The organism is Pseudomonas sp. NBRC 111140, assembly GCF_001320885.1.
In the GTDB taxonomy this organism is placed as follows: Bacteria; Pseudomonadota; Gammaproteobacteria; order Pseudomonadales; family Pseudomonadaceae; genus Aquipseudomonas; species Aquipseudomonas putida_P.
Window position 1 is genome coordinate 1 of record NZ_BCBQ01000053.1, and the last position, 43,176, is coordinate 43,176.

Annotated in this window: 35 protein-coding genes and 1 pseudogene; 25 read left to right on the forward strand and 11 right to left on the reverse strand. The window is 63.9% G+C overall.

Annotated elements, in window-relative coordinates; all coding sequences use genetic code 11:
• From APH42_RS17315 to APH42_RS17330, 4 genes and pseudogenes are all read left to right on the forward strand, one after another.
• A pseudogene (locus APH42_RS17315) lies at positions 1 to 1,692 on the forward strand (hypothetical protein); the annotation flags it as partial.
• A gap of 2 nt (positions 1,693 to 1,694) precedes the next feature.
• Positions 1,695 to 2,585 (forward strand): DUF6708 domain-containing protein, encoded by an 891-nt coding sequence (locus APH42_RS17320; RefSeq protein ID WP_012272858.1) that lies wholly within the window; start codon positions 1,695 to 1,697, stop codon positions 2,583 to 2,585.
• Entirely contained in the window at positions 2,582 to 2,839 is a 258-nt protein-coding gene (locus tag APH42_RS17325; protein ID WP_060493853.1) for a PAAR domain-containing protein, read from the forward strand. The genes APH42_RS17320 and APH42_RS17325 overlap by 4 nt, the downstream gene beginning before the upstream one ends.
• 307 nt (positions 2,840 to 3,146) lie before the next feature.
• On the forward strand, positions 3,147 to 4,472 hold the full coding sequence (locus APH42_RS17330; protein WP_060493854.1) for an MFS transporter: 1,326 nt from the start codon (positions 3,147 to 3,149) through the stop codon (positions 4,470 to 4,472).
• Positions 4,473 to 4,682: 210 nt separating this feature from the next.
• Here the strand turns inward: APH42_RS17330 and APH42_RS17335 are convergent, their stop codons facing one another.
• The 3 genes from APH42_RS17335 to APH42_RS17345 form a co-directional block, all read right to left on the reverse strand.
• Positions 4,683 to 5,498 carry a sugar phosphate isomerase/epimerase gene (locus tag APH42_RS17335; protein WP_012272861.1) on the reverse strand — a complete coding sequence of 272 codons (816 nt, stop codon included), beginning with the start codon at positions 5,496 to 5,498 and terminating at the stop codon, positions 4,683 to 4,685.
• A gap of 30 nt (positions 5,499 to 5,528) precedes the next feature.
• Positions 5,529 to 6,581, reverse strand: coding sequence for a Gfo/Idh/MocA family protein (locus APH42_RS17340; protein WP_082421414.1), 1,053 nt, complete (start codon positions 6,579 to 6,581; stop codon positions 5,529 to 5,531).
• A gap of 139 nt (positions 6,582 to 6,720) precedes the next feature.
• Positions 6,721 to 7,497, reverse strand: a complete 777-nt coding sequence (locus tag APH42_RS17345; RefSeq protein ID WP_012272863.1) for an IclR family transcriptional regulator — start codon at positions 7,495 to 7,497, stop codon at positions 6,721 to 6,723.
• Between the two features lie 194 nt (positions 7,498 to 7,691).
• Here APH42_RS17345 and APH42_RS17350 point away from each other — a divergent pair, with 194 nt between their 5' ends.
• The 5 genes from APH42_RS17350 to APH42_RS29275 all read left to right on the forward strand — a co-directional run bounded on the left by APH42_RS17350 (position 7,692) and on the right by APH42_RS29275 (position 15,006).
• Positions 7,692 to 9,404: an FAD-dependent oxidoreductase gene (locus APH42_RS17350; protein WP_060493855.1), complete on the forward strand. Its 1,713-nt coding sequence runs from the start codon at positions 7,692 to 7,694 to the stop codon at positions 9,402 to 9,404.
• A gap of 164 nt (positions 9,405 to 9,568) precedes the next feature.
• Positions 9,569 to 11,038, forward strand: coding sequence for a benzaldehyde dehydrogenase (locus APH42_RS17355; protein WP_012272865.1), 1,470 nt, complete (start codon positions 9,569 to 9,571; stop codon positions 11,036 to 11,038).
• An 18-nt stretch (positions 11,039 to 11,056) separates the two neighbouring features.
• Positions 11,057 to 12,181, forward strand: coding sequence for an NAD(P)-dependent alcohol dehydrogenase (locus APH42_RS17360; protein ID WP_060493856.1), 1,125 nt, complete (start codon positions 11,057 to 11,059; stop codon positions 12,179 to 12,181).
• A 60-nt stretch (positions 12,182 to 12,241) separates the two neighbouring features.
• The gene (locus APH42_RS17365) at positions 12,242 to 13,132 is read left to right on the forward strand and encodes a transporter (protein ID WP_060493857.1); all 891 of its coding nucleotides are present in this window, start codon (positions 12,242 to 12,244) and stop codon (positions 13,130 to 13,132) included.
• An 83-nt stretch (positions 13,133 to 13,215) separates the two neighbouring features.
• Complete coding sequence (locus APH42_RS29275; RefSeq protein ID WP_082421415.1) at positions 13,216 to 15,006, forward strand: sigma-54-dependent Fis family transcriptional regulator; 1,791 nt, start codon at positions 13,216 to 13,218, stop codon at positions 15,004 to 15,006.
• Positions 15,007 to 15,009: 3 nt separating this feature from the next.
• Here APH42_RS29275 and APH42_RS17375 read toward each other — a convergent pair whose 3' ends face one another.
• The 4 genes from APH42_RS17375 to APH42_RS17390 all read right to left on the reverse strand — a co-directional run bounded on the left by APH42_RS17375 (position 15,010) and on the right by APH42_RS17390 (position 21,967).
• On the reverse strand, positions 15,010 to 17,895 hold the full coding sequence (locus APH42_RS17375) for an HD domain-containing phosphohydrolase (RefSeq protein WP_060493858.1): 2,886 nt from the start codon (positions 17,893 to 17,895) through the stop codon (positions 15,010 to 15,012).
• Positions 17,896 to 18,099: 204 nt separating this feature from the next.
• On the reverse strand, positions 18,100 to 19,593 hold the full coding sequence (locus APH42_RS17380) for an aldehyde dehydrogenase (RefSeq protein ID WP_060493859.1): 1,494 nt from the start codon (positions 19,591 to 19,593) through the stop codon (positions 18,100 to 18,102).
• A gap of 106 nt (positions 19,594 to 19,699) precedes the next feature.
• The gene (locus APH42_RS17385) at positions 19,700 to 21,082 is read right to left on the reverse strand and encodes an aspartate aminotransferase family protein (RefSeq protein WP_060493860.1); all 1,383 of its coding nucleotides are present in this window, start codon (positions 21,080 to 21,082) and stop codon (positions 19,700 to 19,702) included.
• 42 nt (positions 21,083 to 21,124) lie between these two features.
• A complete protein-coding gene (locus tag APH42_RS17390) occupies positions 21,125 to 21,967 on the reverse strand; it encodes a helix-turn-helix transcriptional regulator (protein WP_012272872.1) in 843 nt (280 codons plus the stop codon).
• 281 nt (positions 21,968 to 22,248) lie between these two features.
• Here APH42_RS17390 and APH42_RS17395 point away from each other — a divergent pair, with 281 nt between their 5' ends.
• Both APH42_RS17395 and APH42_RS17400 read left to right on the forward strand, forming a co-directional pair.
• Positions 22,249 to 23,643, forward strand: a complete 1,395-nt coding sequence (locus APH42_RS17395) for an APC family permease (protein WP_012272873.1) — start codon at positions 22,249 to 22,251, stop codon at positions 23,641 to 23,643.
• Between the two features lie 118 nt (positions 23,644 to 23,761).
• Positions 23,762 to 25,342, forward strand: a complete 1,581-nt coding sequence (locus tag APH42_RS17400; protein ID WP_060493861.1) for an aldehyde dehydrogenase (NADP(+)) — start codon at positions 23,762 to 23,764, stop codon at positions 25,340 to 25,342.
• A gap of 30 nt (positions 25,343 to 25,372) precedes the next feature.
• On the opposite strand, the gene APH42_RS17405 is transcribed toward APH42_RS17400, so the two are convergent.
• Positions 25,373 to 26,239 (reverse strand): LysR substrate-binding domain-containing protein, encoded by an 867-nt coding sequence (locus tag APH42_RS17405; RefSeq protein ID WP_012272875.1) that lies wholly within the window; start codon positions 26,237 to 26,239, stop codon positions 25,373 to 25,375.
• A gap of 112 nt (positions 26,240 to 26,351) precedes the next feature.
• On the opposite strand from APH42_RS17405, the gene phnD reads away from it, so the two are divergent.
• The 9 genes from phnD to APH42_RS17450 all read left to right on the forward strand — a co-directional run bounded on the left by phnD (position 26,352) and on the right by APH42_RS17450 (position 36,533).
• On the forward strand, positions 26,352 to 27,221 hold the full coding sequence (gene phnD / locus APH42_RS17410) for a phosphonate ABC transporter substrate-binding protein (protein WP_082421416.1): 870 nt from the start codon (positions 26,352 to 26,354) through the stop codon (positions 27,219 to 27,221).
• Positions 27,218 to 28,018, forward strand: a complete 801-nt coding sequence (gene phnC, locus APH42_RS17415) for a phosphonate ABC transporter ATP-binding protein (protein WP_060493862.1) — start codon at positions 27,218 to 27,220, stop codon at positions 28,016 to 28,018. The genes phnD and phnC overlap by 4 nt, the downstream gene beginning before the upstream one ends.
• On the forward strand, positions 28,015 to 28,833 hold the full coding sequence (phnE, locus tag APH42_RS17420; protein ID WP_060493863.1) for a phosphonate ABC transporter, permease protein PhnE: 819 nt from the start codon (positions 28,015 to 28,017) through the stop codon (positions 28,831 to 28,833). The genes phnC and phnE overlap by 4 nt, the downstream gene beginning before the upstream one ends.
• Positions 28,834 to 29,035: 202 nt before the next feature.
• Positions 29,036 to 30,124: an iron-containing alcohol dehydrogenase PsrA gene (psrA, locus tag APH42_RS17425; RefSeq protein ID WP_041166735.1), complete on the forward strand. Its 1,089-nt coding sequence runs from the start codon at positions 29,036 to 29,038 to the stop codon at positions 30,122 to 30,124.
• Between the two features lie 88 nt (positions 30,125 to 30,212).
• Positions 30,213 to 31,508 (forward strand): MFS transporter, encoded by a 1,296-nt coding sequence (locus tag APH42_RS17430; protein WP_060493864.1) that lies wholly within the window; start codon positions 30,213 to 30,215, stop codon positions 31,506 to 31,508.
• A 42-nt stretch (positions 31,509 to 31,550) separates the two neighbouring features.
• Positions 31,551 to 32,417: a LysR substrate-binding domain-containing protein gene (locus tag APH42_RS17435; protein WP_012272881.1), complete on the forward strand. Its 867-nt coding sequence runs from the start codon at positions 31,551 to 31,553 to the stop codon at positions 32,415 to 32,417.
• A gap of 81 nt (positions 32,418 to 32,498) precedes the next feature.
• Positions 32,499 to 33,326 carry a phosphonoacetaldehyde hydrolase gene (gene phnX / locus APH42_RS17440; RefSeq protein ID WP_060493865.1) on the forward strand — a complete coding sequence of 276 codons (828 nt, stop codon included), beginning with the start codon at positions 32,499 to 32,501 and terminating at the stop codon, positions 33,324 to 33,326.
• 205 nt (positions 33,327 to 33,531) lie between these two features.
• Complete coding sequence (locus tag APH42_RS17445; RefSeq protein ID WP_060493866.1) at positions 33,532 to 34,905, forward strand: 8-oxoguanine deaminase; 1,374 nt, start codon at positions 33,532 to 33,534, stop codon at positions 34,903 to 34,905.
• Positions 34,906 to 35,027: 122 nt separating this feature from the next.
• Entirely contained in the window at positions 35,028 to 36,533 is a 1,506-nt protein-coding gene (locus tag APH42_RS17450) for a nucleobase:cation symporter-2 family protein (protein WP_060493867.1), read from the forward strand.
• 62 nt (positions 36,534 to 36,595) lie between these two features.
• On the opposite strand, the gene APH42_RS17455 is transcribed toward APH42_RS17450, so the two are convergent.
• The gene (locus APH42_RS17455; RefSeq protein ID WP_012272885.1) at positions 36,596 to 37,327 is read right to left on the reverse strand and encodes an SDR family oxidoreductase; all 732 of its coding nucleotides are present in this window, start codon (positions 37,325 to 37,327) and stop codon (positions 36,596 to 36,598) included.
• Between the two features lie 122 nt (positions 37,328 to 37,449).
• Here APH42_RS17455 and APH42_RS17460 point away from each other — a divergent pair, with 122 nt between their 5' ends.
• Complete coding sequence (locus tag APH42_RS17460; protein WP_060493868.1) at positions 37,450 to 38,223, forward strand: LysR family transcriptional regulator; 774 nt, start codon at positions 37,450 to 37,452, stop codon at positions 38,221 to 38,223.
• Positions 38,224 to 38,240: 17 nt separating this feature from the next.
• On the opposite strand, the gene APH42_RS17465 is transcribed toward APH42_RS17460, so the two are convergent.
• The gene (locus APH42_RS17465) at positions 38,241 to 38,732 is read right to left on the reverse strand and encodes a GNAT family N-acetyltransferase (RefSeq protein ID WP_060493869.1); all 492 of its coding nucleotides are present in this window, start codon (positions 38,730 to 38,732) and stop codon (positions 38,241 to 38,243) included.
• 262 nt (positions 38,733 to 38,994) lie between these two features.
• Here APH42_RS17465 and APH42_RS17470 point away from each other — a divergent pair, with 262 nt between their 5' ends.
• The 4 genes from APH42_RS17470 (at position 38,995) to APH42_RS17485 (ending at position 42,494) form a co-directional block, all read left to right on the forward strand.
• Positions 38,995 to 40,065 carry an ABC transporter substrate-binding protein gene (locus APH42_RS17470; RefSeq protein WP_060493870.1) on the forward strand — a complete coding sequence of 357 codons (1,071 nt, stop codon included), beginning with the start codon at positions 38,995 to 38,997 and terminating at the stop codon, positions 40,063 to 40,065.
• Positions 40,046 to 41,041, forward strand: a complete 996-nt coding sequence (locus tag APH42_RS17475; RefSeq protein ID WP_012272889.1) for an ABC transporter permease — start codon at positions 40,046 to 40,048, stop codon at positions 41,039 to 41,041. The genes APH42_RS17470 and APH42_RS17475 overlap by 20 nt, the downstream gene beginning before the upstream one ends.
• A complete protein-coding gene (locus APH42_RS17480) occupies positions 41,035 to 41,826 on the forward strand; it encodes an ABC transporter ATP-binding protein (protein ID WP_060493871.1) in 792 nt (263 codons plus the stop codon). The genes APH42_RS17475 and APH42_RS17480 overlap by 7 nt, the downstream gene beginning before the upstream one ends.
• 74 nt (positions 41,827 to 41,900) lie before the next feature.
• Complete coding sequence (locus APH42_RS17485; RefSeq protein WP_060493872.1) at positions 41,901 to 42,494, forward strand: biliverdin-producing heme oxygenase; 594 nt, start codon at positions 41,901 to 41,903, stop codon at positions 42,492 to 42,494.
• Between the two features lie 31 nt (positions 42,495 to 42,525).
• Here APH42_RS17485 and APH42_RS17490 read toward each other — a convergent pair.
• The coding region (locus APH42_RS17490; RefSeq protein ID WP_177336862.1) for a cytochrome d ubiquinol oxidase subunit II at positions 42,526 to 43,176 on the reverse strand (651 nt) is incomplete at its 5' end.

The following is a 43,176-nucleotide window of genomic DNA, read 5'->3' on the forward strand; positions in this document are numbered from 1 at the left end:
GGTCTGGAAATTTCCTTGGCGTTGCTGATTCAGCCGATGGGCCAGCCGGCCCCTGGCACCGAGGAACAGGATCGGCGCTTCAAACGGCTCGAACAGTGGCTCGATCAACACGACAGCCCGCTGTACACCGCCCTGGCACCGTTCAACCCGTTCAAGGACAAGGCCGACTCGATCGGCAGTTTGCTCGGTGCCAGCGACAACGTGATCGAAGACTTGGCCGGCCGCTTCCCGGCCATGGCCGGCATCACCGACCTCACCGCCCAGACGGTCAATACCGTGGTGCTCAAGCGCCTGCGCGGGCAGACCCGCTGGGATGCCAGCCATGGTCTGCGTCAGCAGGTGTTGATGGCGGCGCGTGAAGGCAATGCCGAGAAAGCGCTGGGGCTATTGGCAGCGCGCTATCGGATCACCAGCCAGGCCATCACGGAAAATCCGTTCAGCCAGGAAGTACAGAAGTACTTGAAGAGCGGCATGGCGCAGGTCGAAGAACTGAAAGAGCTGCGCATCTCGGGTAGCCGGAACGTGTTGATCGAACTGACGACCACAGCGCGAGTGAAACCCAATTTTCTCGGCCTGCTCACCTCGGGCGTTGGCGGTGGTTTGAACGCGGGCATGCTGTGGTTCAACGTGCTGTCGCTCAAGACGGCCTACAACAGCCTGCAGAAGAGCAATGCCCCGGAATACACCTTGGGATTTGCTTCATCGATTTTCGGGGTGATCGGTGCAGCGGCAGCCACAGGGGTCAGCGTGCGAGCAACGCAGAAGGCGGTGATGCTGCGGTTAAGCTCAACAGCACCGGGTATGGCGTTTGGCAACGGAATTGTCAAGTTCCTGAGCAGTAACTTGTTCGCACGTTTAGCAGGATATCCAGCAATAGCATTTGGGCTGTTCTCAGACTGGTCAAAGGGATTGCGCCAGTTCGACAACGGTGACTCCACTGCAGGCAGATACACTATAGCTGGTGGAGTAATCATGGCTATTGGCTCTGCTGTCACCCTTGAGGCAGGACTTGCCGTTGCAGGCGCCACATCGTTTGTCCCCTTCGCCGGTTGGGCCGCAGCGGCCCTTGTCCTCGTAGGCGTCGCCATCATGGGAGGGGGCCTCTACCTCCATGCCAAAGCACATGAACACCTTCACAGCCCAATTGAGTTATGGGCAGCACGTAGTATCTTCGGCAATCGCAATAATGATGGAGAGATACGTCCAGGTATTATCTTGGATTATCAGAAGAAACTGCCTGTGTTCGCCTCGCTGCAAACGGAAGTCAAAGCTTGGCACAATGAGCATTACGGGCCAAAACTACTATCCGCCGAGCAAGCCCTATCACTCGGCGTAACTCATGTCGACACTAGGTGGCATCAGAACAATCATTGGTCTCCGCCAAACTGGACAGCGATCACACATAACGAAGTAGTCGCACCTCAGCCAACCGTTGAGTTCACAGTGTTGCTGCCAGGCTTTGTGCAGGGGATAAGCGAATGGTCAGGTAGCTTAAACGCCCACCGTGATGACCAAGGAAGGGACGTGCTTCCAATTACCCCGACTGGCTACATCGTAGGTGCTGGTTTAGTTCTGCACTTCGAGAGCACGCTAGCCAACCAAAGTCATGTCTCACTGCATCTAACCTACAGTGCCAACCAAGGATTGGACGAAGACAATGAGACTCTTTCAATTTTTCGTCTGGAGCGCTGATCATGGCGACCATCTGGCTATTCAATTCAACCACAGACTCAGGGCACAAACCTGCAATTGGGGGGCAATTGGCAAACGTATCCGAAAATACATTATGCCTGCGAAACCCATGGGTAACAGATTCCGTTTTTATGGGAAAGCTATACTGCGCAATGACGATCACACTATTGATTGGCATGTACCCCTACCTCTCCCCACACATCGCGGACCTATACAATGAGGATATGATATTAATGCTCTTGTTTTTAATAACGCCCTTCGTGTTCACTCCTTTCCTAGCTTATCGAATTTTCTTTATAAAGGGCTTATCTACCATTTGCCTCAACCGATCAACCCAAAAAATCTACTACCAACGCTTGAGCAAGGTATTGGTCTTTGAATGGAGCAATACCGGAGGCGGCCTTTTCAAACGCACCGAATTCGGCGGCTCCTCGTTCAGCACCAGCTATGCCCTCGCCTTCGCCCCTCGCCGGGAAGACGGAACCCTCCACCAAAAAGACTGCCTGTGGGTCGACAGCAACGAACCCACCGAACCCGGTGTAAAGCACGTCGCCGAAGTCTGGGAATACCTCCGCCACTTCATGGCCCACGGCCCAGACAAGCTCCCTCCGCCCGGCGAACCCAACTGGTGGCACAAGCCACTGCACGCCATCTGCCTAACCCCAGCGCAAGCCTGGCAACACTATGCGCCTTGGCGAACCGGCGAGCCCGGTGAAATGCAGGGCAAAAAGAACTGGCAATTACCGTTCTGGGCCGTGCTGTTCCCCTACAACCTCACGGTTGCCATCTGTTGGTACTTCATCTGCAAGCTCTTCAACGTCCGCGCAGCCCCACCGCCCCCAGCAGCCTTCGAAGAAACTCCAGCTCAACCCAAAAAAAGGAAGCGCAAATGAAGCCCATCGTACTCGTAGGCCATCGACACAACTGCCCGATTCATGGCGAAGGCACTGTGGAAACCGGCGCAAGCGCAACATTCGTGGATGGCAGGGCCGTCGCGCGCGTGGGTGACCGCATCAGTTGCGGCGCCCTTATCGAAACCGGTGCTGCCTGCACGATCATCGAGGGCCAACCGGCAGTAAGGGAGGGAGACACCACCAGCCACGGCGGGACGCTGATCGAGGGTGACCAAGGTTGGCTCATTGATTGAAATCCAACGCCGGCCCGATGGGTGATTCGGGCCGTTTTTCGGCCCAAATCGCGATTGAACGCATAAGGCATCAACCTGCACCATCCAGCAACCAGGTCAAAAGCCTTCTACCCTTTTACAACGTGAACCCCTGCCGCGCCCGCAGGCCAACGCAACCGTTCGGTAACCGAACAGTAGCCCGTCTCTTGAATTGACGCTGCCGCCTTCACTGCTCACCATGCACCGGCCTTGCGTGCCCCCCTGCCTGGGAACCGGTCACGTACCCGTAGCACCGCAGCTGAATACAATTTCAAGAAACGAGCAGTTTATGAACCACTCCAAGATCACCCCCGCCGCGCCCCGGATGTCCCAGGGTTCGATCGGCGACAAGCTTCGCGGCGCCTTCGGCGTCGGCAAAACCCGTTGGGGCATGCTTGCCCTGGTGTTCTTCGCCACCACCCTGAACTACATCGACCGCGCCGCCCTTGGCATCATGCAGCCCGTGCTGGCCAAGGAAATGAGCTGGACGGCGATGGACTACGCCAACATCAATTTCTGGTTCCAGGTCGGTTACGCCATCGGCTTTCTGCTGCAGGGCCGGCTGATCGACAAAGTCGGGGTAAAACGCGCCTTCTTCTTCGCCGTGCTGCTGTGGAGCCTGGCCACCGGTGCCCATGGCCTGGCTACCTCGGCGGCAGGTTTCATGGTGTGCCGCTTCATCCTCGGTCTGACCGAGGCCGCCAACTACCCGGCTTGCGTCAAGACCGTGCGCCTGTGGTTCCCAGCGGGTGAGCGAGCGATTGCCACCGGGTTGTTCAACGCCGGCACCAACGTCGGTGCCATGGTCACCCCGGCCCTGCTGCCGCTGATCCTCGCCGTGTGGGGCTGGCAGGCCGCGTTCATCGCCATGGGCAGCCTGGGCCTGGTATGGGTGGTGCTGTGGGTGCTGAAGTACTACAACCCCGAAGACCACCCCAGCGTGCGCCAGAGCGAGGTGCAGTACATCCAGCAGGACGACGAGCCCGAGCCGACCCGCGTGCCGTTCAGCCGTATCCTGCGCCTGCGTGGCACCTGGGCGTTTGCAGTGGCCTATGCGATTACCGCACCGGTGTTCTGGTTCTACCTGTACTGGCTGCCGCCATTCCTCAACCAGCAGTACAGCCTGGGCATCAACGTGACCCAGATGGGCATCCCGCTGATCATCATCTGGCTGACGGCGGACTTTGGCAGCATCGGTGGTGGCATCTTGTCGTCGTGGCTGATTGGCCGTGGCGTGCGTGCCACGACTGCGCGGCTGGTGTCGATGCTGATCTTCGCCTGCACCATGCTCAGCGTCATCTTTGCCGCCAACGCCAGTGGCCTTTGGGTTGCAGTGGCCGCCATCTCGCTGGCCGTGGGCGCGCACCAGGCGTGGACGGCGAACATCTGGAGCCTGGTGATGGACTACACACCCAAGCACCTGGTGAGCACGGTGTTCGGGTTTGGCAGCATGTGCGCGGCGATTGGCGGGATGTTCATGACGCAAATCGTCGGCAGCGTGTTGACCGCTACCCACAACAACTATGCCGTGCTGTTCACCATGATCCCGACCATGTACTTCCTGGCGCTGGTGTGGATGTACTTCATGGCACCGCGCAAGGTCGAGAGCGCCTGAGAGCGCTAGCCACTTTTCTCTACGGGGCCCTTGCGGGCCCTTTTTTTGGGCTGGTGATAATGGCCATGACAGTGGGAGCGGCCTTGCGTCGCGAAAGGGCTGCAAAGCAGCCCCAGCGATTTCTGCAACACGCCTGAGAATCTGGGGCCGCTTTGCGGCCCTTTCGCGACACAAGGCCGCTCCTACAAAAGGGGGCGCTGCCGGTCGAAATCAGACCTTGGCCAACACCGCCAGGGCTTTCTCCAGCGCCATGCGCGCGCGCTGTTCGCCGCTGATGCCCTGCTCCTGCAACTGCCGTGTGGGTATTTCCAGGCTCAGCGGCACGGTTGGCGGCAAGCCGCGCAGCAGGCTGACCAGGTCGGCATCGCCATCACCGGGGAAGCGTCGCTCGTTACGCGCCTGGCGCAGAATCTCGTCCATGTCGGCCGGTACTGGGCCGGCCACGTCACACAGCTGGGCATAGCGCATGCGCTGCGGAGCCAACTGCGCCAGGTGGTCCAACGATGAGTGGGATCGGTTGAAGTGGAAGGCATCCACCAGCACGCAGCCATTGGCGTGGTCGGCGTTGGCCACCACTCGCATGGCCTGGCGCAGGTCGCGCACGTCGGTCCAGGGCATGAACTCCAGGTGCGGGTAGATGCCGTAGCGCGCCGCCAGCTCGCACAAAGCGGCAAAGCGTTCGGTCAGCCGCGCTTCGTCCGGGTCGTTGCCAGCCACCAGCAGTTCGGTGCCCCCCAACTCGGCGCCCACCGCCAGGATCGGTTCGAAATCGGCGACGCAGGTTTCCGGCTTGAGGCGCAGAATCTCCAGGTCGAGCACCTTGATGCCGGTGTCGCGCAGGCGCGCCTGGGTCTGCCGACGCAGGTCGGCATCGGCCACCAACGGGAAGTGCTGCTCGTGTTCGGTAGCGGGCACCAGGCGTAGGCCAACGTGGCTGTAACCCGCGCGGGCGGCAGCCTCGACCATGTCCGGTGGGGACAGCTCGAGTACCGTCAGGGCCGCGAGGGAGAAAATCCGATCAGTCATTTATCGTCACCAGTAAAGAGTAAGGTTGCTTCAGCCAATGTGCTCGGGCGCGCAGGCCCGGCCGCTTTCGGCTGCCTGGCGGATCGCTTCGATCAGCGCGAGGGTGCGGCCACCGTCGGCGGCATCGATCAGCGGCGCCTGTTCACCACGGGCAACCCGCACGAAGCGCTGCAACTGCAGGGTCAACGCCTCGCCAGCGGGGATGCTCTCCTCGCACTGCAGCAGCGGCGTGTGCCAGCCCGAACCGGCCTCGGCGTAATGCCAGCGCTTGAGCTGGGGAATGCTCAACGCCCCTTGAGTACCAGCCAGCATGTAACACGGCTGACCGTCCTGGCGCGGGTAGATCGGGCTTTCGCCAGAGTCCAGCTCCCAGCTCCAGGGCGCGGCCACCGCGTCCGAGCCCGTCAGGCTGCCCAACGCGCCATTGGCGAATTGCAGCAGTACTGCTGCGCTGTCTTCGTTGGCAAAACCACGTACATCGTTGCGGGTGAACGCCTGCACCTGCACAACCTCACCACACAGGTGACGCAGCAGATCCAGGTCGTGGATCAGGTTGGTCAGCAAAAAACCCGCCCCTGGCTCGCGACGCCAGGGGGTTTCGAAATAGCTGTCGGGCTTTTGCAACTGCCACAGCGCGGTAACGTTGATCAGCCGGCCCAGCTTACCTTCGCTGATCACCTGGTGCGCCTTGGCGATCAGCGGGTTGTGCCGGCGATGGTGGCCGACCAGCACCGGCACATTGCACCGACGCGAAGCCTCTACCAGTGCCCGAACTTCATCCAGATGTACGCCTACCGGTTTTTCTACAAGCACCGGCACGCCGGCCTCGACGCAATCCAACGCGGTGGCCACATGCTGATTGTTGGGGTTGGCGATGATCACCGCCTCCGGGCGCACACGCTCAAGCATCTGGCGATGGTCGGCAAAACAAGGCACACCGCACTCGGCGGCGAAGGCTTCGGCCTGTGGGCCGGGGTCGGCCACGGCACACAGTTGGGCTTGCGGCACATTGCGCAAGTGCTGGTAGTGCTGGCGGCCCATGATGCCAGCGCCGATCAAGGCAATACGAAGGGGTGCGTTCAACAGCCTGTCCTCTTGTCATTGTTGTTTTGTGAATTCTGAAACTCAGCTCCAGAATCAACGATCAACAATTTAGAACCTGGTTCAGCTTTTCAGAAGAACCGGCGCAACAGACTGTGCGGTAATCGACCGCTTTATGCCTTCAAGCGAACAACTCGCTGGCGCGGCTGGCAGCCGACAGTTCGTCCGCCGCCGCCAGCAGCAGCGGTGCCAGCTCGGGCAGGCGACTTTGTGCCAGGCGCGCGCTGGGCCCGGCGATGCTCAGCACGCCGATGACCTCGTCACTTTGCGGGCGGCGCACCACTGCGGCGAGGGCCGACGTGCCAATGGCGGAGGTTTCCTCGACCCAGGCGTAGCCACGCTCGCGGGCGCGGTGCAGGTAGGCGAGCAGCTCATCGGTGGAGCGCGGTGCATTCGGGCCGAACTGAGCGGGGTCGGCAATGCCTTGGCGCAACACCATCTGCAGCGCCTGCTCATCGTTCAGGCTGGCCAGCCAGGCATGCCCGGAGGCGGTATAGAACAGCGGCGCATCGCGGCCCATGTCCGGGTCGTAGCGCAGCCCGGAGCGGGCGCCCTGGGACTTGGCGATCCAGGTTTGCCGGACGCCCTCGATCACACCCAGGCGTACCAGTTCACCGCTGTCCTGGGCCAGGCGGTCGAGAATCGGCTGGATGATGTCGGCACCGCTGCTGGCCAGGTAACGAAAGCCCTGCGCGACCAGCTTGGCCGATAGCTGATAACGGCTGCTTTCCCGGTTTTGTCGCACATAGCCCAGCCGCACCAGCTCGGTGAGCATGCGGTGGGCAGCGCTTTTGGGAATGTCCAGGCGCTCGGCCAGGGTTTGCAGCGGTAGCCCCTGGGGCTCACCGGCAAGGCTTTCTACAAGACTGAAGGCGCGTTCGATCTGACTACCAGCCATGACACAGGTCCCTGATTTTTTTGCGAATTCTAGAAGATGATTCCACATCGTCGCTAGCCAGCGCAGCGCCAGCGACTGTGAATGTCCGATGATCGCCCAGTACTTGCCTGGCACAACCCGCCTGCCCTTGCAGGCCGAGACGCTGCCGACAAGAATATGGAACCTTGTTCCAATAACAATACAGGAATCCCGTGATGCCTTCCGCTCCCTTCGAAACCGAATGCGATGTACTGGTCATAGGCTCTGGCGCCGCCGGGCTGGCTGCGGCCGTAACGGCTGCCTGGCATGGGCAGAAGGTGATCCTGGTGGAGAAGGAACCGGTGTTTGGCGGTGCCACCGCCTGGTCCGGTGGCTGGGCCTGGGCGCCGCGCAATCCACTGGCGCGCAGGGCCGGCATCGTAGAAGACATCGAACAGCCACGCACTTATCTGCGCCATGAACTGGGGGCTAACTACAACGCCGAGCGCGTCGATGCCTTCCTTGAAGCGTGCCCGCACATGGTGGCGTTTTTCGAGAAGCACACGGCGTTGCAGTTTGCCGACGGCAACGGTATACCCGACATGCATGGCGACACACCGGGGGCAGCCCAGGGCGGGCACCAGGTGATCGCCGCGCCCTATGACGCCCGCGAGGTTGGCGCCCTGCTGCCGCGCTTGCGCAAGACCCTGCGCGAAACCTCGTTCATGGGCATGCCGATCATGGCCGGCGCCGACCTTGCTGCTTTTCTCAACATGACCCGCTCGCCCAAAGCCCTGCTGCATGTGTGCAAACGCTTTGGCCGCCACCTGTACCACCTGGCCCGCTACGGCCGGGCGATGCACCTGGTCAACGGCGTGGCGCTGGTGGCGCGCCTGGCCAAATCGGCGCAGGACCTGGGCGTGCACCTGCAAGAGTCGGCGCCGGCCAAGCACCTGCTGGTCGAGGATGGCCAGGTGCGCGGGGCACGGGTGGCCACACCGCAGGGCGAGCAGCTGATTCGCGCCAAGGCCGTAGTGCTGGCGGCAGGCGGCTTCCCCAACGACAACGCCCGCCGCCGGCAATTGTTCCCCCGCGATGCCAGCGGCCACGACAACCTGGCGCTGCCGCCCAAGGGCTGCTCGGGCGATGGCCTGCGCCTGGGGGAATCTGCCGGTGGCGTGGTTGCCACCGACTTGAAATCGCCGGTGGCCTGGGCACCGGTTTCGCAGGTGCCGCACCGCGACGGCAGCGTCGGCCATTTTCCGCACATTATCGAGCGCGGCAAGCCGGGCATTATCGGCGTGCTGGCCAACGGCAAGCGCTTCGTCAATGAAGCGCATGGCTACTACGACTATGTATCGGCGATGGTCGCGGCGGTGCCGCAGGATGAAGCGGTGTGTTCGTGGCTGGTCTGCGACCATCGGTTCCTGCGCCGCTACGGGCTGGGCCACGCCCGCCCCGCGCCGTTGCCGGTGGGGCCCCATGTGCGCAGCGGCTACCTCAAGCAAGGCGCCACGCTGGAAGCGTTGGCGGATGCCTGCGGCATTGACCCGGCCGGGTTAAGGGCCACGGTCAGCGACTTCAACAAGCACGCACGCAATGGCCAGGACCCCGCCTTTGGCCGGGGCTCCACGCCGTTCAACCGTAAGCAAGGCGACCCTGGGCACAAAGGCCCCAACCCTTGCGTGGCACCCATCGAGCACGGGCCGTTCTATGCGGTGAAAGTACAGCCCGGCTGCTTCGGCACCTTTGCCGGGCTGCGCACCGACGGCAATGCCCGGGTGCTGGATGAGGCCGGGCAGCCGATTGCAGGTTTGTATGCGGCGGGTACCGACATGGCCAGCGTGTTTGGTGGCTGGTACCCATCGGGCGGCATCAACCTGGGGCCGGCGCTGACCTTCGGCTATGTGGCCGGGCGGCATATTGCCGGGGCGCAAGGATACGAGTGAGGCAAGCCGAAAGGCTTGCAGCGCCCTGTTCAGAAAATGAACACTCGCAAAACCGTCGATTGTTCAGGTTGTGAACACCGCCAGGCCCGCAGCTCCTGAATTCTATGGCCGCTGCACCTTGGCACACCCCCTGCAACAAGCATCCGTGAACACAACAACACAGGATGCTTTGCGTGGATACCTTACTGCCCAACGAACTCTGGAACGAGCGGCTGTTCACCGGTACCTGGGTACCCGGTGAGCTGCCCGCCACCGCCGTTACCTCCCCTGGCAATGGCGTGGCACTGGGTGCCCTGGCCAACGCCGGTGCCAAACAGGTGGAGCAAAGCGCGCGCGAGGCCGCCACGGCCCAGCGCAGTTGGTATGCCCTGCCCTACGACGAACGCGCCAAAGTCCTGCGCAAGGCCGCCGCTATCGCCGAGCAATACCAGGCCGAGATCGCCAACTGGATCGTTCGCGAAAGTGGCTCGACCCAGGCCAAGGCCGGCTTCGAGGCCTCCATCAGCATCAAAGCGCTGCACGAAGCCTGTGCCCTTCCCTCGCGCAGCCAAGGCGAAGTACTGCCTTCCACAGCCGGCCGCCTGAGCATCGCGCGGCGCCGCCCGCTGGGCGTGATCGGAGTCATTTCACCGTTCAACTTCCCGCTGTACCTGGCCATGCGTGCGGTTGCCCCGGCACTGGCCACGGGCAATGCGGTCGTGCTCAAGCCCGACCCGCGCACCGCAGTGTGCGGCGGCCATGTCATCGCCCGCATCTTCGAGCTGGCAGGTTTGCCGGCAGGCGTGCTGCATGTGCTGCCGGGCGGCGCAGAGGCCGGTGCAGCGCTGACTGCGTCACCCAGCGTGGCGATGATCCAGTTCACCGGTTCCACCGCCGCTGGCCGCAAAGTGGGCGAAGCTGCCGGTCGCCACCTGAAGAAAGTCTCGCTCGAACTGGGAGGCAAGAACTCGTTGATCATCCTCGACGACGCCGACCTGGACCTGGCCATCGCCAACGCTACCTGGGGGGTGTACCTGCACCAGGGGCAAATCTGCATGTCGACCGGCCGGGTGCTGGTGCAACGGGGCATCTATGACGCGTTCGTCGCGCGCCTGGTGGCCAAGGCACGCAGCCTGACGGTGGGCGACCCGGCCAGCGGCCAGGTACACCTAGGCCCGCTGATCAACGCGGCCCAGCGTGACAACGCCTTGCGCATCGTCGACGCCGCACGCGCTGCCGGGGCAACGCTGGCAACCGGCGGTGCGGCTGACGGGCTGTTCTTCCAGCCGACCGTGCTCAGCGACGTGCAGCGTGACAACCCGGCATTTCACGAGGAAATCTTTGGCCCCGTGGCCGTGGTGGTGCCGTTCGATAGCGATGAGCAGGCCGTGGAACTAGCCAACGACACGGACTACGGCTTGAGCGCTGCCATCCTGTCGCGCGATACCGGCCGCGCCTTGCGCCTGGGCGAACAATTGCGCACCGGGCTTCTGCATATCAACGACCAGACCGTCAACGACGAGGTCATCAACCCCTTCGGCGGCGTGGGTGCATCCGGCAACGGCAGCAGCATCGGTGGCGCCGCCAACTGGGAAGAGTTCACCCAATGGCAATGGCTGACCCTCAAGGGCCAAGCGCCTGCCTACCCCCTGTAACCCCGGAGAACAATAACAATGACAACACCTCTGTTTCGCCCCATTCAAGCTGCCGTCACCCGTGGCAAAGGCGCCCCCTTCGTGCTGGAACAGGCGCGTATTCGTGCGCCGCAAGGTGATGAGGTGCTGGTGCGCATCGTCGCCACCGGCATGTGCCACACCGACATGATCGTGCGCGACCAGTACTACCCCGTACCGCTGCCAGCGGTGCTGGGGCACGAAGGCTCTGGCATCGTCGAGGCCGTTGGCCCTTTGGTACAGAACCTGGCCGTGGGCGACCACGTGGTGATGACCTACGGCTACTGCGGCCACTGCCTGGCCTGCGACGCCGGCCAGGCCGCCTACTGCCAGGACTTTTTCGGGCGCAATTTCAGTGGTGCTGGCCCCGAAGGCGAACATGCGCTGCAGGATGAACAAGGCCACGCCCTGAATGACCACTTCTTCGCCCAGTCGTCGTTCGCCACCTACGCACTGGGGCGCGAGAACAACACCGTGCGGGTGCCCAAGGAAGCGCCAATCGAGCTGCTTGGCCCGCTGGGTTGCGGTATTCAGACCGGCGCCGGCGCGGTGATCAACTCGCTCAAGGTCACCCCGGGCAGCGCCTTTGCCGCCTTTGGCGGCGGTGCGGTGGGCCTGTCCGCCGTGCTGGCCGCGCAAGTGGCAGGCGCCGCCACCATCATCGCGGTCGACGTTGTGCCTTCGCGTCTGGCACTGGCCCTGGAGCTGGGCGCCACCCACGTGGTCAACAGCCGTGAAACCGACCCGGTGGCAGCCATCCGCGAAATCACCGGCGGCGGCGTGCAGTTCGCCTTGGAGTCCACGGGGCGCCCGGAAGTGCTGCGCCAGGCCGTGGATGCCCTTGGCAGCCGTGGCGCACTGGGGGTGGTCGGTGCGCCGCCGCTGGGCACCACTGCACAGTTCGACGTCAACGACCTGCTGCTGGGCGGCAAGGTCATTCGCGGCATCGTCGAGGGTGACAGCGTGCCGAAGAAGTTCATCCCCGAGCTGGTCAACCTGTACCTGCAGGGCCGCTTCGCCTTCGACAAGCTGGTGCGTTTCTATGACTTCGAACAGATCAACCAGGCCGCCGAGGACAGCGAAAAAGGCCTGACGCTGAAACCGATCATCCGTATCCAGAAGTAACGCCCCCAGGGGCAGCCAAGGGCTGCCCCACGCCATAACAAGAACAAGGGAACCCCTGACATGACAAAGAACTCCAGCCTTGCCTGGGGCATGCTGGCCTGCGTGCTGGTTTCAGCCAAGGCCCTGGCTGTCGATGTGAATGCCGGCGACTACACGGCGCTGCCCCCAGGCACCAACGTCGCCGCCTGGTACCAGCAATTCAGCCGCGCCGACCGCTTCAACGGCGACGGTGCGCCCGACGCCACGCACGGCACCAGCCTGCGTTCCAACATCAGCATCCTGCGCCTGATCCATTTCACCGAAATCGGCGGTATCACGGTGGACCCGCAATTGCTGCTGCCCTTTGGCCATGTCTACGACGTGAAGGTTGGCGGGCAGTCGCTGGGCAGCAACAGCGGCATGGCCGACCCGATCATCGGTGCCACCTTCTGGCTGGTAAACCAGCCTGGGCTGGGCGCCAGCGGCCGCTACTTCGGCATTACCCCACTGCTGTACCTGCCGTGGGGCCAATACGACCGCGGCGCCGGTGTGAACCTGGGCGAAAACCGCTGGAAAGGCGACCTGCAACTGGGCTGGGTAGAACCGCTGTGGGGCCGCTGGTCCATGGAGTGGTATGCCGATGCCGTGTTCTATGGCAGCAACGACAAGGCCGGCAGCGGCAGCCAGACATTGCGCCAGGACACGACCTACCAGTTGCAGACCAACCTGCGCTACGACTTCAACCCGGCCCAGCGCCTGGCCCTGGGCTTCTCCGCCAGCGAAGGCGGCAAGCAGCACCTGTCGGGCGACTACACGGGGCAGAAGACCGAGGTGCAGCAAATGCGTCTGGAGTTTCAGCAGATGGTCGGCAGCACCGTGCAGTTGAGCGGCCAGTTGACCCACGACACCCGCGTGGTCGGTGGTTTCCAGGAGGACACCGGGGTCAACCTGCGGGCGCTGCTGCTGTTCTGATGCTCGGCAGCCTTGACGCGCTGCTGGCAGCGGCGCAACGTGCGCAGTCAGCAGCGTGCCGTAAACCCTCACAAGGTGTACCCATGGATCGCCTACAACTCCAGTTGCACAGCGCCCGCCAGCAGTTCGCCGAAGGCCTGCCGTTGCCCAACGGGCTGCTGCCGGAACCTATCGAGCGTTCGTGGGAGCGTTCCAGGGCCGCCGGGCTCAGCCCGTGGCAACCGCGCCTGGCACACGGGCAGCTGGATGTGCTGCCACTGACCGAGGCCGACAGCCAACTGGCTGCCTGCGTGCAGCCAGAGCTGGAACGGTTATGGGAACTGATTGGCGATTCGCACTGGATGCTGTTTTGCGTCAACCCGGATAACCGCATTGTCCAGACCCGCAAGCCATCAGGCATCGACGGCCCGTTGTCGGCCCTGCACACCGGGCGCCGGGTCAGCGAGGTCGACGTCGGCACCACTGCCCCGGCCTGCACGCTGATGGACGGCCTGCCGGCGATCGTTGCCGGCAACCAGCATTACCTGCAGGAGTTTGCCCAGTTTTTCTGCGTCAGCGTGCCATTGCGCGGGGTCAATGGCGAGCTGCTCGGGGCGCTGGACCTGACCGGTATCGGCACACGCAATGCCGGGACCATGCTCGAACGCCTCAAACATGCGGCGCTGGCGACCGAAAACAATTTCTTCCACGGCCTGCCGGGCTGCCGCATCCTGGAGCTGCAACACGACCCAAGGCTGCTCGGCTCGCCACTGCAGGCGCTGCTAGCCGTGCACGACGATGGCACGGTGTACGCAGCCAACCGCGCCGCACAGCAGTTGCTGGGCGTGCCCAGCTACCGCCCTGAAGGGCTGACGCTGGAGCAACTGTTCGACCGCCCTGGCCACAACGGCCTGGATGACTCGCCGCAGCTGCTGGCCTTGGCCGACGGCTCTCGCCTGTATGGCCGGCTATTGGCGCAGCCTGCCGCCAAGCCACGGCCACTGCGGGCCAGCCACACGGCGCTGGGCAGCGACCGGCGGGTCAACGCCCGCTTCGCAGATGCCTGCAAGGCCGTGGCTGGGAACCTGCCGGTGCTGATCACCGGGCCGACCGGTTCTGGTAAAGAAGTGTTCGCCAAGGCGCTGCACGAACACTGCTGCCCACAGGCCCCGTTCATTGCAATCAACTGCGCAGCCCTGCCCGAGAGCCTCATCGAAGCTGAACTGTTCGGCTACACCGAAGGCAGCTTCACCGGCGCTCGCAAAGGCGGCGCCGTGGGCCTGCTGGAGTCCGCCGGCGACGGCATCTTGCTGCTGGACGAAATCGGTGACATGCCGTTGGCCCTGCAAAGCCGGCTGCTGCGTGCCTTGCAGGAGCGGCAGATCACCCGTGTTGGCAGCACCAGCAGCGTGGCGCTGAAGGCCCACGTCATCGCCGCCACCCACAAGGACCTCGCCAGCCTGGTGAGCAGCGGCGGCTTTCGCGAGGACCTGTTCTACCGCCTGGACGGCCTGCGCGTGGCCCTGCCTGCCCTGGAACAGCGCCTGGACAAGGCGCAACTGATCGACAATTTCTTCCAGCGCCCAGGCTTCCCGCCGCTGGCGGCAGAGGCCAGGCGCCAATTGCAGGCCTACCACTGGCCGGGCAACCTGCGGCAACTGGACAACGTGGCGCGCCTGGTCGGGGTGCTGGCCGCTGGCGAACCGTGCATCAACCTGCAGCACCTTCCCGACGACCTGCAAGGCCAGGCGCACGTGACGTCGTGCAACCTTGCCGACGCTACCCAGGAAGTGATCGAGCGCGTCCTGCTGGCCCATGCCGGTAACGTCAGCGCCGCCGCCAAGGAACTCGGTATCTCGCGCACTACCTTGTACAAGCGCCTGGGCAAGCAGTAGCGCTCAGGCCGGGCAGCGTATCTGCTCCAGCCAGTAGGCCACATCCACCTCGTCGATCTGTTCGGCGCGCAGGAAGCGCTCGGCGTATTGGCGGTACACCCCGCTGCTGATGAACAGCTGCAGCAGTTGCCCGTCGAGGTGCCCGTCGCGGACCATGAACACCATGATCTTCACCGATTCGGACAAGGTCTTCGGCGGTTTGTAAGGCCTGTCGGCCGCTGTCAGCGCCTCGAAGATATCGGCAATCGCCATCACCCGTTCTGCAATGCCCAGGTCCTGCTCGCCCAGCCGGCGCGGGTAACCGCTGCCGTTCATCTTCTCGTGGTGGTTGCCTGCGATGTCGGGTACCCGCTTGAGGTGGCGCGGGAACGGCAATGAACTGAGCATGATGATGGTCTGCACGATGTGCTCGTTGATCTTGAACCGCTCTTCGTCATTCAGCGTGCCACGGCGGATCGCCAGGTTGTACAGCTCGCCGTGGTTGCTGGCGTGGGCTGGCAAGCGCATGTCGAACCCCCAGGTATTGCGCGGGTCGTCCTTGCCCACCGGCGGCGTGCGAGCGCCCCAGGGCACACAGTGCTCGGGGCGGTCGGCCAGCAATGGTTCCGCTACCGGTAGCGCAGGTTGCGCCACGCCGGCAAGGTGCTCCGCTTCATCACGGGAGATACCCAGGCGGTTATCGAAATGGCGCAGCCAGCGGCGCTGGCCGATCTGTTGCAAGCGCTGGATATCGGCGTCCTGCATGAACTCGCCGCCGATGTTGGCCTGGGCGACGAAGGCAAAGTCGCCCTGCAGCTCGGCCTGGGCAACGCTCAAGGCACGTCGTAAGGCCTGCGGCTCGGCACCGCTGGCCAGGCCCTGCCAGTAGGTAAGTTCAGCATCGCGCCAGAGCACTTCAAAACGCATGCGCACTTCATGAATGCGGTTGTACAGGGTCTCAAGCTTGGTCGCCTTGTCCACCACGTACTCGGGGCTGGTGACCTTGCCACAATCGTGCAACCAGGCTGCCACACGGAATTCGTAACGTTCGGCCTCGGTCATGCTGAAGCTGGCGTAGGGGCCACTGTCAGCTGCCACGGCCTGGTCCAGCAGCATCTGCGCCAGCTGGGGCACCCGTTCGCAGTGGCCGCCGGTGTAGGGGCTCTTGGCATCGATGGCGTCGGCCAGCAGCTTGATCATGGCATCCATCAGACGCCGCTGGGCTTCGGCCAGCTGGCGCGTCTCGATGGCCACCGCCGCCACCCCGGACAGCTCCTCGACAAAGCGCCGGAACGGCTGACCTGCCTGCGCACGCCCAGGCGCTTCGTCCAGTTGCAACAGCAGAATGCCCAGCAGCGCTTGGCTACGGTCATTGAGCACCACGGCCAGGCTATGCTCGTGCAAGCCAAGGGCTTGGGTCACCGCAACGGCCAGGCGCTGCTGGTCGCCTTTGTCCACGACCAGTTCAACCGGGTACTGCTCGCCACGGCAAGAGGCGGCCAGGCGCAGCAGTGCACGCTCGTCGTCGTACAGGTACACCACGCCGGCGTTGACCCCTGCGGCCTTCACCAGGTGGCTCAAAACACCATCAAGCATGTGCTCCAGGTCGCGTTCGCGGCTGAGCGTGAGGGTAATCGCCTGGAAGTTGCCGATGGTGCCAGACATGCGGCTCAGCACCTGGCTCAACTCACGCACCTCGGTCACCCGCGAATGCACCCCCACTTCACGGCCGAAATCGAAACCGGCCAGGCCCTGCACCTGTTCGGCCAAACGCCGCAACGGGCGAGCGATGCGCCGGCCAATCACACCGCCGAGCACCAGCAGGACGACCATCAGTGCCGCTGTCCAGAGCAACTGCTCGAACAACACCTTGCGTGCGCCGGCCAGCAACTCATCAGCCGGCACGGCAATCAGCACTTGCAGGTTCTGCCCGGCCAAGGTGGTCAGTTGCACGCGCATGCCGTACCAGGTCAGGCCATCCACCAGGTAAGGCTGCGGCTGGGTGCCTGCCGGCAGGTCGGCAAACAGGTGCTGCAAGCTGGCAATACCCAGTTCGCCAACGCTCGACAGGCGCACCCCCTGCCCCTCGTGCACGATCACCCGTTGCAGGTCTGGGTAGGCCACCACGCGGCCCTGGTCATCGACCACGACAATCTCGGTGCCGGGCGTCATGCGCAAGTCCTGGGTTTCGCTGGCCAGGTCATTGACCGACACGTCCATGCCGATCACGGTCCCCCCGTCGACGCTGCGCTGGGCCATGGTCAGGCCGACTTCCCGGGTGGTGAAAAACACGTAGGGGCGGGTCAGCACGGTGGTGGCTTGTGCTGCGGCTTCGACGAACCACGGACGCAGGCGCGGATCGTAGCGGTACTCGGGTTTGGCCTGGGTCTGCAACAAGTTCAATGCCCGGTCGTAGAAGCGCCATTCGCCTTGTACCGCCCCACCCTCACGGTTGACGCTTTGCACCAGAAACACCGTGCCTGGTGGCGCGCTGAAAAGTTGCAGCAATTGCGGGTCACGCAAGCGCCGTACCAGCAAGAAATCACCATTGGGGTAGCCCAGGTAGGCGGCGCTAAGCATGCGGTTGGCGTCGAGCGTTTCCACCAGCTGCGGCAACCGCTCCAGGCGCTGCGCCAGGGTGTGCGCGGCTGGGTTGTAGGCAAGCAGGCGGATACTGCTTTGCGCCGGGTCGATCAGGCGCCGGGCGCGCTCGTCGATGGTCTTACCCATTTGCAAGGCGGAATCGCCTGCGGCGGCTACCAGGGTCTGGCGAATGCCGCGATAGCCTTGCCAGGCCAGGGCGGCGCCCAGCAGCAGCATACCCAGCACAATGGCCAGCGCCACCAGCCACTGCAGTGAAATACCCCATCCGGCGTTTCCAGAGGCACGACCATTCGACACGTAGCCCATCCCAGGTACTCCATGTATGGCGCATTGCCTTGGCTGATATCCGGAGCAGTGTAGAGTGCGCGTGAGCTTTTTGCTGGGGTTACGGAAATTAGTATGGGGTTAGGCCGTTCAGGTGCCTGCCGGTGGATTTGCAGCGCCTGTGAGATCGAGCGCCGCGCGGGCGGCGCTCGATCTCACAGGCACGGCAAATAGTGCGCCAGGCGCTTAGGCGCGCAACTGGTACCAGGTGGTCTTGAGTTGTGAATACTTGTCGAACGAATGCAGCGACAGGTCGCGGCCAAAGCCCGACTGCTTGCCCCCGCCGAATGGCACCGTCACATCCAGTGCATCAACCGTGTTCACCGACACGGTGCCGGCCTTCAACGCCCGCGCGACCCGGTGTACCTGGTTGAAGTCATCGCTCCACACCGAGGCCGCCAGGCCATAGATGCTGTCGTTGGCCAGGCGCACCGCTTCTTCTTCCGTGTCGAAGGCGCTGACGGCCAGCACCGGCCCGAACACCTCTTCGCGCGCCAGCTTCATGCGGCCCTCGACACCGGCAAAGATAGTCGGCTCGATGTAGTTGTCCGAACCGTCGAGGGTCAGGCGCCGGCCACCACACACCAACCGCGCGCCCTCTTGCCCGGCACGCGCAATGGCGGCCTCGATGCGCCCAGTCTGCTCGGCATCGACAATGGCCCCGGCGCGGCTCGCCGGGTTCAGCGGGTTACCCGGCAACCACTGGCGGGCCTTGGCCTGCAGACGCTCGACAAATTCATCATGGATGGCGCGCTGCACGTACAGCCGCGAGTTGGCCGAGCACACCTCACCCTGGTTGAAGAAAATGCCGAAGGCGGCCTTTTCCGCAGCCAGGTCCAGGTCCTGGCAGTTTTCGAACACCAGGTTGGGGCTCTTGCCGCCGCACTCCAGCCACACCTGCTTGAGGTTGGACTGCGCCGAATACTGCATGAAGTACTTGCCCACCTGGGTAGAGCCGGTGAACACCAGGCAGTCCACATCCGGGTGCAGGCCCAGCGCCTGCCCGGCCTGCTCGCCCAGCCCCGGCACCACGTTCAGCACGCCTTCCGGCAAGCCCGCTTCCAGCGCCAGTTGGGCCAGGCGCAAGGCCGAGAACGGTGACTGTTCGGCGGGTTTGAGCACCACGCTATTGCCGGCGGCCAACGCCGGGGCAAGCTTCCAGGCGGCCATGTCGAGGGGGAAGTTCCACGGCACCACGGCCGCGACCACACCCAGTGCTTCGCGGGTGATGGTGGCCAGCGCATTCGGCGCGGTGGGCGCCACCTGGTCGTACAGCTTGTCCAGCGCCTCACCGTACCAGGCGAACACATGTGCCGAGCCCGGCACGTCGATGTTGTAGGCATCCATCACCGGCTTGCCCATGTTCAGCGAGTCCAGCAAGGCCAGTTCTTCGCGATGGGCCATGATCAGCTCGGCCAAGCGCAGCAGCACCTTCTTGCGCTCCCCAGGGGCCATGCGTGGCCACGGGCCTTGCTCGAAAGCTCGGCGGGCACTGGCGACAGCCAGGTCGACCTCGGTTTGGCCGCAGGCAGTCACCTGTGCCAATACCTTGTTGGTGGCGGGGTTGATGGCGGCGAAGGTGGCGCCGTCCTGTGCGTTGACGGGTTTGCCGTTGATCAACGCCTGGGACGGCAGGTACAGGTCCGAGGCGCGTTGTTGCCAGAATTCGAGGGTGTACATTTGTACTCCTGATCGCTTTGGAGCAGTCTTTTCGTAAAGGCTACGCGCTCCCTGCTGGGGCGGGTTTATCCGCTCCAACAGGAAGTGTGCCGGGCTTGCGAGCGGGTTAGAGCTTGCCGACCAACCGCGCCGTGCGGTCAACGGCAATCCGGGTTTTCTCCACCAGCTCATCCAGCTCGCTGTGGTTGGCGATCAAGGCCGGCGCCATGATCATCCGGCCCAGGGTCGAACGAATGATCACCCCTTCCTCGAAACCAAAGGTGCGGCACTGCCAGGCCAGGTCGTTCTCGTTGGCAAAGCGCTTGCGCGTCGGCTTGTGCTCGGCGAACTGCAGCGCCGCCACCAACCCTGCCCCCTGCACCTGGCCGATCAACGGGTGATCGGCGAACTCCTCACGCAGGATGCGTTGCAGGTACGGCCCGGTGTCGTCCTTTACCTGGCGCACGATGCCTTCGTCGCGCAACGCTTTGAGGTTGGCAATGGCCACCGCCGCCGCCACCGGGTGGCCGGAATAGGTCAGGCCGTGGGCGAACACCCCGCCACGCTCCACCAACGCCTCGGCAATGCGCTTGCTCAGTACCAGACCGCCCATTGGCACATAGCCGCTGGTCAGGCCTTTGGCAATCGACAGGGTGTCGGGCTCGAAGCCGAAGTATTCATGGGCGAACCATTCGCCGGTGCGGCCAAAGCCACCGATCACTTCATCGGCGCACAGCAGCACGTCGTACTGGCGGCAGATGCGCTGGATTTCCGGCCAGTAGCTTTCTGGCGGGAAAATCATGCCGCCCGCGCCCTGGAACGGTTCGGCAATGAAGCCGGCAACGTTTTCGGCACCCAGCTCGAGAATTTTTTCCTCCAGTTGCAGGGCGCAGCGGCGGCCGAACTCGGCCGGGGTCAGCTCGCCACCCTCGGCGTACCAGTACGGCTCGTCGATGTGCGCCACGTCCGGAATCAGCCCACCCATTTCGTGCATGAACTTCATGCCGCCCAGCGCCGTGGCCGCCAGGGTCGAGCCGTGGTAGCCGTTCCAGCGGCCGATCATGACCTTCTTGCTGGGCTGGCCGACCACCTGCCAGTAGCGGCGCACGGTACGGATCAGCACCTCATTGGCCTCGGAGCCGGAGTTGGTGTAGATCGCGTGGCTGTAGTGCCCTGGCAGCAGGCTGAACAGCAGCTCGGACAGTTCGATCACCGCCGGGTGGGTGGTGTGGAAGAACATGTTGTAGTAGGCCAGCTGGTCCATCTGCGTGGCGGCGGCGGCAGTCAGGTCACGGCGGCCATAGCCAAGCTGGGTGCACCACAGGCCGGACATGCCATCCAGGTAGCGCTTGCCCTCGCTGTCCCACAGGTGCAGGCGCTCGCCACCGACGATCACCCGTGGCCCTTCGGCGTTCAGCGCCTTCTGGTCGAGGAAGGCATGGATGTGGTGGGCGGCATCGGCTGCCTGGTAGTCGCGGGTCTGGCGTTGCGGGGCGAAAGGCGCGTTCATTGTTGGTTTTCCTTTGCGGTGGGGTTGCAGGGTGGCTGGCACTCAGCGCAGCTTGCCCATGTAGCTTTCAAGCGGGTCCTTGCCCAGCACGCCCTGGGCATTGGCCAGCGCGTCGATGAACAGGGAGAACAGCTCGGACTGGGTACCGATGTCTAGCTTGGCGTAGACGTTCTTGCGGTGCGACTTGATGGTGTCTTCCGACACCCCCAGACGCTCGGCCAGCGACTTGGTCGAGTGACCGCGCAGAATCAGTTGGGCGATGCGGCATTCACGCTCGGTCAGCAACGAGCTGCCGAAGTTGTTCAGCGCGGCGTGGATGCGTTGCTCGAGGATGTTCTCGAAGCGCCCGGCGCGGCTGTCCAGCCCGGCAAAATGCTTGCTGAGTACCGCCAGCACCCAAGGCGTGACAAGCCCGAACAGCGTGCGGCTTTGCCCATCGAGCTTGTCGGTGAAGGCCAGCGAAACCGCCAGGCTTTGCCCGTTCGCCACCTGCAGGATGTAGTTGAGCTCATCCTCAAGGTGCGAGTGGCGGTAGAACGACTGGTAGTACTCGCTGACCTCGAAATGGTCGGGCGCCACCTCGAACAGGCCGTAACAGCCGGATTCGACCTGTTCCACGCAAGCACCGTAAAACGGGTCGAGCAGGTAGAAGCCAGACAGGTAGCGGCTGACATTGCCCTCGGGCTGCCAAGGCGCCTTGTCGTCCTGCTCGAACAGCGCGCAGGGCATGCCATCGTGCGGGTACAGGTACACCGTGGTGGCCTGGATGGGCCGGATCACACCCAGTGCGGCAAACAGGTTGGCGGCAAAGCCCGGCCGGCCGATTGCCTCGGTGACCTTGGCCTGGTGCTCGAACCAGTGTTCTGAAAGCAATTGAGTCGTCACTGTGGGCCTGCCGTTTCTTTTCAGTGGCACCGCCGCCTGTGCGGTGCGTTGTTGACCAGATACTCCCACGGCCCTGCGGACACCGAAATCACCCTTTGGGGTGAGCCGGACAAGGTCCGCCCCTGCTCACCCCAAAGGGTGATTCCGGGTGCCTGCAGGGTGTGGGAGCATCAACCCGCCCAGCGCTGCGAGCCTTTCGCTCGACCTCCTTGCACAACGCCCACCGGTAGCGAGCCTGCTCGCGTACTGCGGTGTCCTGCATCCCTTTCCAGGAGTTAGCAATGCATACAACAACAAGTACAGCCCATAGCCCCGCACATAGCCCCACCCCGCATGCACCCACACAACCCGACGCCAGCACCGGCCGCTTGCGCAAGTCCATGGGGATGACCGCCCTGGTGCTGTTCGGCCTGGCCTACATGGTGCCCCTGGCCGTATTCACCACCTACGGGCTGGTCACTCAGATGACCAAAGGGCACCTGCCCACCGCCTACCTGCTGACCCTCGCCGCCATGCTGCTGACCGCCTACAGCTATGGCCGCATGGTCCAGGCCCACCCCTACTCCGGGTCGGTCTACACCTACACGCGCAAAGCCTTCGGTAGCCACATCGGCTTCATCACCGGCTGGACATTGCTGCTTGACTACATCTTTCTACCGCTGCTCAGCTACCTGCTGATCGGCATCTATATGTCGGAATACTTCCCGGCCATCCACGCCTGGGTGTGGGTGGCCGGCTCCATAGCCCTGGTCACCTTCCTCAACCTGATCGGTATCGAGTCGATCACCCGGGTCAACTGGATCCTGGTGGTGGTGCAGCTGGTGTTCATCATCGTCTTCGTCGCCCTGTCCGTGCTCAAGCTCAGTGGGCAGGCAGAGCCGGTGTCGCTGCTGGCGCCCTTTCACCACGAAGGCTTCAGTGTGCCGCTGATCATGACCGGCGCCGCCGTGCTGTGCCTGTCGTTCCTCGGCTTCGACGCGGTGTCGACCATGGCTGAGGAAACCAGCAACCCGACCTACCGCATTCCCGTGGCGATTCTGGCCGTGTCGCTGATCGGTGGCCTGCTGTTCCTGGTAGTGTCGTACTGCGCACAGATGGTGTTCCCCGACTGGGGCAGCTTCGCCGACCCCGATTCGGCTTCGGTGGACGTGATGCGCCGGGTAGGCGGCGAGCTGCTGGTAACCGCGTTCACCGCCACCTACGTGGCCGGCTGCTTCGCCTCGGCCATGGTGTCCCAGGCCAGCGTATCGCGCGTGCTGTTCGCCATGGGCCGCGACGGCGCATTGCCGCGGGCGTTCGGCCAGCTGGCGACGAAAAAGCGCGTGCCGGCCACGGCCATCCTGGTGGTCAGCCTGGTGTCGATGATCGCCCTGGTGATCACCCTCGATACCGTCGCCAACATGATCAGCTTTGGCGCGCTGTTCGCCTTCTCGGCGGTGAACCTGGCGGTGGTCAAGCACTACCTGGTCGACCAGAAACTGCGCGGCGGCCGCAACTACCTGCTGTACGGTGCCATTCCTGGGCTGGGTTTTCTCAGCACGCTGTGGCTGTGGAGCAGCCTGACCAGCCTGTCGTTCACCATTGGCCTGTGCTGGCTGGGCATGGGCCTGGTAGTGCTGATGGGCCTGACGCGCGCATTCCGGGTGAAATTGCCGGAGTTGCAGATGGCCGAATGAGGCCGAACGTCGGGTGATAACTGGCCGTTATCACCCGATCCGTATTAATCATTATTCAGCCCCCCGTTCGCCCCCTACAGTCCAACCCCAACGACTGTCATTGCCAACGGGAGACGAAATGTCCATCGAACACCGCCTGAACCACATCGCCGGCCAACTCAGCGGCAACGGTGACGTGCTGCTGAACAGCGTCGACGCCCATACCGGTGAGCCGCTGCCCTACGCCTTCCATCAGGCGACCGGCGATGAGGTCGAGGCCGCCGTGCAGGCCGCCGAGGCCGCCTACCCGGCCTACCGCAGCACCCGCCCGGCCCAGCGCGCCGCCTTCCTCGACGCCATCGCCGACGAGCTGGACGCATTGGGTGATGACTTCATCCAGCATGTGATGCGCGAAACCGCGCTGCCCGAAGCGCGCATCCGTGGTGAACGCAGCCGCACCAGCAACCAGCTGCGCCTGTTTGCCGAAGTGGTACGCCGTGGCGACTTCTACGCCGCTCGTATCGACCGCGCCCTGCCCCAGCGCACCCCGCTGCCGCGCCCGGACCTGCGCCAGTACCGCATCGGCGTGGGCCCGGTGGCCGTGTTCGGCGCCAGCAACTTCCCCCTGGCCTTCTCCACCGCTGGCGGGGACACGGCCTCGGCGCTGGCTGCCGGCTGCCCGGTGGTGTTCAAGGCGCACAGCGGGCACATGCTCACTGCCGCCCATGTGGCCGCAGCCATCGACCGCGCGGTGGCCAGCAGCGACATGCCGGCAGGCGTTTTCAACCTGATCTACGGTGCCGGCGTGGGCGAAGCGCTGGTCAAGCACCCGGCCATCCAGGCGGTCGGTTTTACCGGTTCGCTGCGCGGTGGCCGCGCCCTGTGCGACATGGCGGCGGCACGCCCGCAACCGATTCCGGTGTTTGCCGAAATGAGCAGCATCAACCCGGTTATCGTCCTGCCCCAGGCGCTGCAAGCCCGTGGCGAGCAAGTCGCCGGCGAACTGGCCGCCTCGGTGGTGGTGGGTTGCGGGCAGTTCTGCACCAACCCAGGCCTGGTAGTGGGTATCCGGTCGGCGCAGTTCGAGCGTTTCGTGCAAACACTGCTTGCACGCATGGCAGACCAAGGCCCGCAGACCATGCTCAACGCTGGTACCCTGCGCAGCTACCAGAACGGTGTCCAGCACCTGCTGGCGCACCCAGGTATTCAGCACCTGGCCGGGCAACCACAAACCGGCAACCAGGCCCAGCCACAGCTGTTCAAGGCGGACGTAAGCCTGCTGCTGAACGGCGACCCGCTGCTGCAGGAAGAAGTGTTCGGCCCGACCACCGTGGTGGTTGAAGTGGCCGATGCGCAGCAACTGACCGAAGCACTGCGCCATCTGCAGGGCCAGCTGACGGCCACCCTGATTGCCGAACCTGACGACCTGGTCGCCTTTGCCTCGCTGGTGCCTTTGCTGGAGCGCAAGGCCGGGCGTCTGCTGCTCAACGGCTACCCGACCGGTGTGGAAGTTTCGGATGCCATGGTGCATGGCGGGCCTTACCCGGCCACCTCCGACGCACGCGGTACGTCGGTGGGCACCTTGGCGATCGACCGTTTCCTGCGGCCGGTGTGTTTCCAGAACTACCCGGATGCGCTGCTGCCGGATGCGTTGAAAAACGCTAACCCGTTGGGGATTGTGCGTTTGCTCGATGGGGTGAGCAGCCGCGAAGGGGTGTGATACCTGCCGCGTTGAACTGGCACGGCACCTTTAGCCGTGCCAGCCTTGAAGGGTGCGCTGAAACGACGCAATGACCTGGCTGCCCTGTCGCTCGGCCAGGTAGTACAGGTAGGTTTCGGTATACACCGAGTCCTGTGCGATGCGGATCACTTTCAAGCGGGGGTCGGCGATGTATTCTGCCTCGGACACCGCACCAATACCCATGCCACGAATCACCGCCTCGCGCAGCGCCTCGCGGCTGCCGATCTCCATGACGATACGCGGTGTTACCTGGGCAGCATCCAGTGCATTGTCCAACGCCAGCCGCGTAGTTGAACCTTGCTCACGGCGCAGCAACGGCTGCCCCTGCAACGCCTGCAGCAGAACCTGGTCATGACGGGCGAACGGGTGATCGGCGCGGACAAACAGGATCACCGCGTGCCTGGCATAGCGTTGTGCGACAAACGCCGGGTCATCATGCAGCCCTGCCAACACGCCGATATCGGTCACGTAGCCCTGAAGATCGGCCAGCACCGACGCCGAGTTGCCCACGCGAATCGACACGTCGATCTGTGGATACGCCTGCCGGTAGCGGTCGACCATCTCGATCACATGGAACGGCCCCACCGCACCGATCTTCAGCTCCCCCCGGTTAAGCTGGCCACTGTCGCGCAGCAGGCTGGTGGCCTCGGCTTCGAGCATCCACATCCGCTGTGCAATCGGCAACAAGGCGCGGCCAACGGCGGTCAGCTCGATGCGCCGGCCACGGCGGTGGAACAGTTCGACGTTGAATTCGCGCTCCAGCCCCTGGACCTGGTTGGTGGCGGTCGGCTGGCTGAGGCCAATGGCCCTGGCCCCGGCACTGAAGCTGGCATGCCGGGCCACGGCAAGGAACGTACGCAAGCGGGCGGTGGACATCCATAGATCCTTTGAATGGTTGGCTGGCAAAACCCATATTGAATTGATGGCGTGACTGTCACATGACAGCCCTAGTTTTGGCACTACCGACAACAACCACTCCGGTATTGCCATGACACCCCTCCCGAAACTGTTGCGCTGTGCCCGCCTTGCCCTGCTGCCACTGCTGCTCGCCCCCACCGTGCAAGCCCAGCAGGCGCTGACCGTCGGCCTGATCCCGTCGGAAGACTCCCAGGCCATGATCAAGAGCAGCCAGCAAGTGCTCGACCAGTTGCAGGCGCGCCTGGGCATGCCGGTCAAGCCGTACGTTGCCACCGACTACAACGGGGTGATCGAAGCCCTGCGCGCCGGCAAGCTGGACGTCGCCTACCTCGGCCCGTTCTCCTATGTCCTTGCCAACCAGGTAGCAGGCGCCGAAGCCTTTGCCGTGGCAGTGACCAGGAAGACCGCCAGCAGTGCCTACCACAGCCTGATCATTGCCCGCCAAGACAGCGGCATCCGCACGCTCGACGACCTCAAGGGGCATACCTTTGCCTTCGTCGACCCCAGCTCTGCCTCCGGCCACCTGTTCCCCAAGGCCGGCCTGGAGCACGCCGGGCACGCCCCGAAAGCCCTGTTCTCGCGGGTGATCTTCTCGGGGTCGCACGACGCCAGCATCCTCGCCGTGGAAAACCGCAAGGTCGATGCCGCCGCCGTGGCCGACCGCATCCTGGCCGGCGCCGTGAACAGTGGCCAGGTCAAGCAGCAGGACTTCCAGGTGGTGTGGACCTCGCCAGACATTCCCGAATCTCCGATGGTCTGGCGCAAGAACCTCGACCCCGAACTGCAGGCCAAACTGCGCGGTGCGTTTGCCGAGATCAAGGATGTACCGTGGGGTGACCAGGGCATGCTCAATGGCTTCCAGCCAACCACCGATGCTGCCTACAACGTGGTTCGCGACACGGCCAAGGTGCTCGACCTCGACCTGCGGAGCCTGAAATGATCCGCATCCGCCGACTGGCCAAGGGCTACGCCGACAACCCGGTGCTGCGCGGCATCGACCTGGACGTTCAAGCCGGTGAATTCGTGGTGATCCTTGGCCAGTCTGGTGCCGGCAAGTCCACCCTGCTGCGCTGCATGAACCGCCTGGCCAAGGCTGACAGCGGCGAGCTGCAGGTAGCCGGGGTAAACGCCATGCGCGCAGCCGATCAACGCGCCCTGCGCCGGCAAGTGGCAATGATCTTCCAGCATCACAACGTGGTGCCGCGCCTGTCGGTGCTGAAAAACGTACTGACCGGTCGCCTGGGCCACTGCAGTACCCTCACCTCGCTGCTGCAGCTGTTCCGCCGCGACGACGTGGCATTGGCCCGTGACTGCCTGCGCCGGGTGGAGCTGGAGCACAAGGCCGGCTCACGCACCGATGCGCTGTCTGGCGGGCAGATGCAGCGGGTGGGCATCGCCCGTGCGCTGGCCCAGCGGCCCCAGGTCATCCTGGCCGACGAGCCGGTGGCCAGCCTCGACCCGAATACTGCGCAGGTGGTAATGCAGTACCTGCGCGAAGCCAGCCGCACCCTCGGCATTACCGTTGTGTGCAACCTGCACCAGGTAGACCTGGCCCGGGCCTTCGCCGACCGCATCGTTGGCCTGGCCAGCGGGCGCCTGGTGTTCGATGGCCCGCCTGGGCACTTGGACGAAGCAGCCCTGCAGCGTATCTATCACACGCCCTCATCCGATGAGCCCGCAGTATCACTGGCCGTGGCCCGGCCGATGCTGACCACCGGCACAGGAGCCTCGGCATGAACCCACAAAGCCACCAATGGCTGGTCAATACACCCACCCGCGCCCGTGGCTGGCTGGGCACTGCCGCACTGCTGCTGACAGTGGTTCTGGTGTTGCAATGGAGCGCCGAAGGCGCACAACTGAGCTGGGCCGAGTTGGCCAACGGGCTACCACAGATCGGCGATTTCCTTGGCCGCTCGCTGCCGCCCGACCTGAGCATCCTGCCAAGCCTTTGGCAGCCGGCCCTGGAAACCCTGCAAATTGCCCTGTGGGGTACGTTGCTGGGGATCATCCTCGCCGTGCCACTGGGCTTTTTCGCGGCGCGCAACCTGCACGGCAACCGCTGGCTGTACCAGGCCACCCGGCAGATGCTGAACGTGATTCGTAGCATCAACGAACTGATCCTGGCCCTGGTGTTCGTCTCCGCGGTGGGGCTGGGGCCCTTCCCAGGCGTGCTGGCCCTGGCGCTGCATGGCGTGGGCATGCTCGGCAAGTTCTTTGCCGAAAGCATCGAGGAGATCGACCAAGGGCCAATTGAAGCGCTGCAGGCGACCGGTGCACGGCCACTGCAGGTGATCGCTTTCGGCGTACTACCACAGGTGATCACGGCCTGGATCGCCGTGGTGCTGTACCGCTTCGAGGTGAACCTGCGTTCGGCCACGGTACTGGGTATGGTCGGTGCCGGTGGCCTGGGCTTCGAGCTGGTCAGCAGCCTGAAACTGTTCAAGTACCAGGAAACCGCCACCTGCATCCTGGTCATCACCGTGATGGTGGTATTGGCCGACCTGGCCTCCAACCGCCTGCGCCATGCAATTCAGGGCAACGCCCGCCACTGATCCACAGCCCTACCCTCGGCACAAGCAACCTGCCACGTGCGCCCGCTGGGCGCGCGACGGGCAAACCATGCCTGGAGTTCCCGCAATGCCCGCACGTCCCGTTATCGGCCTGGCCGATAGCACCCTGCAATCAATCGATTGGAACGAAAACCGCCAGCCGTCGAGCATGGCCGCACCTTCCAACAACAATAAGGAACTGCCTATGCCTGCCTGCTTCCACAACCCGGTCACCACCGTTTTCGGCGGTGGCAGCCTGGACCAGATCGCCGAACACTGCCCTGGCAAGGTCGCCTTGGTTACCTTTCCCGAAGCTGCGCAGCTCGGCCTGCTGGCCAGGGTGCGCAGCCTGTTGGGCGAGCGCCTGGTGTGCGTGATAGACAACGTCCAACCCAACCCCGATGTCGCCTGGCTGCGTGGCGTGCACGAAGCCTTCTGGGCCCAGCACGGCGATTGCGATACGGTGCTGGCATTGGGGGGTGGCAGCGCCATCGATACCGCCAAGGCACTGATCGTCGGTACCGCTTCAGGCCGATTCGACGAACTGCTTGACCTGCTGGCCAGTGGCAAACCGTTTGTTCCGCCCCGGCACAAGACCCTGGTAGCCGCGCCAACCACGGCCGGCACCGGCAGCGAGGTGACGCCTTGGGCCACCCTGTGGGACGCCGGCCAGCAGAAGAAGTACTCGCTGCACCTGCCCTGCACCTGGCCCAGCGTTGCATTGATCGACCCGCAGCTGATGCTCAGTGTGCCGGCTGCCGTAACCGTGTCCACCGGGCTGGATGCCCTGTCCCACGCGCTGGAGTCGATCTGGAACCACAACGCCAACCCACTCTCCGACACCTTCGCGCTGTCGGCCATCGAGGACATCCTCGACTGCCTGCCACGCCTGCAACAAGACCTTGGCAACCCCGAACTGCGCGCACGCATGGCCTTGGCCGCACTGAAGGCTGGGTTGGCCTTTTCCAACACCAAGACCGCGCTGGCCCATTCCATTTCCTACGAAATGACCTTGCGCCACGGCCTGCCCCACGGCATTGCCTGCTCGTTCACCCTGCCGCTGGTGCTGGGCCTGGCCTGGGGCCGTGATGCCGGGCGCGACCAGACCCTGCAAAAGGCGTTCGGCCACGACCTCGCGGCAGCGCAACAGCGCTTGCGGGCGTTTCTTCACCGCCTGGGCGTGCGCACCGAGTTCGAAGATTACGGCGTGACAGCCGCCGAGGCCGAGGCGATGATCGACGCCGCCCTGCAGGGCGCCCGCGGGCGCAATTTCATCGGCGCGCAAGCCGCCTGATCTTCTGCGTTTTTCCTGTAGCACCTTTCAAGAGTGCCGACTCGCCGAGCCCCATGGGCCGGCGCCAGAGAACAAAAAGGAAACCGTCATGAACCGCGCACAAACCCTGACTGGCGCAATGCCCAGCACCCTGCCGTTTCGCCTTGCGCAATGGCGCATGCTGCTGGCCGCGATGTTCTGCTACTTGTTCTTCTACACCGGGCGGCAAACCTTCGGCTTCGCCATCCCCGGGATCCAGGCCGAGTTCGGCCTGAGCAAGGAAACCCTCGGCTGGGCCTCCACCGCCATGCTGTGGATGTATGCCGTTGGCCAAGCCATCAATGGCAACCTCGCCGACAAGTTCGGCGGCCGACGCATCATGAGCATCGGCGCCGTGTTGTCGTGCGGCGCCAACTGGGTCACCAGCTTTGCTGGCGGTTTTCTCAGCCTGATCCTGCCGTGGGGCGTCAACGGTTATTTCCAGGCCCTGGGCTGGGCGCCCGGCAGCCGCCTGCTTTCAAACTGGTGGGGCGCTGCCGAGCGCGGCAAGGTGTATGGCTTCTATGTGTTCGCCGCTGGCTGCGCATCGGTGCTGTCGTATGTGACCTCGGTGGTGGTGATCGATGTGCTGCACCTGGAGTGGCGCTGGATTTTCCGCTTGCCTGTGCTGCTGATGCTGGCCGGTGGCATCGTCTTCTACCTGGTGGCGCGGGAGCGCCCGCAAGACATGGGTTACCCGGCGCTGGACGACACTGGCGTGGCCAACGCCGAAGACCGTGCCAACGAGGCCAGCCTGGGCGGTGAAGAAACCTCGCGCCAACGTTACCTGGCCGTGCTGAAAAACCCGCGCCTGCTGGTGGCAGCGGTGTCATTGGGCTTCCAGAACGCCGCGCGGTACGGCTTGATCGTCTGGGTTCCCGTGCATTTCCTGGGTGCCAACTGGCAGAAAGGCGACAGTTTCATCGACCCGAAATGGATCACCATCGCCTTGCCGGTAGGCATGGCCGTTGGCGCGCTGAGCAATGGCTGGGTGTCGGACAAACTGTTCGGCAGCAAACGTTACCTGGCGATCATGCTGTACATGGTGCTGGGCGCGCTCACCAGCCTGTGGATGTGGAGCCTGCCAGCGCACAGCGCGGTTGGCCTGCTGGCGCTGTTCCTCTGCGGTTTCTTCGTCTACGGCCCGGCATCGAGCTTCTGGGCGCTGTGCCCGGACCTGGTCGGCGCGCGTCGCGCCGGCACCGCCACCGGCATCATGAATTTCGCCTCGTACCTGTTCGCCGGGCTGGCAGAGCCGCTGATCGGACGTATGCTCGACACCACCGGCAACACCTCGCTGATTTTCATCGTGGTCACCAGCGCCTGCGCCTGCAGTGCCCTGGTCGCCCTGTTCGTACGCCGCTGAGGGTGCCTGCCATGTCGTCCATGCCATTGCCAAAGAGGTGTCATGTACCAGTACCACAAGTGGTTGCGCTCATTTCATGCGGTGGCGCGCACCGGCAGTTTCACCCAGGCCGCCGAGTTGCTGAGCATCGGCCAGCCAACCATCAGCGAGCAGGTCAGTGGCCTGGAAAAGCGCTTTTGCGTGGAACTGTTCCACCGTCGAGGGCGCTTTATCGAGCTCAGCCCGGCAGGCCGCCAGCTGTACGAAATTACCCAGGGCCTGTTCGGCCAGGAGGACGAAGCGCTGCAACTGTTGCAGAGCTTCCAGCAGCGCAAGCAAGGCATGTTGCGCATCGGGGCGGTGTCGCCGCCGATTGCCATGAGCCTGACCTACGAGCTGATGCAGCGCTACCCGCAGATCGAGCTGGAAACCTCGTTCAGCAGCGAAGCCGGCACGCTGGAGCGGCTGTACAACTTCGACATAGACCTGGCCATCCTCGCCCTGTCGGAGTTCGACCAGCGCCTGAGCACGCGGCTTTACCGCACTTGCCCGATTCTGGCGGTGGTGCGCGACGACCACCCGTGGGCGCGGCAGGCGAGTGTCAGCGTCAAGGACATTGCCGGCCAGCGGGTGGTATTGCGCGAAGCGGCATCGCGCACCCGGCAACTGGTCGAAGAAGGCTGCCGCCAGCATGGCGTGACACTGGATTGCGCGATGCAGTTGAACAGCCGCGAGGCCATCGTGCATGCGGTGGTGCATGGTATTGGCGTGGGCTTTGTCTCGGCAGTGGAGTACGCCGACCGCCCCGGCACGCGCTCCATCGCCTTTGCCGAAGACCCGTTCCACATCCATTACTACCTGTGCTGCCTGGGCATCCGCCGTAACCGGGCGATCATCGCCGAGCTGTTCGACGCGCTCAACGCGCACTGATGCCCCCATGACCACCGCGAGCCTGCCAGTGTGCCGGGCGGGCCGCGCGCACCCTGAGTTCTTACCCACTGGAGTTTTGCCATGCACTATCAGCAACCCAAGCAACTGCAAGCCGCCATTCTCGACTGGGCCGGCACCGTGGTGGATTTCGGCTCGTTTGCCCCCACCCAGATCTTTGTCGAGGCCTTTGCCGAGTTCGGCGTGCAGGTCAGCCTGGAAGAAGCCCGCGGGCCCATGGGGATGGGCAAGTGGGACCACATTCGCACCCTGTGCAATGTGCCGGCCATCGCTGCGCGTTACCACGCCGCCTTCGGCCACACGCCAAGCGACGACGATGTAACAGCCATCTACGAGCGCTTCATGCCCTTGCAGATCGAGAAGATCGCCGACCATTCGGCGCTGATCCCCGGAGCGCTGGAGGCCATCGCCCAGATGCGCCAACAGGGGCTGAAAATTGGCTCGTGCTCGGGTTACCCGGCGGTGGTGATGGAAAAGGTAGTGGCCCTGGCCTTGCGCAATGGCTACAGCGCCGACCACGTGGTGGCAACCGACGAGGTACCCAATGGCCGCCCCTACCCCGCGCAGGCACTGGCCAACGTGGTCGCCCTGGGGGTGAGCGACGTGGCAGCTTGCGTCAAGGTCGACGACACCTGGCCGGGCATTCTCGAAGGGCGCAGCGCCGGGATGTGGACCGTGGCCCTGACCTGCTCAGGCAACGCGCTTGGGCTCACCCATGAGCAGTACAAGGCCCTGCCCGAAGCGGAACTGGAACAGCAACGCCAGCGCATCGGCAGCCTGTTCGAAGGGTCGCGACCGCATTACCTGATCGACACCATCGCCGAGCTACCCGGGGTAATCGCCGATATCAACGCCCGCCTGGCGCGCGGGGAAATGCCCCAGAGCCGTTGAGACCTAAGCTGCGCGGTCAACCCCGCACCCACAAGGATTGCGCCGGCCTTCAGGGTTGTGCAACGCCCTTGTGGGCGCGGGCTTGCCCGCGAAGAGGCCAGCACAGGCCCAGCAAAGCTGTATACAATCAGCAAAAAGCTTGATTACAATGCCCTGCGCCTATGACATCGGTAATCGCCGATGCGTATTGCGGCAGGCTTACGCCATGTCACCTACAACCCCTGCAAAAACGCTACTCGTCAAAAACGCCGCTCTGTTGGTCACCATGGACGGCCAACGCCGCGAGATCAAGAACGGCGGCCTGTTCATCGAAGACAACCTGATCAAACAGGTCGGCCCCAGCGATACCCTGCCACAACAAGCCGACGTCGTCCTCGACATGGCCGGCAAAGTGGTCATCCCTGGCCTGGTCAACACCCACCACCACATGTACCAGAGCCTCACCCGCGTGGTACCGGCGGCCCAGGACGGCGAACTGTTCAACTGGCTGACCAACCTGTACCCGATCTGGGCACGCCTGACCCCCGAAATGATCGCGGTGTCGACCCAGACCGCCATGGCCGAACTGATCCTCTCCGGCTGCACCACCTCCAGCGACCACCTGTACATCTACCCCAACGGTTGCAAGCTCGATGACAGCATCCACGCTGCCGCCGAGATCGGCATGCGCTTCCACGCCGCACGCGGCAGCATGAGCGTGGGCCAGAGCCAGGGCGGCTTGCCACCCGACTCGGTGGTGGAAAAGGAAGCCGACATCCTCAAGGAGTCGCAACGCCTGATCGAGGACTACCACGACGCCAGCCACGGCTCGATGCGCCGCATCGTGGTCGCGCCGTGCTCGCCGTTCTCGGTCAGCCGTGACTTGATGCGTGAAGCTGCCGTGCTGGCGCGCCAGTACGGGGTGTCGCTGCACACCCACCTGGCCGAAAACGTCAACGACATCGCCTACAGCCGCGAAAAGTTCGGCATGACCCCTGCCGAATACGCCGAAGACCTCGGCTGGGTCGGCCACGATGTCTGGCATGCCCACTGTGTACAGCTCGACCAGCATGGCATCGAGCTGTTCGCCCGCACCGGCACCGGCGTTGCCCACTGCCCATGCTCGAACATGCGCCTGGCCTCGGGTATCGCCCCGGTGCGCAAGATGCGCGACCACGGCGTACCGGTGGGCCTGGGGGTCGATGGCTCGGCGTCCAACGACGGCGCCAGCATGATCGGTGAAGTGCGCCAGGCCTTGCTGCTCCAGCGGGTGGGCTTCGGCCCCGACGCCATGACCGCACGCGAAGCCCTGGAAATCGCCACCCTCGGCGGCGCCAAGGTGCTCAACCGCAATGACATCGGCGCCCTGGCCCCCGGCATGGTCGCCGACTTCGTCGCGTTCGACCTGGGCCACGTGGCCTATGCCGGCGGCCACCACGACCCGCTGGCAGCGCTGGTGTTCTGCACGCCAACCCAAGTGCACACCAGCGTGATCAACGGCCGTGTGGTGGTGAAGGATGGCCAGCTGGCCACCGTCGACCTGCCACGCGTGCTGGAGCGCCACAACCAGCTGGCACACCAGTTGGTCAGCGGCGCGTGATGCACCCGGGCTGCTGCGCCCCAAGCCGGGCGCAGCAGCCCATTCCTGCCTGTTCTTTTCTCAACGAATGCGACTGAGACCGTGCTGTTAGACGCATAAAATAACAAAGCGAGCTACTCACCATGACTTCTCCCGCTTCACCTCGTCCAGAAGACGAGAACCTCGGCGTGGGCGCCAACCTGGCTTACGGCCTGCAGCATGTACTGACCATGTATGGCGGCATGATCGCCGTGCCGCTGATCATCGGCCAAGCCGCCGGCCTCAGCGCTGGCGACGTTGGCCTGCTGATCGCCGCGTCGCTGTTCGCCGGCGGCCTGGCAACGCTGCTGCAGACCTTGGGCATTCCCTTCTTCGGCTGCCGCCTGCCACTGGTCCAAGGGGTGTCCTTCGCCAGCGTCGCCACCATGGTCGCGATCATCGGCAATGACGGTATCGGGGGCATGCAGGTGGTGTTCGGCGCAGTGATCGTGTCATCGCTGGTCGGCCTGCTGATCACCCCGCTGTTCTCACGCATCATCAAGTACTTTCCGCCATTGGTGACCGGCATCGTCATCACCACCATCGGCCTGACCTTGATGCCGGTGACCGCGCGCTGGGCCATGGGCGGCAACAGCCAGGCCGCCGACTTCGGCAGCCCGGCTAACATTGGCCTGGCCGCGTTCACCCTGGCCTCGGTACTGCTGCTGAGCAAGCTGGGCAGTGCCAGCCTGTCGCGCCTGTCGATCCTGCTGGCGATCGTGATCGGCACGCTGGCGGCGATGGCCACCGGCATGGCGGATTTCTCCCAGGCACTGCAAGGGCCGTGGATGGCCATGCCCGAGGTGCTGCACTTCGGTGCGCCGCAGTTCCAGGTGGCGGCGATTCTGTCCATGCTTATCGTCATCGTGGTGACCATGGTCGAGACCTCGGCCGACATCCTGGCGGTGGGTGAAATCATCGGCACCCCGGTCGACTCCAAGCGACTGGGCAATGGCCTGCGCGCCGACATGATTTCCAGCGCCCTGGCGCCGCTGTTCGGCTCGTTCACGCAAAGTGCCTTTGCGCAGAACGTCGGCCTGGTGGCCGTGACCGGGGTGAAGAGCCGCTACGTGGTGGCCAGCGCCGGGCTGATCCTGGTGACCCTGGGGCTGCTGCCGGTGATGGGCCGGCTGGTCGCCGCGGTGCCTACAGCGGTGCTCGGTGGCGCCGGGCTGGTGCTGTTCGGCACGGTCGCGGCCAGCGGCATCCGCACCCTGGCCCAGGTGGACTACCGCAACAACATGAACCTGATCATTGTCGCCACCTCGATCGGCTTTGGCATGATCCCGATCGCAGCGCCAGGCTTCTATCACCACTTCCCGGCCTGGTTCGAGACCATCTTCCACTCGGGCATCAGCTCGGCGGCGATCATGGCGATTCTGCTCAACCTGCTGTTCAACCACCTGCGCGCTGGCAACTCCGATCAACAGTCGGTGTTCGTCGCGGCCAGCGAGCGCACCCTGCGCTACCGGGACATCGCCGGGTTGAATGAAGGCGATGTGTTCCGTGATGGCAAGCTGTATGACCGGGACGGCAACGAAGTGCCGATCATGGAGGCTGATGAGGGGCACTTCAAAACGGGTAAGACGTCAGTGGCGCACATGCACTGACACTGCTCCTCTATAGGCTGGCGCGGTCTCCTGGAGGAAACCGCGCCAGTCGATCGGGTCGGTTATTGCTGCTGACGGGTAGCGCACACCACAATTTCGCGAATGCACACCGATTGCGGTTGGCCATAGGCAAAGCCGATGGTCTCGGCAATGGTCTGCGCCGTCAGCACCCCGCCCATTTCCTGCTTCCAGTCGTTGTAGCCCGCCTTGATGGCGTCATCGGTTGTGTGGCTGAGCAGTTCGGTGTCGACAGCGCCCGGCTCGATGGTGATCACCCGCACGTTACTCGGTGCCAGTTCTTCGCGCAGGTTTTCCGACAGGCCTGTAACGGCGAACTTGGTACCGACATAGGCGACATGGTTGGGGAAGGCCTTGCGCCCGGCCACGGAGCTGACGTTGATGATGGTGCCGTGCTTGCGCTCGACCATGCCGCCGGCCACGGCATGGATGCCGTTGAGCAGCCCACGCACGTTCACGTCGAGCATGCGGTCCCACTGCTCTGGGTCCTGTGTGGCGATTGCGCCCAGCAGCATTACACCGGCATTGTTGATGATCGCGTCGACCGGGCCAAAGCGTGCCTCGGCCTCGGCAACGGCAGCCAGCACAGCCGCGCGGTCAGTCACATCGACCGGCAGCGCCAGCGTGTTGGGCAACTGCAGTTGTTGCATCGGCGCCAGGCGGCGAGACAGCAGCAACAGTGCATGGCCGCGGCTGGACAGCAGCTTGGCGGTGGCCAGGCCAATGCCGGAGCTGGCACCGGTAATTACCACCAGCGGTTTATGGGTGTTGGTCATGGTCGCCATCCTGTTATCCAATTTGCCTATGGGTAAGAAGTAGAGCGAGTATAGAAGCCAGTTTTTCTGCCGAAAAATGGGAAATTCCTTTCGCAACCATCGGCATCACTTATGGGTAACCCATGGATTATCGCCAGCTCCGTGCTTTCATCGCCGTGTTCGAAGAGCGCAACATCACCGCCGCCGCACGTTCGATACACCTTAGCCAACCGGCGCTGTCTGGCAGTATCAAGGCACTGGAAGAAGCCTTGGGCACCACGCTGTTCGTGCGCCAGGCCCGTGGCGTGGACGTGACCGAAGATGCCCGCGCGCTGTACCCCGAGGCGCAACGGATGGTCGCCGATGCCAACCGCCTGCTGGGGCGTTTCAAGGGTGATCGTGAACGTTCACCGTTGCAGGTTGGCGTCGAGCAGGATGTAAGCAAAGCGGTGCTGGCCAAGCTTGTGCTGGCGGCGGCGGCCATCCAGCCCCCAGTGCGCCTGCAATTGGTAACCGGCTGCATGGGCGAGGTGCGGCTGGCCAGCGAAGAGCAGCGCTGTGAAGATGAGTTGTTCTTGCCGCTGCACAGCGACCCGTTCGTGCTGGCCCTTGCAACCCAGGCAAGCGCTGCCGAGCACTGGATTACCTGCCCTGCGCAGCCGAGCCATCAGCGCCTGCTGCCGTTCTACAGCGTGAACCCGGTAGCAGAAGCCGATAGCTTTGTGTTGGCCCTGGAATTGGTCGCCGCCGGGCTGGGCGCTGCAATCGTGCCGCAGTCACTGGCCGCCGAGCATCCTGGCGTGCGCTGGCAACCCATGCCCCAACTGGACCTGCGTCGACGCATCGGCCTGTGCTACTCAGCCCAGGCGCTGGCGCTCGATGGCGTCATGCAACTGCGCGATGCCTTGCAGTGTTGAGTTGCCTTGAGTGGCACTCACAGGGACATGATCATCTCATGCCACGCCATACCGCCGTGGTCCGATGGCGACGGCTTCACGTACTGGTAGCCAAGCTTCTGGTACAAGGGCACATGCTGCTCCTTGCACATCAGGTGAATGGTCTGCTTGCCCGCCGCCTGCATGCGTGCGATGAACGCGTCCATCAATAGCTTGGCGTAGCCTTTGCCCTGGTGCGCCGGGTCTACCACCACCGACATGATCACCACGTTCGGCGCTGCCGGGTCATGGCCGACCAGTTCCTTGAACGCTTCGTCGGACATCACCACGTCGTGGGCGCAGCCGCTGTTGATGAAACCGACGATCTCGCCGTCACGTTCCAGCAACAGGAAGCCTTGCGGGTACTGCGCGATACGCGTGCGGATTTTTTCCAGCGTGGCCGCCTCATCCCCCTCATAGGCGCCAATTTCGATGGCGTAGCAGCGCTCGGCATCTGCGGGAATGGGGGTGCGAAACTGGGGGGCGCTCATGGCAGGTTTCCTAGGGCAAGGTGAAGGCAGCCAGCATGATAAATGAGCATCGACCTTGCGCTCCATCGTCGCGAACCGAGCAGGTCGCGACAGCTCAGCGCAATAAATGCATTTTTTGCATATTAAGTTATATCTAAATTGAATTTTATTATTATGCAGAAAGCCTTTACTGTCTAAGCCACTCAGCCGGCCTTGAGCTGCCGGTTTCTCGCACGCTACCCGACCACGTGGTGCCTGCCCCCTGATCGCACATGGAGGCGCCATGCCCATTGCTTCATTCAACCGCCGTCAACTGCTGGCGTTGGCCGGCACCGCCACGGCGGCAACCTTGTTCGGCCGCTTGGCCTTCGCCGACAGCAGCCACGCCGGCCACAGCGAGCACGCCGTACAACCCGTCGGCAGTGGCCTGGACCTGGAGAGCAACCGCTGGGTGCTGCCCGAACCGCGCAAGGTCAGGCTGGCGACCAACCTCAATGCCGTGTGCCTGGCACCGGTGGCCGTAGCCGACAGCCAAGGCATTTTCAAACGCCACAACCTGGATGTGGAATTCGTCAACTTCGGTAACTCCACCGAGGTGCTGCTGGAGTCGATGGCCACCGGCAAGGCCGATGCCGCCACCGGCATGGCACTGCGCTGGCTGAAAGCGCTGGAACAGGGCTTCGATGTCAAACTGACCGCAGGCACCCATGGCGGCTGCCTGCGTCTGTTGACCCTGGACGGCGGCCCGCAGGACTTCGCGGCCTTGAAAGGCACCACCATCGGCGTTACCGACATGGCGGCAGCGGACAAGAACTTCTTCTCGCTGATGCTCAAGCGCCATGGCGTCGACCCGGTGCGCGACGTGACCTGGCGGGTCTACCCCATCGATCTGCTCAGCGTTGCCCTGCAAAAGGGCGAGATCCAGGCTGCCAGCGGTTCGGACCCGCTCATGTACCGGGTCAAGCAGCAGCCAGGGTTCCGCGAGCTGGCGACCAATATGGTCGAGGAATACGCCAACATGAGCTGCTGCGTGGTCGGCGTCAGCGGCCAGCTGGCGCGCAATGACACCCCGGTCGCTGCCGCCATCACTCACTCGATTCTGCAGGCCCATGCGTGGGCATCGCGTAACCCCGACGCGGTGGCCGAAGAATTCCTCAAGTTCGCCATCAACACCTCCAAGGAAGAAGTACGCGCCATCCTCACCGAACACACCCACGGTTATTACTCGGTGGGTAACTCCTTCGTGAAGGAAATTGCCGTGTACGCCCGTGACCTGAAGAACATCGAGGTACTGCGCCCACGCACCGACCCGCTGGAATTCGCGGAGAGCATCCATGCCAACGTATTCGCTTGAGCAAAGCCGAACCGCCAAAGCACCCGCCATCGCCGTATGGCGTGGCGGCCTGCTGGCGGCACTGGCCTGGGTCGCCTTCGCGCTGTTCACCCAGTTCTACCCGGACGGTGGCAAACCTTGGCCATTCACCCGCGAACTGGCATTGGCGGGCGCAGTGGCCGGCGGGCTGCTGGCGCTGCTCGCACTGTTGCCGGGGGTGTTTACCCGCAGCGTCGCTCGGTTGCGGCCGGCCGCTGCGTGGCTGGTCGCCTTGCCCTTGTTGCTTGGCCTGTGGCTGCTGGTCACAGCCAAGGTGGTATTGCTGCCGGTACCGTTTTTCGCGCCGCCCCAGGCGCTGATCGAAGTGTTCGTCGATGACTGGTCGCGGCTTGGCGAAAGCCTGCTGCATTCGCTGTGGCTGCTGCTCAACGGTGTAGTCATCGGCGGTGCGGCCGGTTTCATCGCCGGCGTGGCGATTGGCTGGTCGCACCGGATCGGCTACTGGGTACACCCGGTGCTGCGCATCCTCGGGCCGGTGCCGTCCACGGCGCTGCTGCCAATCTGCTTTTTCTTCTTCCCTTCCAGCTGGAGCGCCAGCGTGTTCCTGATAGCCCTTGCCACCTGGTTCCCGGTCACGGTGCTGACCTGGTCCGGGGTGGCCAGCGTGGACAAGGCTTATTACGAAGTGGCGCGCACCCTGGGTGCCAGCGGGCGCTTCCTGGTCTGGCGGGTGGCGATCCCCGCTGCCCTGCCCCATGTGTTCGTCGGCCTGTTCATGGGCCTGGGGGCTTCGTTCTCGGTGCTGGTTGTGGCCGAGATGATGGGGGTCAAGGCCGGCCTTGGCTGGTACCTGCAATGGGCGCAGGGCTGGGCTGCCTACGCCAACATGTATGCAGCGCTGCTGGTGATGGCATTGCTGTGCTCGGGGCTGATCACGCTGTTGTTCCTGGTGCGTGACCGGGTGCTGGCCTGGCAAAAGGGAGCAGTGAAATGGTGAGTGGCGTACAAGCGGTGCTGGCCCAGGACACCGGCATGGCGCTGGATATCCGTGGGCTGAGCCACGCCTTTGATTTGGGCAGTGAGCGCCTGCCCGTACTGGACAAGGTCGACCTGCAGTTGGCGCCTGGTGAGAGCGTGGCGCTGCTTGGCCCGTCCGGTTGCGGCAAGTCCACCCTGCTGCGCCTGGTTGCCGGGCTGGAAACAACGCAAAGTGGTAGCTTGCTGGCGGACGGCCAGGCCATTGTTGCCCCACACCACTCGCGCGTGCTGGTGTTCCAGGACCCGACGCTGTACCCATGGCGCAGCGTGTGGGACAACGTCGCCCTCGGCCTGCAAGCCCGTGGCCAGCTGAAGGCCCAGCGCCATCGGGTGGACGAGACCTTGCACAAGGTCGGCCTGCTGCAGTTTCGTGATGCCTACCCGCGCCAGTTGTCGGGCGGTATGGCCCAGCGTGTGGCATTGGCCCGAGCGCTGATCAACGAACCTCGGCTGCTGCTGCTCGATGAGCCATTGGGCAAGCTCGACTCGCTGACCCGCATTGCCATGCAGGGCGAGCTGATCCGCCTGTGGCAGCAGCAAGGCTACAGTTCGTTGCTGGTGACCCATGATGTCGAAGAGGCGCTGTTGCTGTGTGACCGGGTGCTGGTGTTTTCGCCACGGCCAGCGCGGGTGCTGGCCGAGCTGAAGGTCGAGCGGGGTTACCCGCGGCATCGAGATGACCCACGGTTGCTGGAGTTGCGCCAGCATGCGATGGAATTACTGGGCCAAGGGCGGGATTGGTGAACGAGGTGATACTTGCTGCGTACCAGGGAAGGCAAGCATGATGGAGGCATTGCCCTGTTGCCACGGATACGCCAATGACCGCTGCCCTCTCCCCCTCTACGGAGCCAAGCCGCTGCAAACGCCTCAAGGCCGCCAGCAGCCGGGACCATGACAGTGTCGATCAACTGGTGATGGCGGCGCGGCCTTTTGAAAACCGCGAGCGGTATGGCCGCTTTCTGCAGGTGCAGCACCGCTTTCATGGCAGCCTGCTGGCGCTGTATCAGGATGAACAGCTCAACCAGCGCCTGCCGGGGTTGGTTGAGCTGTCGCATTTTGCGGCGGTCGAGGGCGACCTACTCGATTTGGGCCTGCCGCTGCCAACGCCCCCTCGACAAATACGTGCCAGCCCGGCCCAGGCCCTGGGCTGGCTGTATTGCAGTGAAGGGTCGAACCTGGGGGCAGCGTTCCTGTTCAAGCACACCCAGCGCCTGGGGCTGGACGGTGACCAGGGCGCCCGCCACCTGGCAGCGCACCCGGATGGCCGGGCGCTGCATTGGCGCGCATTTGTTGCCAGGCTGGATGCCCTGGTGCTGGGTGAGCAGGAAGAAGCAGAGGTAGTGACAGGGGTGATTGCTGCGTTCGACAGTTATCGGGCACACCTGCGCGAGGTGTTCGCGCAGGATCGCTAGCCGTGTGGGAGGTGGGTTTACCCGCAACGGCTCAATGATAGGCCTCGCCGTCCTTCACCTTGCCGCGGAACACATAATACGACCAGGCCGAATACCCCAGGATGAACGGGATGATCAGCAACGCCCCGACCAGCGCGAAGCCCAGGCTCTGCGGTGGCGCCGCCGCCTCCCAGATGGTCAGGCTGGGCGGGAGTACGTAAGGCCAGATGCTGATCACCAACCCGGTGAAACCGAGGAACACCAGCAGCAGCGACCAGACGAAAGGCCCGGCATGGGGTGCGCCACGCAGCGATTTGAGAATCGCCCAGGTGGCCACCAGCACCAGCACCGGTACCGGCAGGAAGAACCAGAAGTTGGGCAGGCTGAACCAACGTTCGAAGATCGCCGGATGCGTCAGCGGGGTCCAGATGCTGACAATCAGCATGGCCGCCACCGTCGCCAGGGTGATCGGTGTACAGGCTCGAATGATGCTTGCCTGTAGCCGGCCTTCGGTCTTCAGTACCAGCCAGGTGGCGCCCAGCAGCGCATAGGCCACCACCACCCCAACCCCGCAGAACACGTTGAACGGCGTAAGCCAGCTCATCAGGCCATTGGTGGCCACCCCGTCGACGATCGAGTGCCCCTCGATGAACGCCCCCAGCATCACCCCCTGGAAGAACGCCGCAGCGTACGACCCGGCCAT

Coding starts and splice junctions, on each gene's coding strand:
- APH42_RS17405 (WP_012272875.1), bottom strand. CDS start 26,239: ATGTCCACCGCCCGCTTGCGTACGTTCCTTGCCGTGGCCCGGCATGCC.
- APH42_RS17330 (WP_060493854.1), top strand. CDS start 3,147: ATGAACCACTCCAAGATCACCCCCGCCGCGCCCCGGATGTCCCAGGGT.
- APH42_RS17455 (WP_012272885.1), bottom strand. CDS start 37,327: ATGACCAACACCCATAAACCGCTGGTGGTAATTACCGGTGCCAGCTCC.
- phnC (WP_060493862.1), top strand. CDS start 27,218: ATGATCCGCATCCGCCGACTGGCCAAGGGCTACGCCGACAACCCGGTG.
- APH42_RS17460 (WP_060493868.1), top strand. CDS start 37,450: ATGGATTATCGCCAGCTCCGTGCTTTCATCGCCGTGTTCGAAGAGCGC.
- APH42_RS17325 (WP_060493853.1), top strand. CDS start 2,582: ATGAAGCCCATCGTACTCGTAGGCCATCGACACAACTGCCCGATTCAT.
- APH42_RS17320 (WP_012272858.1), top strand. CDS start 1,695: ATGGCGACCATCTGGCTATTCAATTCAACCACAGACTCAGGGCACAAA.
- APH42_RS17350 (WP_060493855.1), top strand. CDS start 7,692: ATGCCTTCCGCTCCCTTCGAAACCGAATGCGATGTACTGGTCATAGGC.
- APH42_RS17485 (WP_060493872.1), top strand. CDS start 41,901: ATGACCGCTGCCCTCTCCCCCTCTACGGAGCCAAGCCGCTGCAAACGC.
- APH42_RS17475 (WP_012272889.1), top strand. CDS start 40,046: ATGCCAACGTATTCGCTTGAGCAAAGCCGAACCGCCAAAGCACCCGCC.
- APH42_RS17385 (WP_060493860.1), bottom strand. CDS start 21,082: ATGAACGCGCCTTTCGCCCCGCAACGCCAGACCCGCGACTACCAGGCA.
- APH42_RS17345 (WP_012272863.1), bottom strand. CDS start 7,497: ATGGCTGGTAGTCAGATCGAACGCGCCTTCAGTCTTGTAGAAAGCCTT.
- phnE (WP_060493863.1), top strand. CDS start 28,015: ATGAACCCACAAAGCCACCAATGGCTGGTCAATACACCCACCCGCGCC.
- APH42_RS29275 (WP_082421415.1), top strand. CDS start 13,216: ATGGATCGCCTACAACTCCAGTTGCACAGCGCCCGCCAGCAGTTCGCC.
- APH42_RS17355 (WP_012272865.1), top strand. CDS start 9,569: ATGCTTTGCGTGGATACCTTACTGCCCAACGAACTCTGGAACGAGCGG.
- APH42_RS17375 (WP_060493858.1), bottom strand. CDS start 17,895: ATGGGCTACGTGTCGAATGGTCGTGCCTCTGGAAACGCCGGATGGGGT.
- APH42_RS17400 (WP_060493861.1), top strand. CDS start 23,762: ATGTCCATCGAACACCGCCTGAACCACATCGCCGGCCAACTCAGCGGC.
- APH42_RS17335 (WP_012272861.1), bottom strand. CDS start 5,498: ATGACTGATCGGATTTTCTCCCTCGCGGCCCTGACGGTACTCGAGCTG.
- APH42_RS17395 (WP_012272873.1), top strand. CDS start 22,249: ATGCATACAACAACAAGTACAGCCCATAGCCCCGCACATAGCCCCACC.
- APH42_RS17365 (WP_060493857.1), top strand. CDS start 12,242: ATGACAAAGAACTCCAGCCTTGCCTGGGGCATGCTGGCCTGCGTGCTG.
- APH42_RS17445 (WP_060493866.1), top strand. CDS start 33,532: ATGTCACCTACAACCCCTGCAAAAACGCTACTCGTCAAAAACGCCGCT.
- APH42_RS17465 (WP_060493869.1), bottom strand. CDS start 38,732: ATGAGCGCCCCCCAGTTTCGCACCCCCATTCCCGCAGATGCCGAGCGC.
- APH42_RS17480 (WP_060493871.1), top strand. CDS start 41,035: ATGGTGAGTGGCGTACAAGCGGTGCTGGCCCAGGACACCGGCATGGCG.
- APH42_RS17430 (WP_060493864.1), top strand. CDS start 30,213: ATGAACCGCGCACAAACCCTGACTGGCGCAATGCCCAGCACCCTGCCG.
- APH42_RS17380 (WP_060493859.1), bottom strand. CDS start 19,593: ATGTACACCCTCGAATTCTGGCAACAACGCGCCTCGGACCTGTACCTG.
- APH42_RS17435 (WP_012272881.1), top strand. CDS start 31,551: ATGTACCAGTACCACAAGTGGTTGCGCTCATTTCATGCGGTGGCGCGC.
- APH42_RS17450 (WP_060493867.1), top strand. CDS start 35,028: ATGACTTCTCCCGCTTCACCTCGTCCAGAAGACGAGAACCTCGGCGTG.
- psrA (WP_041166735.1), top strand. CDS start 29,036: ATGCCTGCCTGCTTCCACAACCCGGTCACCACCGTTTTCGGCGGTGGC.
- APH42_RS17470 (WP_060493870.1), top strand. CDS start 38,995: ATGCCCATTGCTTCATTCAACCGCCGTCAACTGCTGGCGTTGGCCGGC.
- phnD (WP_082421416.1), top strand. CDS start 26,352: ATGACACCCCTCCCGAAACTGTTGCGCTGTGCCCGCCTTGCCCTGCTG.
- APH42_RS17360 (WP_060493856.1), top strand. CDS start 11,057: ATGACAACACCTCTGTTTCGCCCCATTCAAGCTGCCGTCACCCGTGGC.
- phnX (WP_060493865.1), top strand. CDS start 32,499: ATGCACTATCAGCAACCCAAGCAACTGCAAGCCGCCATTCTCGACTGG.